This window comes from Mucilaginibacter galii (assembly GCF_014635825.1).
Taxonomy (GTDB): Bacteria; Bacteroidota; Bacteroidia; order Sphingobacteriales; family Sphingobacteriaceae; genus Mucilaginibacter; species Mucilaginibacter galii.
In genome coordinates this window covers 1-57,415 of sequence record NZ_BMDO01000001.1, presented here as the reverse complement: position 1 = coordinate 57,415, position 57,415 = coordinate 1, and the positions used below count along the sequence as shown (strand labels likewise).

The following is a 57,415-nucleotide window of genomic DNA, read 5'->3' as shown; positions in this document are numbered from 1 at the left end:
GGGTAGCCAGTCGGTTAGGTTGCGTGGTAAAGGCATGCTTCGGATGGACTTCGATGTTGCCGGTATATCAAAAGTAACAGTGAAACAAGCCGCTTATCAGGGCAAAAAATCTGGTGGATGGCAGTTGAAAATGTCGGTAGACGGTGGCCGTACCTATACCCAGGCCGGGGCCGATATGGTGGTTCAGGGGCATAACTTACAGACGGTATCTTTTATTATTAATCACCGTGAGGCAATCCGCTTTGCCATTTGCAAAACAGCCGGGGGAAACAATCGCATCAATATTGATGATTTTACAATTTACGGCTTTGATGAGCACACCGCTACTACCAACGTTCAATCAAAAAATACCTCGGCTGCAAGTACCGACACGCCTGTCACGGGCGATAATAGCAACCTGCTTTTAGGCAACCCCAGCAACGCTGCTACAAGTACTCGTACGCCCGACAACTATTTGATGATACGCCCTTATTATACTCTGAGCTATAACCGTGGCAGGGGCGGCCCAAATTGGGTAAGCTGGTATATGGGTGATGAATGGCTGGGCCGCATTAAACGCGTGAATGATTTCAGGGCCGATGATGCCCTGCCACCCGGGTGGTATCATGTACAAAATACCAGCTATCAGGGCAGTGGTTTTGAGCGGGGACATAACTGTCCCTCGGCAGATCGAAGCAACTCATTAAAAGCTAATTCGGCCACCTTTTTAATGTCCAATATGATACCGCAGGCACCGGCCAACAACCAGGTTACCTGGGGTAATTTGGAAGACTATGAGCGTATGCTCGTGAAGAACGGTAATGAAGTTTACGTGGTGATGGGCAGCTACGGTACCGGTGGATATGGCACGCGCGGCTATCGCACCACTATTGATAGCGGTCGCATTACGGTGCCAGCTTACATATGGAAGGTAATTGTAGTATTACCTGATGGTAATAATGACTTAAGGCGCGTAGATGCAACTACAAGGGTCATAGCTGTTATCACGCCAAATAACAACGGTATAAAGCCTAATTGGACCAATTACCTGTGCACGGTTCGTGATATTGAAAAGGCCACCGGATACAACTTACTGTCTAAATTGCCAAAGCAGGTACAAGATGCTATTGAAACGCGTAAAGATGCGGGAATCGACCCTAACGATGGGTACCTGATGCGTTTGTAAAGATTGGATGTTAATTAACTATTTAAGAATTTTAGTCTGAGAAAACTTTTGTAAAACAATTGTAATTTTCTGTTCGTTTATTTCTTACCTTACAAAAAGGTTTAAGTCTTTTCTATGGTTAAGAAATTTTTCACTGGCAGTTTGGTGTTATTTATTGTTTCGTTTACGTTCAACGTTCGGAGTTCGTCTTTAGAGGCATGCGATAGAATTTGTGGTAAATGGCAATCGGAGAAAAAGAACTGCGTAGTACAGGTATACCGCGATGGCGATGACTTTAAAGCGAGGTTAGTTTGGTTCGATGATGCTGATGATTCAAGTAAACCTATGGAAAGCCGTATAGATTATAAGAACCCTGATAAATCCTTACAATCGCGTAAGCTTATAGGAATGAATGTTTTAGAAGACCTGGAATACAAAGCTAAGAGCAACACTTGGGAAAATGGCATGATCTACGATGCCCAAACAGGTAAAAAGTGGAACTCGTCGGCTTATTTAACCTCAGATGGCGCATTGAAAGTTAACGGCTATTGGCACTTCAAATTCATAGGCCGCACCATGACCTTTAATCGTGTGCAGTAATTTGTTACATGTACTGTTCAATCACCTGTTTAATTTGGTTGGCCTGCATTACACCGCTTTGACGCCACTTGTTTTCACCATTCTTAAACAGTATTAAAGTGGGTACGCCTTGTATATGGTAGGCACTGGCTACAGCCGGATTTTTATCAATGTCAATTTTAACGATCTTCACTTTATCGCCCATGGCATCTTTCACCTGTTTTAAAATAGGTGCCATCATTTTACATGGGCCGCACCACTCAGCCGAAAAATCGACCAAAACGGCTTGAGGAGAACTGATAATATCTGAAAACGTTGCCATAAACTGAAATGTATAAAGTTGTAACAATGGTAAGTTAAATACGTTTGCCTGCAAAAGTAATTAACAAGCGTTACCAATTAAAGGGTAATCGGCCTATATTTACCACCTAATATCATACCAATGGACACTACTATATTTAAGCAATTTAGTGATATAACGGCCAAAGAAATGTCGCCGGGCTATATGGCTAAACTTATTCATACCGAAGTTAACACTTTGAACTTTTTAGAAGTGAAAGCCGGTGCAGTATCGGCCATACATACGCATATGCATCACCAATGCGCATTTGTGCTCGAAGGCCAGTTTGAGCTGATCGTAAACGGTGTGCCGCAAATACTCGATACCAATACCTTTGCCATTATCCCACCAAATGTGCCTCATGGTGGCCGTGCCATAACCGATTGTAAACTGCTGGATATCTTTGATCCTATTAGGGAAGACCTGGCCAAGCTATAAATTTTCTTTACTGGTGTTGCGATTTAAAAATCGAATAGTTAATTTAAGCTCACCTAATTAAATTTAACTAAAGATGAATCAAGACACCAATAAACCGTCGTCGTTAGGATTTTACAGTGCCGATGGCCATTTTCAGCAAGTTACTTCTCTTACCTCACATAGTCTGGAATTCGTAAGCAAGTCAAGATTAGAGTTGGAAGACCTGTTAAAGCATAACCTATTGCTGGAACGCTATGAAAAATGCGCCCTTATACGTGACGAACTGCTGAAGCGAAAATTGGCTTAAAGTTAGGTTACATTTACACTATCAATACTTGTATCATCAGCCTAAAAAGCACCTTGCAGGTTATCCATGAAGGTGCTATTTATGCTATTAATTACAGGGAGGTTTGCTCATTTTGCAAAAGTGTATTAGGTTTGCAACCCATATTTTGACATGCCAACAATACTAAAAGCGACTATATATGATGTGCCCGAGGCGGTTGCTTTAGTAAACAGCGCCTACCGTGGCGAAACCTCTAAACAAGGCTGGACCAGCGAAAGCCACCTGCTGGAAGGAATACGCATTGACGAGGTCGAAATGGTAGGTTATTTTAACCGCCCTGAAATAACGCTGCTTAAATACCTGAACGATGATGGACGTGTGGATGGCTTCGTTTATTTAGAGCAGGTTAAAAATAAGTGTTTGTACCTGGGTATGCTCACCGTAAACCCAACCCTGCAGGCCTCCGGGATAGGCAGGCAGCTGCTTTACGCAGCCAATGAGCAAGCTCGTATGTTGGGCTGTGAGGCTATAAAAATATCGGTGATCACCACCAGAGCCGAATTGATTTCCTGGTACGAACGCCGCGGGTTTAAAGCCACCGGCGAAGTTTTTCCATTAGTTACCACCACCAGCGTAGCCAAAGAGCCGGTGTATTTGATGATTATGGAGAAGATGTTGTGAAAAAATAGAGCTAAGAATCAAGAGCCAAGAAACAAGATTTTGTTAGGGCTTCAATTTCTTGGCTCTTGGTTCTTAGCTCTTGGCTCTCTCTTTTAGCGCTTCATAAATCTCTGCCGTAAGTAACCCGCTACCGCCACCGTAGTGTTGTACAATGGTTACCTGGGGGCGGTGAGCGGTAAAGTAGGCGCGTAAGTTAAGTTCAGATTCGGGCTCAATGCCGCCGCAAAGCAGTATAATGTCAATCAGTTGGTGGTCAAATTGCTGAACCGCTTCTTTATCCGTCATAGCGCCAATACCTTCCCAATCCGGGTTTTGGTTTATCAGGCGTATCACGGTTTCCAGTATCTGCTCATGACGGCCAATGGCCAGTATCTTCACTTTTTCCATTTTAAAATTTCATGGGTACTTCCATTAGCAAAATTTCGGTTTCGCTATTGGCAGTTATTTCAATCTGATCAACATCCCAAAGGCCAAAACCATCGCGGGTGTTTAATTGCTGTCCATTTACGGCTACATCGCCACTTAATACAAATGCATATACACCGTTGTTAGCGCCGCCTTTAAGGTTATAGGTGGTGCTCAGGCCACTGTCAAGCTTGCCTATATGGAACCACGCATTCTGATAGATCCAAACGCCCTCATCATCAGCGTTAGGCGATAATATCTGTTGCAAGCGGTTATGCCTGTCGTTGAGGTTCAGCGTAATTTGGTCATAACGTGGTTGAACGTTCTTTTGGTTAGGATAGATCCATATCTGTAAAAACTTAACCAACTCGTTCTCATGCGCATTCTTCTCGCTGTGGTAAATGCCCGTACCGGCGCTCATGGCCTGTATATCTCCTTTACGGATGATGGCTTTGTTACCCATGCTGTCTTCGTGCTCCAAATCGCCATCCAACGGGATGGAAATAATCTCCATATTATCGTGAGGATGATCGCCAAAGCCACGGCCACCGCTCACGGTGTCATCGTTCAGCACACGCAGGGCGCCAAAGTTCATGCTCTGCGGATTGTAAAAACCGCCGAAACTAAAGGTGTGATAGCTGTTTAACCAGCCATGATTGGCATGACCGCGGGCATCGGCTTTGTGTAATATAGTGTTTGACATCATGTTTTATGAATTAGAATACACAAAGCTACCGGTTGCCTTACCAACTACACTTAATGTAGGTTAAGTTTTTTGAGTGGTCAGTGGTCAGTGGTCAGTGGTCAGTGGTCAGTGGTCAGTGGTCAGTGGTCAGTGGTCAGTGGTCAGTGGTCAGTGGTCAGTGGTCAGTGGTCAGTGGTCAGTGGTCAAGTATCGAAAAATCATAAAACAATCTATTTGTTTAACAATTTACTCGCAACTCGCAACTCGCAACTCGCAACTCGCAACTCGCAACTCGCAACTCGCAACTCGCAACTCGCAACTCGCAACTCACAACTACCAAATGCTTCCGCCGGAAACCGATGCTATTTTGGCCTTTACCTCGTCGTAAGTTTCTTTTACGGTCACAAAAGATTGGTTGTCGCCAATAACATATACATGCACCATTTCAGGGTCGGTGTATACCACTACCGAAGTAATATTGTTAACATTGATCAACGCAGGTCTGCCGTTTTTGTCTGTAAGTTCTATAAATGTATTTGCTGCCATAACCCAAACAACAACAGAAGATGCATTTAGTTGGCTTGATAGAATTTTATACTTTTCTGAATTTATAGAAGCAAGAAATGTAGAATTTGCTACTTTTCTGAGGGGTTCTTTTTACCCGACACAAGCTTTTCAATCATTTTATTCAGCCTGTCGGTACGAGTTTTTTCTTGTTTGGCGGTGAGGATCCACAACACGTACTCTTTTTGGTTTGAGTAGGAGAGCCTATGATAATTGTCAAAGGCGAGGCTGTTTTCTGATAAAAGTACCTTTGCATCTTCGGGGAGTTTTACCGTCTTACTCAAAACATCTACATAAGCTGCATGCTCATTGTGCTGAATCTCGCTGTTGCGTGTAGACGATATTTTAGATTGACCTTCGTGCTTGAAGCGCAAAGCTGTCCAGGTTTGATCAATAGCTGCAGCGGCTACGGTATGCAGGCCGTATTTGGCAGGTTCGTCCCAACCGCCCATCATTTCCAGGTCTGTTGTTATGCCTGATGATTTTTTGGGGTAGATGATCCATAGTACCGTATCTGGTTTTAAAGCAGGTTGAATTTCTTTCAGATACGTAGCGAGTTCGGCACTGTTGCGTACAAAAAGCTGAATGCCGTCAAAACTTCCCCCGGCTGTATAGCTTAATTGCACACCATCGGGCAAGGAGTCTAAAACGTTTAGATAGTTCTCCGGGGCGTTGAGCAGCAACCAATGCTGACCGCTTTTCATGAGCAACTTTTTGGCAACAGCATTCATCGAAGTTTCGTTTTTATAATTTCATTTTAGTAAAGAAATCCCATAAAACAATGCCGGCCGATACCACAATATTAAACGAATGCTTGGTGCCAAACTGCGGAATTTCCAGGCAGGTATCAATTTTAGCCATCACTTCATCGCTTACGCCATTTACCTCATTACCAAAAATGAGTGCATATCTCTGATTAGGCTGTGGCTTAAACTCGTTGAGCATAACGCTGTTTTCCGCCTGCTCCACAGCTACTATCTGGTAACCTTGGTTACGCAACTCATCCACCGCAAGTGCAGCATCAGCATAATAGGTCCAATTAATTGAATTTGTGGCACCTAAGGCAGTTTTTTCTATCTCCCGGTGCGGCGGCTGGCTGGTGATACCGCATAAGCAGATCTGCTCTACTGCAAACCCGTCACACGTGCGAAATATAGAACCCACATTATGCATACTGCGCACACTGTCAAGCACAATTGCCACCGGAAGTTTACTTTGTTCTTTAAACTCCTCCACCGAAACCCGGTTCAGCTCTTCTAATTTTAATTTGCGCATCTCTTCAGTCGATAGTCCATAGCCGATAGTCCATAGTTAGTAACTACAATCCTTTAGACCATGGACTATCGGCTATGGTCTATCAACTGAAATTTACACTAACTCGTGTACACCATCACTAATGTTGGTAGCGTAAACCGATGGGGCGTAACCTATTTTTTGGGTATAATATTCAATTACATTTTTACGGTAGTCTTCAAAGGCATCGGCATTTACAATGGCAATGGCGCAGCCGCCGAAGCCTGCACCGGTCATGCGGGCACCTACCACATTGCTATCGGTAAGGCTATATTCTACCACGGCATCCAGTTCGGCACCACTCACTTCATAGTCGTTTTGTAAGGATAGGTGAGAGGCATACATGAGCCGGCCAAAGCGAACCAGGTCATCTTCGGCCAAAGCAACGGCAGCCAGTTTTACGCGGTCGTTCTCTTCTATCACGTGGCGGGCACGTTTAAGTACTGTAGGGTCAGTAATTAAATGCTGGTGCTGTTTAAAGGTGATGCCGTCAATATCGCAAAGATTGTTGATATCAAGCTCCTGTTGCAATGCGGCAAGGGCTTGGTGGCATTCTTCTACACGCTCGTTGTATTTGCTCTCGGCCAGTTTACGGGGCTTGTTGGTGTTAATAATAGCCAGCACATTGTTTTGCAAATTGGCGGTTACGGCTTCATAATCTAACGTATCGCAATTTAGTTTAAGTGCTTTGTGTTCTTCGCCAAAAGCTACGGCAAACTGATCCATAATACCGCTGCTCAGGCCAATGAAGTTGTTCTCAACCGATTTAGCCATGAGCACCAGTTCTAACTTGGTATAATCAGTCTTAAAGTACTGGTTAAAGGCAAATGCCGTAGCAATTTCAATAGAAGCCGATGATGATAGGCCCGAACCAATGGGTACGTTACCGTAATACAACACATCTAAACCCTGTACCTGCTTACCATCGGCCACAAAATGATGCAGTACGCCCAGCGGGTAGTTAAACCACTCGCGGCCTGTTTTTTCATAAGCAGTTTGTACGCCTATGTCATAAGTTTCCTCAAAATTCACGCTTCTGAAACGGAACACGTTATCCTCATTGGGCGACAGTAGCATCCAGGTACCAAAATTGATGGCACAAGGCATTACCAGTCCGCCGTTGTAGTCAATATGTTCGCCAATTAAGTTTACACGGCCCGGGCAAAAGTAGGTTTCCAATGCCTCCTGGTCAAATAGCGTTTCGAATTGTTGTTTGAGTTGGGTAGTTGTCATGGTGAGCAAAAATAAAAAAGCTAATTACATTTATGACTTTTATTTTATGGTGATTTAGCTGTATAAAGCAATGTTGCACTGTCTTATTCAATACAATCGATTGACTTCCGCAAAAGATTTTATTTGAATTTGAAATAAGATAATTTAGAGATCGCTTATTAAACAAACAGGTAAGCGTTGTGCTTGTTGACTTAATAAATAGAAACTTATGAATCAATACGTTTTAACCGCATATGATTATACCGACGGCGAGGCCTTGCAACGCCGTATGGACGTACGCCCGCACCACTTAGATAAGGTGCGCGAACTTAAAGAAAATGGAAATTATATAGCAGGAGGAGCAATCCTAAATGCCGAAAGCAATATGATTGGCTCGGTAATGATGGTGCAGTTTGACACTGACGAACTGATGGAAGCCTGGAAAAACAATGACCCCTACGTAACCGGAAAGGTTTGGGAAACAATAGATGTAAAGCCGTTTAAACAGGCGGTGTTGTAAGCCCCTCCCGAACCCTCCCCGGGAGGGAGGGCTTTAAAAGTTTATTCAAAAGTCTCCCCCTCCCGGGGGGAGATTTAGAGGGGGGCTACTTATTCATCATTTCAAATAACTCCTCGCGCTTTTCGCGCAATTGTTGAGCCTGACCTATAGCCGCTTCGTATACGTCATTTTGCAGGGCTTCAATAGCACCGGCCAAAAACTCATCTACAGGTATGCCCCCGTGCGATTGGTCTTTATCTTCGCGCCGGTCGTGCCCCAGTTCTGTATCTACCGAAGGTGGCGCAATTTCAAAAACTTTAACATGCGTATCTTTAAGTTGATGCCTTAACGATAACGAGATAGAGTGGATGGCTGCTTTTGTAGCGCAATACACCGGCATAAATGCCAAAGGCGCAAATGCCAACCCCGATGATATATTAATGATGGCCGCGCCGTTCTTATCGCGCAGGTGCGGTGCCATCAATGATGACAGGTGAATAGGAGCTACCAGGTTAGTTTCAATTTCAGCACGAACGCGGTCAAGGTTGCATGGGTTGGTTAGATCGGTATCTAACTGGATGCCTGCATTATTTATAAGTACGTTAACGTCTGGGTAATTAGTTACTAACCATTCAACTAACTCTTCCCGTTGCTTTTCGTCGGCCACATCGCATACATGGGTAATAATGCCCGGGTGTTGCAGCATAATTTGTTCGAGTTTATCTTCGCGGCGGCCGCATATGATTACGGTATTATCGCGCTGTTTAAACTCTTTAGCAAAGGCCAGGCCTATACCCGATGTGCCACCTGTAATGAGTATAGTATTGTGAGATAGTTGCATATATGTTGTTTAATGATAAAAAGTTGTTCAGTTGCTGTTCTATTGAGAAGCAACTGAACGACTTTATGATGATTTTTTATCCTTGCGATACACTTTCCAACTCCTGCATATCGTTCTCTGTAAGTTCTATATCGGCTGCTTTCATGTTGTCCTCCAAGTGTGCAACGCTTGATGTACCCGGAATCAACAGAATGTTTTCGGCATGGTGCAGTAACCAGCTTAATGCAATTTGATGTACCGTTGCACCTTTGCTTTGGGCAATGCGCTCCAAGGTTTCCTGCGCTTTCACATTACCACCACCTAACGGATACCAGGGTATAAAGGCAATATTATGCTCTTTGGTGTACTGCAATACCTCTTCCCATTTACGGTTATCTATACTGTACATGTTTTGCACTGAAACTACTTCAAAAAACTCCTGGGCTTTCTTAATATCATCCACACTTACTTCAGATAAGCCAATGTGTTTGATCTTACCTTCCTGTTGTGCTTGTTTCAGGAATGCAAAAGTTTCTTCGGCAGGTACTTTGGGGTCTATCCGGTGAAGCTGATAAAGCTCTATCTGCTCAAGCTTTAAGCGTTTTAAGCTGCCATCCAGGGCTTCCTTTAAATGTGCCGGGCTCGAATCCACAGGCCATTCGTTAGGGCCGGTACGTAGCAGGCCACCTTTGGTGCCAATCACCAATCCATCTGCGTAGGGGTAAAGTGCCTCGGCAATTAACTCTTCAGATACATTGGGACCATAACTATCGGCCGTATCAATAAAGTTAACGCCCAGCTCTACTGCGCGTTTCAACACGCTGATAGCTGCATCATGATCTTTAGGTGGTCCCCAAATACCATCGCCGGTAATGCGCATAGCGCCGTAGCCTAAGCGGTTAATATTAAGGTCGCCGCCCAGGCGGAATGTTTTTTGATATGAAGCTGTATTTGCCATTATTGTAATATTTAATACTGGTATAACACATGGTAAGGCGCTATGTTCGCCTTTAATCATCAGTGTAATATCATATAATGGGGTATTGCATTTCTTTGGCTCGGTAAGTAGCGATGCAGCCAAGCCTGCCAGGTCTACTAAGAATACGCTGTTGCGCGCACGCTTGTGATAGGCAAACCCTAACAGCCATGGAGCGGCAAGTGCTAACACGCCGATGGTCTAATCAATTAATAAATGATTTTAGAAAAGAATAATTAGGCTTCCTAACATTCGGCTTTGGTAAGCAAGCTGTAAGCTAATTTGCTGTCGGCAATTAATCGCCCCATAGCTATGTGGTATTTTCTTCTTCCAGGAAGCCGGCCATTTCAGGTAAGGTGGATACTATGGCAGCGTAGGCATAACTATAATGCCGTGGGCCTGGCGTGAAATTGGTTTTTTTGAAATGCTGTGTTTAGGAGATCACAGCAATAAAACCCATGCGTTTAATTATTGGTTGATGTAAGAGCTAAAAACCGGGCCTCATGTACGATTAAAAAACTACTGAGGCCCGGTGGTGAGTAATATTTAACTCCAGCCTGTTCCTTTTTTGGCAGCGCCGTTTTTAATGTGCTCTTCGGCTGTAGCTTTGCCCATAATGGCAGCCATTTTGTTGCCTTCGGCATCTTTACCTGTAGCAATGTAACGACCAGATTTAATATCGATAACCGGATCAATCATTGGTACGTTTTTAGTTTTGGTCTTCACAGAGTATGCGGTTATACCGCTTGCAGCTGGTTTTTCTTCTTTAGCCTTAGCCATAATAATGTGAGTTAAGTTTTTATGCTTAACTGCTATATGTGCACATTGTTTTAAAATGCTTGTTTTTTGTTAATAATCCAACTCAATTATCAATATAAGAACTTTGTGTAGACCCAGTTGAGTCATGGTTTATAGTGATTGTGTATTGTGAACATTGTTAATAACTCCAAAATCCATAAGGTGTTGGTTAAGAGATCGGTTAAAATAATTTGGTGTACAAAGCTAATAAGCTGTAAAATGATAGAGTGCTCACCAGCAGTATTATATGTTAATAAACGGCATCGTTATGTTTATAACGTGTGGAAATATTACCTGCTATGAATAGCTTTAATGGCTTAACTATTGCTCATTATCAATCATATATACACAACCAGATACCATGAATGCGTTTTATGAACGACTGTCGCACTTTGCCGAGCTTGTAAAAGATGCCAGTCAAAACGAGCGACATAACTATGCCGAACACTTTAAGATACAGCACCCGCCGTACCCTGTAGTTAGTGCTACCCGAAGTGTAATGCCCAAACTCATGTTTGATGAAAACTGCCCTGTCGAGTTGCGACATAAAATAAGGCGCATGCTTAAAAGGTCTTTTAACCGTATCCGTAACAAAGAATAACTTACTATGCCCGAACTTCCCGATCTGCAAGTATTTAGCCAAAGCCTCAATAAGGTTTTGAAAGGTAAAAAGCTGCAAAAACTTAATATACTACAAACCAAAAAACTCAATGTTACCGAAAAGGAACTCATTACCGCGTTGGAAGGTCAGGAGCTAAACCGGGTAGAGCGGTCGGGCAAGCAATTGCATTTCGTTTTTAAAAATGGTAATGTGTTGGGTTTGCACCTTATGCTGCATGGGCAAATGCATTGGTTTGATGGAGATAACACTAACAAGTTTACCATTCTTGAACTACATTTTGAGGGAGGGAAGGGATTGGCCATAACCGATTTTCAGCGGCAGGCTACTCCAACGCTTAACCCCGATGAGCCAACTGCACCTGATGCAATGGCCGGTGATGCCGGCTACCAGTTTTGGAAAACAACACTTCAAAATAGCCGTGGGGCGGTAAAGAGCCTATTGCTTAACCAGGATATAGTGCGTGGCATTGGTAATGCCTATGCCGACGAGATCTTGTATGACGCACGTCTGTCTCCATTTTCTATTGCCAGCAAAATACCTGACGCCAACGTTAAAGTGCTGGCCAAATCGGTAAAGGGTGTACTTAAGAATGCAGAGAAGCAGATTTTGAAAGATAACCCTGACCGCATTAGCGGAGAATTTCGTGATTTTTTGCAGGTACACCTACCTAAACATAAGACCACACCCCAAGGCGAAGCTATTCTTCAAAAAACCTTATCGTCGCGTAAAACTTATTATACCGATGCGCAGGAAATGTTTGATTGATATCTCAGCATTGAACAGGATAGTTATTTCATCATAATTATGTAATCCGCATAGAAATGAATGATTGATTGAAATAAAAATAATATTTAAAATTATTTTATATAAAATTTGCAAGTAATTGGTTGATGTATTACATTTGTATCAACAAAGAGAAATAAATATCCTGTAGGATGGTGAAATTTGGCAGACACACCTCCTCGTCGCGGTGGCGGAGATTCTGGAAAGCGTTTAGCAATAAACTTTAACCACTCCGTGAAGGTTCGACTCCTTCTCCTACAGCTCTTCTCATAATTTAGGTTTATAATTGGTTAGTACAGGCCCCTGCCCATCAGGGGCCTTGCTTTTTTTACAAGAATTTTCAACGCTTCTCATCCCTTTTTCAAAAAATAGCTGCAAAAATGCCGTACAACGCATAGGAATAATGGTTTGAAAAGTATAGTGAATATATTTTTCTATCAATTAATGGATTGGCATGGTTTTGTATATTAAACCAGTAACATTAACTTAAAAAAACATCACCATGAGATCATTATTGTACATTATCGCAGTTATCCTGGTAATAGGCTGGGCAATCAGCGTATTTGCTTATTCAATAGGCGGCTTAATTCACATCTTAATTGTAATTGCCATTATATCTCTGGTACTTGGCTTATTCAGAGGCCCGTCATCTACCGCGGTATAATTGTAATTCTTCTATATAAAAAATGCGGCTCAAATATGGGCCGCATTTTTTTTGCGATTTTGCTTCGATATACCTTTCAGTTTAAGAAAACATAACAAGGGTGTCAATACTTCAACTGACTTAACTTGGTGATCTTATTAAGGCGTCATGTATGCTGTTAATCTTTAATGCCTTTTACCCTCACTAGTATATAGCTGGCATGGGGCATACCCAAAGTTTTACCGGGCGTAGTTTTAATATAGTAGGTGAGGTAGCCATCTACAATCCCTTTCATTACTTTCAAACGGCTCTCTGCCCCGTCGTACATATTATTGAGCGATTTAATAAAGTGTAGTTTACCTTCATTGTCTACAATAACCTGCATGTAGTAGTCAAAATCGGCGTATGATTTATGAATGGTGATATTGAACGTTGGCGATAGATAATTATCGGCCAGGGTTACATCCGCCAACTCGTCCGATTCTTTGACCCGTTCTTTAGTGATTGTCAATTGTGGTACCCGGCTTTCCAGTATCACAGGTTCTGTGGCCGCGAAGGCTTTATGGTAGTCGGTTGCTGCTAACTTAACTTTCTGAGCAATGTAAATGCTATCCCGGCGCGGTGGTTTTTGCAGTTCGGCTGCGGTGGTATGCAGTACGTTTTTAATGTAGTTGTTGCTATACAGGGTCATGAAAATTTGCCCTTTGCTTTCATTGTCTACCTTTTGGTTTACTACATACAGCACCTGGAATTTCAGACTATCGGGTGTGATCTTTAAAACACGTATCCATGAATGCGCAATATTAGCTACCGAATCGTGGTCTACGGTTACCCATTGTTTTATAAAACGCTGCTTAACGATGCTGTAAATGCGTACGGTATCTTCCGATAGAAAAGTGATTTGCCATTCGGGCTCAAGGTGGTAGCCTTCGGGGTGAAAACCTATGCCGTTTTCATACTCGCGCCTTACTTCGGTATAAGCAATGTTATGGATTTTTTTGAAAGATACCTTGGGCCGCACTTTATCCATTACAGAGCCTTTGGGCGGCGGATCCATACATGCGGCCAAGCCTGCTATGATGAGGAATAAAAAGTAAGTTAGTGCCGAAGGTAACCTGTAAAATTTCATGTAAACCCGTTGTATACGTTCAGGGTGCCTAAAATAAGCCTAAAATGGTATAAACGCAACTTTGAGTACACGTAAAGGTTTTAAAGAATATTTCGGTATAAATGAAAACGGAATTGAAATTAAGCAGCCAAACCTTATCTTAGCCAACTAACAACCTAATAAAATTATCATGAGTTTATTCTCAAAACTATTGGGCAACGCAGGCGTTGCCAACCCTGCCGAACTGCTTAAAGACTATGCACAGCTTTTGGCCGAATTTGAAGAAATTGAAGTGGGCTTCAAGCTTTTTCGCGATGTATTTATCTTTACAAACAAGCGCCTTATCCTGGTAGATAAACAAGGTATTACCGGCAGTAAGGTAGAGTACCTATCCATATTATATAAAAGCATTTCGCGCTTTAGTATCGAAACCGCCGGTCACCTTGATTTGGATGCTGAATTAAAGATCTGGATCTCGAGCGAAACCGTGCCCAGCATTCGCAAGAAGTTCAACAAGCAAGTAAATATTTACGACTTGCAAAAGACTTTAGCACAGCACGTACTCTAAGCAAAAGAAAATTAAAAAGCCCTCTTTGTATAGTTACAAAGAGGGCTTTTTGCTATGAGTAGCTTTTAGTTTGATGCAAAGGCTTTTGCCAGCGCATTTACTTGCCCGGTGCTCAAGCTTTGTTTACCATTGCTAATAACCACCCGGTATTTAAACGTAACTGATTGCCCTGTTTTTAAGCTGAGGTTCTTAGCCGATTTGCCATTGGTAAAAACCTTTTCACCCAATGGGTTGGCAGCAAAAAGCCCGTAGCCGCGTGCATGCCAAAAGGTAGGAAAGTTAGGGTTAGCCGGATGATCTATCATGGCAACGCTTATCGAATCGGTACCTATTTTACCATATGCCATGCACCAGGCGGCGCGGGTACCCCAAACCTTGTTGCCTGTTTTACCGTTACTGGTCAGGTAGTTGCCGGTGGGTATAGTGTCGCGCGTTTTTTTGGTAATACTGTCGGGCATTTGTAGTGAGTGGGCAAGGCGTAGTCCAATAAGGCCGTCTTTCAAATCGTTAAATATAGCTGGTTGTATGGCTTTAAGCGTGGTAACCCGGTCAATGGTGCGCTGGTTGGTGGTACCGATAAAAGTAAAAATGGTGGTTTCTTCCAGTATAACTTCTTTTTGCTGGTTTGTCCAGTTGGCGCGGTAAGTAAGGGTACCGGTTTTACCGCTTTTCATTGTCAGTATCTTATTGGTGCGTATCCAGCCATATTTAGGTTTGCGGTCGGCGGTAATAGCATACGAGTTGTTCCAAAAGTCGAGCCCGTTCACGTTCTAATAGTTAAACCAAAGGCCAATATGGTGGGGATGATCGGTTGGGCAGCCGGGCTGCGGTTGCAGCGGGAAGCCACGGGTAACCATTGTGCCATTGGCTGTCATTAAGGGGTACAGCACTGGTTTCTCCAAACTATCGGGATATAAAAAGCTGGTGAACAACTGATCTCCAATAAAAATATCGATCTTGTTTTGATCAACCACTTTAAGTACCTGTACCCGTTGCTGTGCCTTCGCATTTAAGGCAAAAATTATCAATGTTATGGCAAGGCCTAATGTTAGTCTAAACTGGTAATTCATACGCTATAATGGGTAACCAAATATAAAATATTACGGTTAGTGTGAGCCGGGTTAAAACGGAAAAAGCCTTTCCTGAACAAACAGGAAAGGCTTTAAAATATAGGAATAAACCTATTTTAAAGATACCGACACCGAAGCGCGGGTTTCATCATTAAATAAGTTAAGTGTTTTAGGTTTTGAACCTGCCGGCAAGCGGTAAGTAATATTCTCCGATTCTTTGGTAGACTCTGGTTCGGCCGATACGTAGCTGCCGTTAGTTTGTGAAATTGAAGTGTTATTATCTAATACCAGGCGGAACTCCGATGGTGAAACACCTATATTATTACCACCAATTTTGTTTTTATTGGTTAAGCTAATCTTAAAGGTAAGTTCCATGCCCTGTGCTTTTCCATCCGGATCGGCCAGCTCGGTTGCAGTGCCCGATATCAGTTTAATGCTGGCTTCTTTAGATTTACCCAACAAAGCTGAATCAGGGGCAAAAACTACCGTATAAGATTTTGGCTCATTTGCAGGAGATGTACTGCTTTCGGCAGGAGCAGGGGTTACCGAGGTTGATGAGGTAACGCTCACGGTAGAATCTACCGAACCTTTATCCTTGTCTTTAGATTTACAGCCAAACAACATCATCGATGCTGCTATTACGCTCAGTAAGAATGTTTTTTTCATGATAATGATTTTCGCAGCAACGAGCGAAGCAACTTAATGTTTACCGATAAATCGAAATAGCTACAAATATGTTCCTGGTTTTCAGAATAGAATATATTATTACCGCTAAGGAAAATTAGGTTATCCTTTAATCTCCATGCTGGCTGGATCAATACATCGGTCCGAATTTAGCAGAAAGCCCCGGCCGTTATACCTAACAGCCGGGCTTTCTATTTATTTACTGATAAAGAAAATTAAAAACACTTGGTCTTTAACTTCAACGAGTAGTTAGGATTCAATGGTTCGTTGGTTTGAATAAGGCGCTGCGACCCTGTATTGGCCGGGCAGGCTATAGCATTAGGCGCATCGTAGTATAAACCGTCTTTCACAATTTCTTGCGGCACAAAGATCTGTGTTTTAGTAACCGAGTAACTGCTGGGTATGTATCTTACGTAGTACCCCTGCGGGTGTAAAGACCACGTACCCGACGGAAACTCGTTATTTACCACAGGGGCAATACCGGCAAGCACCGCATAACGTTCCATCTCTTCATAAGAGGCATTACCCGAAGCCGCCAGGCGCCTGATGTTATTCTCCGCTTCAAACACCGCTTGTATTGGAGCCGGTAATTGATTTTTAGCTTTATCCATCAAACTGGCCGGGAGAATGCCTAAAGCGCCACCTTCCAGCTTAAGCAGGTCGGCAGAGGTAAGCAGGGTAGTAGCCGTCAATTTTATAGATGTGCTGTAATCGGCAAAGCGGGTGCGGGCAATTATGGCCCACAACAAAACCTGTATATCGTGCTGGCTAACGTTGGGGTGTTTTTCGCCGCTTTTCAGTATCGCAATTACCACGTCCTGTTTTGGTCCCAGTACTGGGGCAAGCATATAGCCATCGCCGCTGCTGGGGCCGCGGGTACCGGCCTGCAGGCAGTAGCTCTTGTTGGTCATTTCGTAAAAGCCGGCGCAGAGTTTATATCCACCGTTGGCCGCTTTGGGCAGCAGGTATAAAGGCTGTGCAGTTTCGCCTTCGTGGAACGACGGTGGTTTCATACCGTTACGGTCAACGTCTTTAAAGTTAGTGGTAATAGCTGCCGGTTGCTTCAAAACTTTGTTTAAAGCGCCGCTTCCGGCAAGTTCGCCGCCTTTTTCTAAGATGGCTTTGCCTAAGCTGCCAAACTGTGCGTGTGCCGGCAGGTAGCCTATTAAACCGCAAATTAGTGCAAGCAGGAGTATGGTTTTTTTCATGTTAGGTTGATGTGTGCCGGCGAAATTAGGCAAAGTTTATAAATCACAGGTTAACATTTAGCTAAATCTTTAAAGCACAGCCTTATTGCTGGTATTACTTTCAAACGGGATAAGGTTGTAGAAAGAGAATAACAACTTAATCAATCCCCGAATTAAAATAATAGGGGCCAGTGAAATTTAAAGGAGATTTATCGGTTATTTATTACATTGGTGCTCAATCTGCCAAAACCTGAATTACGTTTATTGTGTTGTAAAAGCATTGATGCAGAGGGATATAAAATGAGTAATAACTACTACATGCAAAAAATTAAAGTAGCCTTTTGGGCGCTGATTATGATGGCCATGGCTACGGCCTGCAAAAAAGGCGGAAGCGATAGCCCTGTCCCTGTGGTACCGCCCAAGCCATTGGCAACGCTGGGATTGTTTCAGTTGAGCGGTGGTGAAAATAAGCGTCTTTTTATTCCTATTAGCCAGATAGGCACAAAAGCTGTGCAGTATTTTGGCATTTTTGATACCGGCTCGTCTGGTTTAACCATGGATGCGCACGGCCTTATCCCCGATGAAATGATCACCGCAAACGGCTTACTGGTAACGGGCGATTCGGTGGTGGTAAATGGCATAACCGTTACCAATAAAACGGCCACCATGGCTTACGGCGATAAAACCAGCAGTACCAAAGAGTTTGGTAACCTGGCTTATGCAACCATTACCATTGGTAATTCGGCAGGTACGGCGACCACTAAACGCATTGCATTCTTTATGTATTACAAGGTGGTTGACGGCGATGGAAAAGAAATTAGCGGAAGCCAGCACTCGTTCGATGTGTTTGGTGTAGGGCCAAGCACCGGGTTTACGTTTGCTGCCATTGTTAGTCCGCTAAATGGTTTCACCATGCCCGCCAATGTAGCCAGTGGTTTTAAATTGGCTAAGCTCGATAATACGAAATTTACTGCTGCGGGTGCCTTCGTGAGCGGCCTGCTCACCATTGGTTTGGTGCCCGATGATCTGAATAACGCAGGTTTTGTTATGCATCCGCTCACGCTGGGCAGCGCAGGAGGTTATTCGCCTAACATACCGGCTACCGTAACTTATGGCAATACCACAACTTCTGCACAAATTTTATTCGATACGGGTAATCCTGCTGTTTCTGTTATTGAGAATAGTAAAGAAACCACCGCCCTTGGCCGCCTGCCGGTAGGTACTGTAGTTACCATAACCACTAACCGTGGTTTTGTATACACCTATACCACATCCAGCACAGGCAAACTTACGCAGATACAAAACCCCAACATCAGCGGCGATTTTCGTACCATCATGAGTCTCGACTTTTTTACCGATAACGAGTTTCTGACCGATTATACCGGCCACCGCATAGGTTTAAAGAATAACTAAGCGTGGTTTGGGGAGCGAGGTACGAAGTTGTAAGGAGCGAGGTTTTTGGTTGTGGGGAGTGGAGATAGAAGGAGCGAGGTACTAAGTTGCGAGGAGTAGAGTAATTGGGAGCGCGGTTTTTTATTGCGGAGCGCGGAGATAAGAGAACTATTATAAAAGTTTCCGAAGAGAACCCTGATCCCCGCAACTCCGTACCCCAATCCCCGCAACCCGGCACCCCGCACCTCGATCCCCAGCAACTCCGCGCCTCTCCACAGGTTATGCAAATTTTCCACAAGTGCCCCTAAATCGGTGGTAAAGCATTAAATTTACCCCTCCATTAAAATTTAAATCGCTTGGGCAAAATCGCAACTAAAGAAACGCCGCTAATGCAGCAGTACAACCAAATCAAGGCCAAATATCCGGGTGCCTTATTGTTGTTCCGCGTAGGCGATTTTTATGAAACTTTTGGCGAAGACGCTATTAAAGCTGCCGGCATACTGGGTATTGTGTTGACCAAGCGGGCCAATGGTGCTGCCACACATATTGAGTTGGCCGGTTTTCCGCATCATTCCTTAGATACTTATTTGCCCAAACTGGTTCGTGCCGGTCAGCGGGTGGCCATCTGCGACCAGCTCGAAGATCCAAAGATGACCAAAACCATCGTGAAGCGTGGGGTAACCGAACTGGTAACACCCGGCGTAGCCACGAGCGATAACATACTGCATCAAAAAAGCAATAACTACCTGGCCTCGTTATATTTTGAGAAGAACAGCGTAGGTATTGCCCTTATTGATATTTCTACCGGAGAGTTTTTGACCGCGCAGGGCAACGCCGATTATTTGGACAAGCTCCTGCAATCGTTCAGCCCCAGCGAGGTGATATACCCTAAGAGCTGCAAACGCGACTTTACCGAAAAGTTTGGCGACCGCTACTACACCTATACCCTCGATGAATGGCCTTACAGCGGCGATTATGCCTACGAAACGCTCACCAAGCATTTCGGCGTTAAATCGCTTAAAGGCTTCGGTATCGAAAAACTGAACCTGGGTATTGTGGCCGCCGGCGTAGCGCTGCATTACTTAAACGAAACTGAACACCGCAACCTGCAGCACATTAGTGCCATAAGCCGTATTGAAGAAGACCGATACCTGTGGCTCGACCGCTTTAGTATTCGTAACCTGGAGTTGGTAGGCTCTAACAACGAGAATGCCCTAACTTTGGTTGATGTGCTCGATCATACCTGCTCGCCTATGGGGGCACGCCTGCTGCGCCGCTGGATAGTGATGCCGCTAAAGGAGTTGAAACCCATTAACGACCGCCTCAACGTAGTGCAGCACCTTATTGATCATGAAGATTTGCGCAACGAGTTGCAGGCCTGCATACGCCAGGTGGGTGACCTGGAAAGGCTCATTAGCAAGATAGGTTTGCAAAAGGCCAACCCGCGCGAGGTATGCCAGTTGCGCAAGGCTCTAATGGCAATTGGCAGCATAAAAAAAATGTGCATAGAAGGTACGGGGAGCGGAATTTTAGGAGCAGGGGATGGTCTTGCATTAAAACCCAATGAAGCCTTGCTGGCAATTGGTAATCAGCTAAACCCGTGCGATTATATCTGTGAAAAGATAGGTCGCGAAATGAACCCCGAGCCGCCCATTCAACTGGTGAAAGGCGGCGTAATGGCCGAGGGCATTCATGAGGAACTGGACCGTTTGCGCAAAATTGCTTTTGGCGGTAAAGGTTACCTGCTCGAGATACAAAAGCGCGAAGCGGAGCAAACGGGCATACCATCGCTCAAAGTAGCGTTTAATAATGTATTTGGATATTACCTGGAAGTTACCCACTCGCACCGTGACAAGGTGCCAACCGACTGGATACGCAAGCAAACGCTGGTAAATGCCGAGCGCTATATTACCCCCGAACTTAAAGAGTACGAAGAGCAAATATTAGGTGCCGAGGAAAAAATACTGGCGCTGGAAACCCGTTTATATAATGACCTGCTTTACTCGCTGGCCGATTATATTAAACCAATCCAGCTCAATGCGCAATTGATAGCGCGTTTAGATGTGCTGCTCAATTTTGCCACCATTTCTATCAAGAACTACTACGTAAAGCCCCAGATAAACGATGGCTTGCTTATCGATATTAAAGGCGGCCGCCACCCGGTAATAGAAAAGAACCTGCCGCCGGGCGAGGAATACATTACCAATGATGTTTACCTGGATTCGGACAGTCAGCAGATCATTATTATTACCGGGCCCAACATGGCAGGTAAATCGGCTTTGTTAAGGCAAACGGGTTTAATTGTGTTGCTGGCGCAGATGGGCTGCTTTGTGCCTGCTAAAGAAGCGGTAATAGGCTTGGTAGATAAAATATTTACCCGTGTTGGCGCGTCAGATAACTTGTCCTCGGGCGAATCTACCTTTATGGTGGAAATGAACGAGACGGCCAGCATCCTTAATAACCTGAGCAACCGCAGTTTGATCTTGCTTGATGAAATTGGCCGTGGTACCAGTACTTATGATGGTATTTCTATTGCATGGGCCATTGCTGAGTATTTACATAACCACCCATCGGCAAGTGCAAAAACGCTGTTTGCTACGCATTACCATGAATTGAACGAACTCACCAACATGTTTCCGCGGGTAAAAAACTTTAACGTTACCGTGAAGGAAGTGGGCAACCAAATCATCTTCCTGCGTAAACTGGTGCCGGGTGGCAGCGAGCATAGTTTTGGTATCCATGTGGCCAAGCTTGCCGGTATGCCGCCCAAGGTATTGGCCCGTGCCCACGAGATCCTGAAAAAGCTGGAAGCCGAACGCACCGGCGGCGAGAATATTAAAGAGAGCATCAAAAAAGTACAAAAACAGGCGCTGCAGTTGCAAATGTTTTCGATAGATGACCCCGTGCTGGTCAAGATCCGCGATATGCTGAACAACCTGGATGTGAACACCCTTACCCCAGTAGAAGCACTCATGAAACTGGATGAGATACAACGGGTAATTAAAGCGTAGTTTGCCAAACCTATAGCAGCTTATCCGCAGGCAATACATTCTTATCTCCTGGCTCTTGTCTCTTGCTTCTATATTACCTACTTTTAACCTATGGTTATTAGTCGGTACTCCCGTTTGTTTTTGCTGATGTTTTTAGTGGGTGCTTTCATGACTTCCTGTAAGTCGAAAAAGGCGGTTATGAAAGGCTCGCCCGGCGATGTGGTGAAGCCGCAGGGCTTTATTGCCGATAAGTATGCCGAAATTATGGGTGTTGATAGCAGGGACGTTACCAATGGCCGGTTGTACAACTTTATTGAACAGTGGTACGGTACCCCTTATAAATATGCCGGTTTAGACCATAATGGTATAGACTGCTCGGGCTTAACCTTTCTGCTCGAACAGCAGGTTTTTGGCCTTACCATTCCCCGTAACACCGCCCGCCAAATCAATGTAATTAAACGTAAATACGAAGAAGAATTGCAGGAAGGTGATCTGGTATTCTTTGATTTTGACGGTAAAAAATTTAGCCATGTAGGGGTTTACCTGCAAAATGGATATGTGGTGCACGCCAGCACCCGCCGTGGCGTAATGATTGTTAAGCTACGTGACCCATCGATGTATAAATATTTTTCGAGGGCAGGTTCTATTATTAATACAGATATTGCTCAGAACGAATAACTTTGTATAAAGGCCAGCGTTGTTTAATTATGAAAAAGATATTCCTGTCTTTGATCTTCCTCGCTATATTAACCACAGGCGCCAGTGCGCAGGTAAAAATGCTGAGCCTGCCACAGCTTCAAAAACGCATAAGTAATCCCGATACGGTTTATGTGGTTAACTTTTGGGCTACCTGGTGCAAGCCTTGTATCGAGGAGCTGCCTTACTTTGAAAAGCTTCAGGCCACCTACAAAAGTCAGCCTTTAAAAGTGCTGTTGATAAGTATGGATTTTGAGTCGAAGTTACCTGCCGTTAAAACCTTTGCCCGTACTCATAAATTAGCTTCGGAAGTTTACCTTGCCCAGCGCAAGAGCGACCAGGAATTGATCGATGCCATAAACAAAGACTGGAGCGGTGCTTTGCCGGGTACGCTGATCGTGAACGGTAAAAAGGGAATCCGTAAGTTTCAGGAGCAGGAATTTACCTATGATGAATTGAATAAACTCTATCAAACCAATAAATAAATCCATGAAAAAATTAGTTCTTTTAATGTTAATTGCTGTAAGCAGCATGGCATTCAAACTGGCCGATGGCGGTTACAAAGTGGGCGACACAGCAGCAGATTTCAAATTGAAAAATGTGAATGGTAAAACCGTGTCGCTGGCCGATTATAAAGCGGCTAAAGGCTACATTGTAGTATTTACCTGTAACCATTGTCCGTATGCCAAAGCTTACGAGAGCCGTATTATGGACCTTGATAAAAAGTATTCAGCCAAGGGTTATCCGGTAATAGCCATAAGCCCTAACGACCCTGTTGCCGAGCCAGCCGATTCATTTGAAAAAATGCAGGAACTGGCCTCTAAAAAAGGTTATACTTTCCCATATCTTATTGATGAAACGCAAGACATTACCCGTGCGTATGGTGCCAAAGCTACGCCGCATGTGTACGTATTGCAGAAAACTGCAGCAGGAAACGTGGTAAAGTACATTGGCGCTATTGATGATGATACCGAGAATACTAAAGCCGATAAAGTTAAATACGTGGAAGGTGCTGTAAATGCACTATTAAGTGGCAAACAACCTCAGGTAACTGCCACCAAAGCTATAGGTTGCAGCATCAAGTGGAAAAAAAGCGCATAATGATGTAAGCTCGAAAAGAAAGCCCCGTAGTATTATACTGCGGGGCTTTCTTATGATATTTCATAGCCAATCATTTAATATCTTTGCGCTACCATGGCAAAGCAAAAAGAAGACTACTCATTTTGGACCAAGTATAAAAAATTTGCCGGTAACGAGATACTGCTCTATCTGATTATGATCGTTGGTATCATACTGGGCATCATCATTTTTAGTTAGCCTTAACCAACGCTATCTTATAATCATCGGCATCGGCTACCTGCTGGTAAAAGTTAACAAGCTCGGCATAACTATCGGCTGGATAGGTGCCATCAATTACTTCCAGCTTTCGCTTGTATATGATCTGGTTTTTATCGTTCATGCTTACGCTTGCGGTATAGCGTCCAAACGGCTTATCAATGTGTACCCTCAGCGGAATGTTTTCTATTTTGTACCCAACGGGTACCAGGTAAACAACTTCATCTACATCGGTGTAGCCCCGGTTAATGTATACGTTGGTGGTACGGTTACGTACTTCGCGTGGAACAGACGTGTAGCGGTTTGCTAAATTTGCCATAAAGAAGTACCGCCCATCTGATAACGAAGCGTAATCTCTGGCGCCAAATTTCATTTGTTCATTATTAACCGGATTGATGGTTTTTACCGGTTTAAGCTCCAGTGTTTCAATTTCGAGGTTATTGATGGCGTAGCGTTTTTTTGCATTCTTGATCTCATCGGTATTATCGCCGGGAATATTAGGCCGGTTTTCGTACTGCCATCCCTCAAAGGTGGTAGTCATGCTGCCATCCAGTTGTCCGTCTTCTTTCAACGTAACGTTGGCCTTGCGTATCTGTTTGCTTAATGCCGTAGTATATTTGGGCGTATGCAGCAGCTTGCCGCCATCGGCAGTGCAGGCCAGTACCCGGCGGTCATCGGTAAAATCGCCCAGGAAACCGAAGGGGATATCTTTGCTGGTGCACTCCAGCCAGGTAGTATCGCTTTTGAAAGGTAAACACAGGATAATATGGTTACCCTGGGCCATGCTGGCAAAGTCGGGCAGCAAACTTTTCTTCAAGTTTCCGGCTTGTACCACACAATAATAAGAAGGTATGTTTACGGCTTTTAACAGGGCTTGCGTATAATTGACCAATCCCTTGCAATCTCCATAACTTACACGGTCAACCTCGCTGGCCATAAAAGGCTGGTAACCGCCAATGCCAATTTGCACACTTATGTAACGGCTTTTACGCTGCATATATTCATAGATTGCCTTGGCCTTCATCTTAGGGTCGGCTATAGTATCGGTGAGGCTGTGCATGTAAGCCGTGGTTTGGGGTTGCAGGGCGGTGCGGCCCGTAAGCAATTTATCGTATACCCATTTGCCTAACTCGTTCCAGTTGGTAAAAGAGCCTGTATAACCCTCATAACTAAACTTTTCAGGAGCTACTTTAACAACAGTTTGATACTGTTCGGGGTCGGGGCTGTATGGTTCGCTGCGCAGCGCTTTGATGTGGTTAGCTTCCCATAAGTAAGACTTTAAGCCTGTTACGGGTGTGCTGTTTACTTTGCCCGTATAATTCATCTCTTTATACCTGATGTTGAAATCGGGCTTGCAAATGAATTGATAACTGCTGTGCTCAACCGCAGTGCCTGTAGATTCGTTAGGACTCCAATCGGCAAAGTTGAGCGATTGTTTGGAGAGCACCTCGTATTCGTATTCAACGGTGTAAGGATAATTAACTACGGAAGGCTTATAGTGCCTCACCCGCGAATCTTCAAAAAGCGAAGCATCGCTGGCGGCGCTGTAATCGCTAAAGTTCCTTTCAAAAAACTTGCCTACCGGCTTGCCAAACTCATCGTACACTACACCTTTAATGTATTTGATTCGATTACTTTTATTGTACCAAACCACAATATCGGCATTACTGTCGCCATTTTTATTCAACACGGTAACCACTTCTTTAACGTGGTTAATGGTGTTGCTCAAATCTTTAACCTCGGTAACTACCTCCATGTTGCGTACTACTGCACTGGCATAAGGGAGCAAGTCTTTAGGGATGGTGGCTGCAGGGTAGGTGGTTTGTGCATTTGCCGAAAGTGCAAACATGCAAATCAAGAATAAACCACAATACTTCATCATGATTTCTTCTTAAATATAATATCAGCCTTCTCGGCTTTAATAATAGTGTTATAAAACTCTTTGAGATACGGATATTCGTCTGATGAATAAATAGGTTTGTTTAACTGGATGATGTGCGAGAATGTGAACCCATCGGGGTTTGTTTCGTAACTGGTTATGAAACGGCCGCCTTGGTTGGGCAGTCCGGTTGCCTTATTTTCGGGAGCCGTTTCTACGGTGTATTGCTCGGGCAGGGTTACGGTCAACACAATGCGGGTATCGGTGGCGGTACCCATATCAACGGGGTAAGTGCGGTCTTCCAGTTTAAAGGGGTTATCTGTCATGCGGTGCAGCATGTAGGGGTTAAAAGCCAAACGGCCGGCATCCATATTATTGTAAACGTCAATTTCAACATCGTACGACTCAATCAGCGAATTTTCGAGGCTATCCACGTTCTTAATATCATATTTTGATATTTTTACTTTAGCCATCTTTTCATCTAAATTCTCAACGTACTCATCAATACTGTTAAATTTTTTAATGCTGCGGCGTTTCTCAAGCGCCTCGTAGCCGTTTGAATAGTAAATTAATTTGCCTGTGAGCTTACCATTGGTTTGCAAAGTCAGGTTCATAATGTGGGTCCTGGTTCGTTTCTGTGCGGCAACCATATCTATCCAGTACGATGGCTTGTCTAAACTCATTACCCGGCCCTGGTCGTTAATGCATTCTTCGGGCAGCAGGCCAAAAGGCATTAAAGCATCGGTAGCATCGAGCATGTAAGATTTATCGCCTATATTGGCTTTAGCTACTACATAATTAAAATCGCCGATGGCTGGGTATAGCTTGGAAATAAAACCATGGTCGCGCGTGGAGAGCAACACGGCTTCGGCATCAATACCGGCTGCTTTTAGGGCTGTTACCAGTGCCAGGTTAATATCGGCCGTACTGCCCGAGTGGGTATCTAATGTTTTACGCAAGCCATTGTCGCTGTAAATGCCAATAAAGCGGTTATGCTTCAGGTTGCTTTGAATGTAGTGATAGATGGCTTTGGCCTTTTCCAGGTTATCGGTAGCACCGCCTGTAATGGCTGGTAGTTTATCTTTAAAAACACTTGTTTTACGCATTTGAACACCAAATTCTTCATGGTGCTTCATGTTGTAATCAATATCGGCCCAGGTTTGGGTTTTTACGGTTTTTTGCCCGTTGTAGGGGTTTATATAATCGTTCAGTTCGAAGTTGATAGCCGACAAAAAGTTCTTGGGTGCCGTCATGTAATCCTCTTTCACAAAAGCTGGAACATCTTTCATCGCATAAGTGATCTTGGAGCAATCGCACTTGGTACCGCCTGCTGAAAAGCATTCATGTTCAATCTCCGATACGTTTTTATCGAGTTTATAAAAGCCTCTTAATGATGCCTTGAAGTTGAAAACGCCGGGAATATGCGCCTCGTACTCCGAATATATCTTAGGTATAGTGCCCTGAAAATCCCAATCGCGGAAAGTGAGCGAATAAGGCGATTGCAGCGTATATTTGTATTCAATTACGCAACCATTGCGCAGGTTGGGCATGGCAAATTTAACCAGGTCCCAGTACTTGTTGCGGTTTTCGGTTACAACGGTTTTAGGGTCGAGGTAGCTGCGTTGTACATTGCCTTGCTCATCGGTATAGTAGGTAACGCCAACCACATCTCTTACTTGTTCAAAATCATTGTTATCACTTTTATGTATGGGTATGGTAATATTGCCTTCGTCAAATGCCTTGCTGTCGAAAATCTTTATTTTAACATGGTACTCATGATAAAGCGGTAAACCGTCGCCACTGCTTATCCAGGTTTTGCCAAACTCTTTGAGTACTACTGCATGGGCAGTTTTGTCTTTCTCATAGCTTTTCATTTCCAAATCGCTAAGGTTATAACTATCGTAGGGGAAATCCTGCGCATAAAGTAGTTGCGATAATAAGACGGCAGAAAAAAGGAGTAACAGTTTCTTCATGTGTTGTGAATAAGTTTAAGGCGGTGTTAAATTACTACATTAACCATAATTAAGGAAACTAAACGCCCGACTATTTAAAGGTTTTTACGACCTTTGCTAAAACGCTGCTCATGATACTTAATTTAAAACGACCGCTTGCATTTTTTGATCTGGAAACCACCGGTACCAACGTTGGTGCCGACAGGATCATTGAAATTGCCATCATAAAAATGCTGCCCGATGGTACAGAAGCCAGCAAAACCTGGGTGTTGAACCCCGAAATGCCCATACCGCTCGAAACCTCACTGATTCATGGTTTTTATGATGAGCAGGTGCAGGATAAGCCTAACTTTAAAGCGGTAGGTGCCGAAATTGCGGAGTTTTTTGACGATGCCGATTTAGCCGGATATAACTCAAACAAGTTCGACATCCCTATGCTGATGGAGGAGTTCTTGCGTGCCGGTATTCCGTTCGATCTGAACAACCGCCACTTTGTGGATGTGCAGAACATTTTTCATCAAATGGAACAGCGTACATTGAAAGCCGCTTACCAATTTTATTGCAATAAAGAGATACAAAATGCCCACTCGGCCGAAGCTGATACCCGCGCTACTATGGAAGTATTGCTGGCACAGGTAGAGCGTTATAAAGACATTGAATTTATTGACAAGAAGGGCGTTAAATCTACCCCGGTGCAAAACGAGGTATCGGCCTTACACGAATTTACCAATATGCAGCGTGCGGTTGATTTTGTAGGCCGTATGGTGTACGACGATGCCGGCGAAGCGCTGTTTAACTTTGGCAAGCATAAAGGCAAGCGCGTAACCGATGTGTTTGATGTAGAGCCAAGCTATTTTTCGTGGATGATGCAGGGCGATTTTCCTTTGTACACCAAGCACAAGCTAAAAGAAATTTACGACCGTTGGAACCAGAACCGTCCGCCGCGCCCCACGCAGCCAAAGCCTGCCCAGCAAGATCAGAATGCACCTAAAAAGCAGTTTCAAAAACCTTACGTAAAGCCACAAAACCAGCAGCAACAGCCACCTCCAAAGCCTATTAGAAGGCCCGAGGAGCCAGCTAAACCGGTAAATGAGGATATGCTGCAAATGCTGGCCGATAAGTTTAAAAAAGGGAAAGTTTAAACGAAAGCACATCAATTTAAGAATATAAGAAGGGCAGGGTTTCATTAGAAACTCTGCCCTTTATGCTTTGGCCAACTTTAAGCAAACTGGTTTGTTAAATAGGGAAGTTCAACAGCAAGAAATGACGGAACACAAAAAAGGAAAATTCTATGCAGGAACCAGTAACGTAGTACTGCCCGTACCTAATAAGCAGTGCTTCCCGCAAGAGTTCCAAGATAAGAGCCGGCTGTGCTATTATGCCTCGTTGTTTAACAGTGTGGAAGTAAACAGCACCTTCTATAAACTTCCGCTGGCTAAAACGGTAGCTAAATGGGCCAATGAAGTGCCCGATAATTTCAGGTTCAGCTTTAAGCTATGGCAGGAAATTACCCATCTGAAAGGGCAGCAGTTTGATCCTGAACATGTGGCGCGCTTTATGAGCATCATCAACCAGGCTGGTGATAAAAAAGGCTGTTTGCTGGTTCAATTTCCGCCGGGTGTGGTGTTTAGTCCGGTATTATTAAGTAACCTGTTGTATGAGATCAGCTTAGGAAATCCTGATCATGCCTGGCAGGTAGCCGTAGAATTCCGTCATCAATCATGGTATCAGGATGTAACCTGCCAAATGCTCGACCAGTACCTGGCCACTATGGTACTGCACGACCTTCCCGCATCGGCTGCACCTATCCAAACAGGAGAAGCAGATGCCGTTTACCTGCGTTTTCACGGACCTAATGGCGGCTACCGGGGTAGTTACGATGATGACTTTTTATATGATTACGCACAGTTTGTTAAAGAGTGGATGGAGGATGGGAAAACTGTTTATGCCTACTTTAATAATACGATGGGAGAGGCTGTTCAGAATTTAATGACTTTTAGTAGGTATGTGAGTAGTTAGTTGGTGAGTGGTTAAGTAGTGAGTAGTTAAGTAGTGAGTAGTTGAATAGTTAAAATCTGCGAAAGCTGAAACAAAGTTAATCAGAAACAACTTGGCTTAATCAACCAATCAACCAATCAACCAATCAACCAATCAACCAATCAACCAATCAACCAATCAACCAATCAACCAATCAACCAATCAACCAATCAATCAACCTAAAAACTCAATATTCCTTTTCAAGCCCGTAAACTTGGTGCGTTTAACGGGCGATTTTTTGAAGACCTGCTGAAACGTTTCCTGGGTTATTTCCTGCCAGTCGCGCTGGCTCATACCCAGCAAATCGGGGTTGGGATTAAATGCCGGCTCGTTATGGGTAAGCGAAAAACGGTTCCAGGGACAAACGTTTTGGCAAACGTCGCAGCCAAACATCCAATTATCGGTTTTATCTTTAAACTCCTCGGGGATGTTGTTTTTGAGTTCAATAGTAAGATAGGAGATACAACGACTACCATCAACAATATAAGGTGCTACAATGGCCTCGGTAGGGCAGGCATCGACACAACGGGTGCAGGTGCCGCAATGGTCTGTAGTGGGGGCAATATCGTACGCCAGTTCCGCGTCCACAATCAGTTCGGCCAAAAAAAAGAAGGAGCCGCTTTTTTTATTAATGAGGTTAGCGTTTTTGCCCACCCAGCCAATACCAGCGCGTTGCGCCCAGGCGCGGTCAAGTACCGGGGCCGAATCTACAAAAGCCCGGCCGCTTATATCGCCAATGTTTTCCTGTATAAAATAGAGTAATTGCTTTAGCTTATCTTTAATTACCTCATGGTAATCCATGCCGTAGGCATACTTTGATATTTTAGGTGCTAAAGGGTCGGCCTGCTGCTGGTCGGTATAGTAGTTTAAGGCGAGGGAGATAACTGACTTTGCGCCATCCACCAGCAATCGTGGGTCTAAACGCTTATCAAAATGATTTTCCATGTACTGCATTTCGCCATGGTGACCCTGTTTAAGCCAATTTTCCAATCGGGGGGCTTCCTGTTCCAAAAAATCTGCCTTGGCAATACCGCAAAACATAAACCCCAGGCGCTTGGCCTCGGCTTTAATTAAGTTGCTGTATTTTAAAAAATTTTGGTTCATTGCTGCAAAGATAAGTTTTTGTGGAGTTAAGAAGCCGGATTGTTAAACAGTCCGCAATGAAAAATAACACTGTCAAAACATCTAAAGTAATTAAAACTTTCCCTTAACCCTTCTGGATTTTATTCCAAACACTATAAGCCTGCCTGCGTTGTAATAACAAACAACACTTAACCTTTTTATGCTTCAGTTTATTAACGATTTACCAGATGACATTGTAGGCATACATGCCGTTGGAGAGGTAACTAAAGAAGATATAGACACGGCTTTGATTCCGCGTTTGGATGACTTGGTAAAGCGCCAGGGCGAGATCAACTACCTGCTGGTTTTAGAAACCAATGCTCAAAACTTTACCGCAGGTGCCTGGTTTGAAGATGTAAAGGTAGGCTTAAAGCATTTTACCAAATGGAAGAAAGTAGCCGTGGTAACCGATCAAAAAAGCGTGGAATGGTTTACTAATAATGTTTTCAAACTGTTAATACCGGGCAAGGCACAAGGGTTTCCGTTAGATAAGCTGGAAGATGCAGTTAGATGGATTTCAGAAGAGTAATTAATTAACCAAATAAATATATACAATCATGGCAACCGATAACACCCCAAAAGATAACGACGAAATAGGCGAAAACGCAGGTGATAGTGAGCTTTCTAAAGGTAATACACCTACGGAACATAATAAACCCGATGAAGAAAGGGTAGATACTGTGGTACCTGATAACGATAGCGGAAAACCAGGTGCACCGGCTGGCGAAGATTCGTCTAACAAAGACGGCGGCCCTTCTGAAGAAAACCTGTAAAAACAAAGAACCCCTTGCCGGTAAGCAAGGGGTTCTTTGTTTTTACAAGTGCTTTGTCAGTCTGAGCATGTCGAAGACTTACCCCACGTTCAGGTCTTCGACAAAATCAGACTGCAGGCGCGATGTTTTTATTAAAACTGTCATCTTGAACGATAGTGAAAGATCCTGTTCAAGATGCAATGTAGGCCACCTGCTTAGTCGAACAAGATTTCTCGTTAGCACTCGAAATGACAGATTGTTTGAATGAGCAACAAATCTCTAATTGTAGTTATGATACTTAAAAGCTGTTCTTAATGCTGTTGCTCAGTGTTTTGGCACTCCAATAACCGCTATCTAAAATGCGGCGAATGGTCATCAGCGGATCGTTAGGATCACGTTTTTCGGCTAATTGGAAAGCTGCTTTAAAGCCGCGTTTGTGTAGTTCCGGCAATCCTTGGGCGTTCCACAAGCCAAACGGGTAGGCAAAATATTCGATCTTTTTGCCTGTAATTTCTTCCAGTTTTTTAGTAGGCTTATCAATCTGGGTTTCCCAATCCTTACCGGCAAACTTCTTAAAGTTGTGGTGATCCCAGGTATGGCTGGCTACTACGTTGCCCTCGTCAGATAATTGCTTGATCTGCTCTTTATTCATGTAGTTAGGGCGGCCAATAGATACCGTCATGATGAAATAAACTGCCTTGAATCCGTATTTTTTCAGCTCCGGGTTGGCTATGGTAAACTGGTCCAAATCTGTATCATCAAACGTTAACATGATGGGTTTGCTGGGCAGGGCGGCACCGGTGGTTAAGTAATCGTACAACTGATCGGGCAGTATAGTATGGTAACCGCTATCCGATAGCATTTTAATTTTTTCTTTAAAGCTGGCTATCGGCACAATATAGTCTTTAGCCGTCTTAGAATCTTTGGCGCGCCAATCGCGTATTTGGTGGTAGCACAAAATAGGTACCTGTTTGCGGGCAATAATTTCGGCATTAGTGCCCATTTTACCCGGCTTTTTAACGGTTTGCGTAGTAGTAGATGTGGTGGTGGTGCTTACCGAAGATGAGTCGGTAGCGGGTTGCTTGGTGGCGGCCGAGTTGCAAGCCGTAAACAGCAATGCACAAGCAGCGGCAGTAACCGAAAATATATTTAACATGCTAAAATAGTTATACAGTAAAGGCAGCGAAAATAGAATATTTTTTGCTGCTAATTAACAAATAGCCTGTTTTTAAAATACTTCTGTGTTTTGATAGAAAGAAACAGCGCTTAGTCGACTACATCAGGTTGTTGTATATATTTTGAACGTATTTTTGTCACAATCCGAGCTGCCGGTCTGCTTTATCATACTTTAGGGAAACTAAAATACTTGTAGTTCACGTTTTACAGACATAATATCGATAACATCTGCCAAATAGCTTTGGCACAACTGCTTAAACCGCTATTATTATTGGGCATACGGTAAAGATTTCAACACAAAATTCTTGTTTGGCAGATAAATGCTATTTTTAGAAAATTTTTTTAATTTAAACTATGAGTACAGAGCCTGAAATTGCACTGGATGCTTCGTTGGCCCACCAGCCAGCCAAGGGTCATCCTAAAGGTTTATATGTTTTATTCTCTACAGAAATGTGGGAGCGCTTTAACTTCTACGGCATGCGCGCTCTGCTTACCTTGTTCTTGGTAAATGCACTTTCGTTCTCAGATAAAGATGCTGCCATTATCTACGGTGGATTTTTAGGCTTATCATATCTTACGCCTATGTTGGGCGGCTACATATCTGACAGGTATTTGGGTAATCGTAACTGTATCATTTTAGGTGGTTCGGTTATGTCTATAGGACAATTACTACTATTTTTTAGTGGTTCACTGTTTGCTACCAACCTCGATTTGGCTAAGATGATCATGTGGCTGGCCTTGTTTGTTATTATTTTCGGTAACGGGTTTTTCAAGCCTAACATATCCTCCATGGTAGGCTCGCTCTACAAAAAAGGCGACTCGCGTTTGGACGCCGCATTCACCATTTTTTATATGGGTATAAATGTAGGTGCTTTTCTGGGTATGAGCATTTGTCCTTTTCTGGGCGACGTTAAAGTAGGCGAGGTTCGCGTAGTTGAAGCTTTTAAATGGGGCTTTTTAGCAGCCGGTGTTGGTATGATGCTGGGTGTATTGCTATTTATTTTTCTAAAAAATAAATATGTAACCGATCCGGAAGGTAACGCTGTAGGTGCCAAGCCCGATTTTAACAAGGCTACTTTAAGCCCTACAGGTGAAGCGGAAAGGGCTAATTTTTCAACCGCATCAGTTATTGGTGTCGGGGTATTAATGGTAGTGTTATTCTTTGGAATTCACTTCTTTTCCATTGATCCAAATCCTATCAAAAGCTGGGTTTATCCATTCATATACGCCTCTGGTATTAGTTTGGCTGTGTTAATTTTGACCGATAAAACTATCACCAAAGTTGAGCGCGACCGCATTCTGGCTTTATATACGGTAGCTTTTTTCGTGATATTCTTTTGGTCGGCATTCGAGCAGGCCGGCTCGTCTTTAACGTTCGTGGCCGATAAACAAACCGACCTTAACCTTTTAGGTTTTCAGTTACCGCCAAGTTTTGTGCAAAATGCCAACTCATTGTTTATCATCATATTTGCCTTTCCTTTTAGCTGGATGTGGTTAAAGCTTCAGCAACGTGGCATGGAGCCAATATCTCCGGTTAAACAAGCATTGGGCTTATTGCTTTTAGCTTTCGGTTATTACATTATTGCCATGCAGGTGAAGGGAATAGGCACTTCGGGCAAAATAGGGGTAATATGGTTAATTATCATGTACCTGTTTCATACGTTAGGTGAACTTTGTTTATCGCCCATTGGTCTATCGTTGGTATCTAAACTGGCACCAAAACGTTTTTCATCATTGTTAATGGGAGTATGGTTTATTGGCAACGCTGCGGGTTATGCGCTTGCGGGTACTTTGGGCGCAATCATTCCGCCTACCGGCGATAAGTTTGAATTTGCTTCTTCCAAGGGTATTGATCTGCAAGCCATACTTGATGGTAAGATACAAGGCACAGCTTCACAACTTGCTACCTTAGCCCAAGAAAAAATTGATATACACTATCCAACTTTTGTGGGGTTCACCATTCATAACCTTTATGAGTTCTTCATGGTGTTTGTTACACTTTCGGGTGTTGCGGCCGTATTACTGTTCCTTTTATCAGGCTTATTAAAAAAGATGATGCACGGTGTGAGATAGCGCTCACAGTTTTAGATTTTAACGTTATTTAACAAAAGCAGGAAGGTATAAGCTTTCCTGCTTCTGTATTTATTGGGCTTAAATACTTACTTTTGCCCCGTACCCATTGTATTTCGCAAGTGCCCGATAGCATAGTCATCATTCCTACTTACAACGAAAAAGAGAACATTGAGCGCATGATACGTAAGGTATTTACGCTTCCTCATGATTTTCATTTGCTTATTATTGATGACGGATCGCCTGATGGTACCGGGGCTATTGTAAAAGGCCTGCAGGCTGAATACCCCGACAAATTGTTTATTGAAGAACGTGCCGGTAAGCAGGGCCTGGGCACGGCTTATATCCATGGCTTTAAATGGGCTATCCGTAACAAGTACGATTATATATTTGAGATGGATGCCGATTTTTCGCACAACCCCAACGATCTGCTCCGCCTGCGCGAAACCTGCGCCGAGGGGGCCGATATGGCCATTGGCTCGCGCTATGTAAAGGGCGTTAACGTAGTCAACTGGCCCATGAACCGGGTACTCATGAGCTATTATGCCTCGGCCTATGTACGCTTTATTACCGGCATTAGCATTCATGATGCTACAGCCGGGTTTGTATGCTACAAACGTAAAGTATTGGAAACCATACAGCTTAACAAGATCAAATTTGTAGGCTATGCTTTCCAGATAGAGATGAAATACACCACTATTAAACACGGTTTTAAAGTGGTAGAAGTCCCCATTATTTTCACTGACCGTACCGAGGGTGTCTCTAAAATGTCGACCCATATTTTCCGCGAGGCTTTCTTGGGCGTGATCCAAATGAAGCTGAACAGTATCTTTAGGAAGTACCCTGAGGGATGAGGTACTGGTCGGTTCTCAGTGGGCAGGTATTATTTATTGAGCTTGACCGATTGGTGAAAAAAGGCGACCTGCCTACTCAAGATTTTGTTGACAAATTGGCAAAAAGCTAACCAGTCGGGTCGATTTTCCAAACCATTTAAAAAATTTGAAGAAATTTGAAGTTTTTTGAAGAAAAGCTGCGGATTAATGTATTTATATGCACTTCTAAAACTTACCAAATCCGATAAACATTCTCAACAATTCAACTACTCACTTTCAAATAAAATGCTAAATTTGTTGGTAAATGAACGAGCATTTAGATCCTAACCAGGAACGTTTAACCAATACCGAGCGGGATATTGAAAAGGTATTACGCCCGCAGGTATTTGAAGATTTTACCGGCCAGCATAAAATATTAGCCAACCTGCGCGTGTTTGTACAGGCGGCCCGCCAGCGTGGCGAATCGCTGGACCATGTATTGCTGCACGGCCCTCCCGGCTTAGGAAAAACTACGCTCTCGCATATTATAGCTAATGAAATGGGCGTGGGCATTAAAATAACTTCAGGCCCGGTACTCGACAAACCCGGCGACCTGGCCGGCCTGCTCACCAACCTGGAGCCCGGCGATATACTTTTCATTGATGAAATACACCGCTTGAGTCCGCTGGTAGAAGAGTATCTGTATTCGGCTATGGAGGATTTTAAGATAGACATTATGCTCGAAAGCGGTCCTAACGCCCGCTCGGTACAATTGTCTTTAAATCCGTTTACGCTGGTGGGTGCTACTACACGCTCGGGCTTGCTTACGGCGCCTTTAAGAGCACGCTTTGGCATTAACTTAAGGCTGGAGTACTATGATGCCAAGTTGTTGACCACTATTGTATTGCGGTCATCGTCTATCCTTAAAACCAATATTACCGATGAAGGTGCCTACGAAATTGCCCGCCGTAGCCGGGGTACACCACGTATAGCCAATGCCCTGCTGCGCCGCACGCGCGATTTTGCCCAAATAAAAGGCGATGGCAACATTGATACTGCCATTGCCAAATATGCGTTAACCATGTTAAACGTAGATGAGCACGGCCTAGACGAAATGGACAATAAAATACTCCTCACCATTATTGAGAAGTTTAAAGGTGGCCCGGTAGGCTTAAAAACTATTGCCACCGCCGTAGGCGAAGAAGAAGGCACGATTGAAGAAGTATATGAGCCTTTCCTGATACAGGAAGGTTATTTAATGCGCACTTCGCGCGGCCGCGAAGCTACTGATAATGCCTACAAGCATTTAGGATTGATCAGGACAGGGCAGGTGCCAAGGTTGTTTTAAGCGGCTTTTGTTTTCTTGTTGTAGTACAATTAATGCGTTTGCTATACTTAGCATATGCTTGGTTTGTATAAGTAAATTATATTTGCTTTTTATACGTGCCTGTTTATGAAATCTTTTTTTTGGCTGCTGCTCCTAACATTTACTTTATCTGCACGTGCCCAGCACCTTGCAGAGGCAAACACTCCATCCGATTGGGTTAACCCCCTAATGGGAACCGACTCGAAACCCGACCTTAGCAACGGTAACACCTACCCCGCAGTAGGCACGCCCTGGGGAATGAACTATTGGTCGGCGCAAACGGGCAAGATGGGCGATGGCTGGATGTATACCTATGCTGCCGATAAGATCCGCGGCTTTAAGCAAACGCACCAGCCATCACCCTGGATGAATGATTATGGACAGTTTGCTATTATGCCTGTAACCGGCGGGATGAAGTTTGACCAGGATGCCCGCGCCAGTTGGTTCAGCCACAAATCGGAAACAGCCCGGCCTTACTATTACAGCGTTTACCTCGCCGACCATGATGTAGTAGCCGAACTCACCAGCACCGAGCGCGCTGCCCAATTCCAATTTACTTATCCTAAAAGTGATAGCTCTTTTATTGTGGTAGACGCCTTAGACAGAGGGTCATATATCAAAGTATTCCCCAAAGAAAATAAGATCATTGGATACACCACCCGCAACGCCCGCAGCAAGCCGGTAAACTTTAAGAACTATTTTGTTATTTACACTGATAAACCCTTTAGCATAGCCAGAACATGGCATGGTAAAACCCTTGCCAGTGCCGATTCATTGGAACTCACCGCCAATCATACCGGTGCAATCATTGGTTTTAAGACCACCAAAGGCGAAAAGGTGCACCTGCGGGTAGCATCATCTCTCATTAGCTTTGAGCAGGCCGAACTAAATTTGCAGCGCGAGATAGGCAGCGACAGTTTTGACGCTACCAAGCAAAAGGCGCAACAAGCTTGGAACAAGGTGCTTGGACGCCTGCAGCCGGAGGGAGGCACCCCTGAGCAAACCCGAACCTTTTACTCTTGCCTCTACCGTACAGTGATGTTTCCTAATAAGCTTTATGAGGTAGATGCGCAGAATAATGTGGTGCATTACAGCCCTTACACAGGCAAGACCATGCCGGGGTATAAGTTTGCAGGAACAGGCTTTTGGGACACATTCCGTGCCTTGTATCCTTTTCTTAACCTCATGTACCCATCCATCAACAAAGAGATGCAGCAGGGGCTCAACAGCGATTATATCGAAGGCGGCTGGCTGCCTGAGTGGAGCAGCCCCGGTTATGCCGATATTATGGTTGGCAATAACTCGGCATCAGTAGTGGCCGAAGCTTATGTAAAAGGATTGCGCGGATATGATATCAACAAGCTCTACGAAGCGCTCATACATGGGGCGAATAATGAAGGCCCAGTAACCGCCACAGGCCGCTATGGTGTAAAATATTACAACAATTTAGGTTATGTACCCTATGATGTGAAGATCAATGAGAACGCTGCCCGTACGCTGGAGTACGCCTATGATGATTTTGCAATCTACCAACTGGCTAAAGAACTGAAACGCCCGCAGGCTGAAATAGACTTATACAAGAAACGCTCACAGAACTACCGCAACCTGTTCGACCCGGCTACGGGCTTAATGCGGGGAAAAAATAAGGACGGCAAATTCCAGTCGCCATTTAACCCTTTTAAGTGGGGCGATGCCTTTACCGAGGGTAACAGCTGGCACTACTCCTGGTCGGTGTTTCATGACGTGCAAGGCTTAATTAACCTGATGGGTGGAGAGCGTAAATTTACTAACAAGCTGGACTCGGTGTTTAGCTTGCCACCGGTGTTTGACGATAGCTATTACGGTGAGGTGATCCACGAGATCCGCGAGATGCAGATCATGAACATGGGGCAATATGCGCATGGTAACCAGCCCATTCAGCATATGATCTATTTGTACAACTATGCAGGCCAGCCCTGGAAAACCCAATACTGGGCCCGCGAGGTGATGAACCGGCTGTACAAAGCTATGCCCGATGGTTATTGCGGCGATGAGGACAATGGGCAAACCTCGGCCTGGTATGTGTTCTCGGCCATGGGCTTTTATCCTGTTTGCCCAGCCAGTGACCAGTATGTTTTAGGCGCACCCTTATTTAAGAAGATGACGCTGCATCTGGAGAACGGCAAAACGGTCACCATCAACGCGCCGCTTAACAACGCAGAAAACAAGTATGTAAGTGCCCTGAACTACAACGGCAAGCCTTATAGCGCCAATTGGTTAAGCCACAAAGCGCTTTTGGGCGGTGCCACCCTTAACTTTAACATGCAGGCAACACCTAACACAATCAGGGGCACAAAGCAAGCAGATTTCCCTTTTTCAATGTCTTTTAAGCAATAAGCTTGTTCTAAGATTCCATCTGAAATTGTGATCAACTGTAGTCATGCTTTAAAAGATAACGGCCTCAGCATTGATTTTTGCCGAAAGCGTTACCTCTGGTAAACTAATTTCAGAATTTGCTTTGATTCCTAATTGTGGAACCGTGTTAAAAGGCAGTATTGTTTGCTACGATGTGCGTGTGAAATATCTTTATTAAACGTTCCCGAAGAAGTGATTGAAGAGTTTACGCCAGAATCGGCCGAGGTTACCGAGCAATTAGCTTTAGGCTTGCAAAGCTTGTACCCCCGATGTTATTGTAGCGGTAATCGGTTTGGCTGCCCTTGGTGGAAGTGAAATAGAAGATAAGCCGGTAGGAACCATGTTTATACACAGGTTTTCAAAGATCAGCCCTGGAAGCTGGAACTCTTTTTGAAGACGAACCAGAGCAGGTTATTCTTAAAGCCATTGATGCTGTTACCAATTACATTTTGCACCAGTGATTATATCTGTTAATTTCTGCGGGGCACACTTTTCCTGTCTTTAACCGCCTGTATTTTAGGGTCCGCAATGTCGGCATCGGTAGGGTTGGGTACGTTGCGCATATCGAGGTTGTCTTTGTACTGCCACTTGCCATTCAGTAGTTTATAGCCATCATAGGTCAGGTCGGGTCCGTAAGTTTCGGGTTGGGTCTTCAGCTTATCATCAGGGGGCGAAAGATGATCAAACACTATTAAATTTAACTCGGGTACAAACCGAAGCAACATACTGGCTTGGCGGTTGTATTCAAATATCACCCGGTTACAAATTTTCTTATTGCCTGCAAATACCGGCATACCAAATTGTGGTTTGCCGCCTTTAAAGGATAGTACGTCAATTACTTTTTTGGTTGATTTTACCGTATGTCCTTTCCAGCCCAACAATACGTAATAGGGATTAGAGCCGGTAACGGGGATGATTTTATAATATTCGGCACCATACCATTTGCGGTTGTCAGTCACCGAGTCTTCTGGGTTTTTCAAAAAAGCCGAGTAATCTTCGAGCGGGTATAATTGCAGTTTATTGCCGGTATTCATTTGCAGCGTTCCGTAAAAGCGGTAGCTGCCATCCTCGTTCATTACAAACCAGCTAAATATCCTGAACTTGTTGTCGGGCGAACGCAAAATACTGAGCGTTTTTAACGAATCGAAGTTGTAAGCGTATGAATTTGATACTTTAAGAGCGCTAACTAACGTGCGAATGAAAGTGTAGTTGGCGTTCTTGCGTTCTACATCATTCTCGTTATTGATCATTTGGTAGCCCAGTTTTTTAAGGCTGTCCTGGTAACGGCGCAGCTGGTTTAGCTCATCGGGCGTATTAAATTTTTGCGCATAAAGCAATGTTGCCGAAAATGCCGTTAACAACAGGGATAGTAAAAATGTCTTTCTCATGCAGGTTTGCCGGTTCAGTTTTCTTTTGTGCACTTTACGGCTTTTGGGTTTATAAGGTATACAAAGCTATAAAAATGGCCTTATTTATTGCAATTTGACTATAATTGCAAGCATTAGTTTAGGTGCGGAAATCGTACTATATTTGATTAGAGGAGTTGCATGGCAAAATTCAGTATTTCACGTCAAAGAGCAGTATTGCGCAAATATGCGGTGGCTGTAAAGTTCATCATGATATTTTTGAGCGTGTTGCTGATCATTTTGGCACTGCCAAAGCAAACCAAGTTCAGGTATGAGTTTGAAAAAGGCCGCATCTGGAACCAAAAAGACTTGGTTGCTCCTTACAACTTTGCCATCCTGAAAACTACCGAAGAACTGGAAAAGGACCAAGACGCAGTAATGCAAAACATTACGCCGGTTTACCAGCTAAATACCAACGTGCAATTACAGCAGTTGGAGGGTTACATTAACGATTTTAACCTGAAATGGCCCAGCGCCGGCATCCCCGAAAAGCTGAAAGCCAAGTATTTGGAAACAGGGAAAGTACTGCTTAACCACGTTTACAATATAGGTTTAATTACGCCCGGTATAAAAAACCAGCCCGCCGATGAAAATTATAATATCACCATCGTAAACAAAAACGAATCGGTAAGCAGAAACACCTCAGCCCTATACACCAAAGAGAAAGCCATTGCCTATTTTGAGCAGCAGCTTACGCTACTTAACGTTGACCGCGCCTATATGCTCGATATATTGCAGAGCCGGCTCCAGAACAACATGGTGTATGATGATAAGATCACCTCGCGGCTAAAGGCCGATGCGTTAGCCAATATATCGGCTACTCAGGGCATGATACAAAAAGGAGAGGTAATTATAGCCAAAGGCATGGTTATTAATGATGAGATCTACCAAAAGCTACTCTCGTACAAAAAATATTTTGAAGACAGTGCCCGGGTTAACGGCAACCGGCGTCTTGTATTCTTTGGGCAGTTTTTATTAGTGGGTTTAACCGTTACCCTGCTCATTGTATTCCTGCAAATGTTCAGGAAAGACATTTATGCAGATAACCGTTTGGTAGGGCTTATCCTTTTGGTAATTACGGCCATGTTGGCTACACTGTCGTGGGCCATTACTGCGCAGTTGCCTAATTTATATTACATACCTTATTGTATTGTACCTATCATTATCCGCATATTATTTGATACCCGTTTGGCGCTCAACATTCACTTGCTGGTTATACTTATAGCGGGCTTTTATGTGCCCAATAGCTTTGAGTTTGCATTTTATGAGATCACGGCGGGTATGGTATCTATATACAGTATTAAAAACCTGCTTAGGCGCGGTCAATTTCTTACCTCGGCCTTACTCATTACCGTAACTTACCTGGTAACTTTCTTAGGTATCTCTTTCATCCGTGAAGGGGATATTATGCATATTGAGTGGCCCGAATTTTTCCCCTTTGCTGTGAGCGTTATGCTCACACTGCTGGCCTATCCATTAATCTACGCATTCGAAAAGGTATTCCGCATCACATCCGATCTTACACTCATCGAACTGACCAATACCAACGCCGCCCTGCTGCGTGAAATGGCCTTCAAAGCACCTGGAACCTTTCAGCACTCGTTACAGGTAGCCAACCTTGCCGAAAATGCCATCTACAGCATTGGAGGCAATGCTTTGCTGGTAAGGGCAGGAGCATTATACCATGATATTGGTAAAATGGAAAATCCGCTTTATTTTATAGAGAACCAAACAGCCGGCTTCAATCCTCACGATAAACTGCCATATGAAGAAAGTGCGCAAATCATCATCAGACATGTTCGTAAAGGAGTGGAGCTGGCCGAAAAGGAAAACCTGCCCGACGATATCATCAACTTTATCCGTACTCACCATGGCAACACCCGCGTTGATTATTTTTACCAATCGTTTTTGAAAAATTTTCCTGAAAAATTTATCGATGAGAACATTTTCAGGTATCCCGGACCCATTCCTTTTTCTAAAGAAACCGGTGTTTTGATGCTAGCCGACTCGGTTGAGGCAGCTTCTCGCTCTATTAAGGAACCAGATGCCCAATCCATCAGCGACTTGGTTGACCGCATTGTAAACTACAAGCTTAATCAGAACCAGTTGAAAGACAGCGACATTACGCTGAAAGATCTGGAAACTATTAAAACTATATTTAAACGCATGCTCATGAGTATTTACCATGTGCGAATAGATTATTAAAATTAAGCCGATTTTTTTTTGACGGTTTGCCTGAATTGCTATATTTGCAATCCCAAACGGGGACGTACTGGATACAAAAGATGGTGAGGTGCCTGAGAGGCCGAAAGGATCAGTTTGCTAAACTGACGTACGGGAAACTGTACCGAGGGTTCGAATCCCTCCCTCACCGCTGATTACCTAGTCAAAGCAAACCAAAAGCCTGTAAATCATTGATTTACAGGCTTTTTTGTTTCCATGCGATCGTCAAAACATATACGAATTCGCAAATAGTATGAGCGACATTCATGGCGTCTTTTTATAACGAAAAAAAGACGCCATGAAAACGCTTTAATTCGCTGATAGTCAGATAATTCAAGCGTTGAACATCTTGATTTTTTATCGCTGCATTTCGATATTTATTCACTTAAAAATCTATCGTTATGTTAGAAAAAAGTTTAGGCTTGATGTTTTTCTTAAAGCAGCCAAGAAATTACAATGGAGGAGATATGTATATCTATCTCAAGGTTACTGTAGATGGTGTTTCCAAAGACCTTTCTATTAAACGCTCATGGGAACCATCCAGATGGAACTCAAAAGGAAACCGGGCGAGTGGTAATAAGGAAGATGCAAAGGCACTAAACGACTTTCTTAGTATATTACAAAACAAGGCTTACGAAGCCCGCAAACATTTGATAGACCGCGGTAAAGTAATAACGGCCTGTGCCATTGTCGAACTTTTGTCCGGTGTAAATGAACGGAAATGGATGCTACTTGCAATGTTCGAAACCCATAACAAAGATTTAAAAAAAATGATCGGAAAGGGTGTTGCCAAAGGCACCTACACTAATTTTAATACCTCGTTCAGGCATACCTCTATTTTCATTAAAGAAGCATATAAGGTTGATGACATTAATATCCGCTCTTTGGATCTCGAATTTATTAAGAAGCTTTATAACTGGTACAGAACTGACCTTGATCTTAACCATAACTCGGCGTTGAAAAATATTGCCAACATGAAGAAGATCGTGTTGGATTGCGTAGATAATGGCTGGTTAGTGGGAGATCCATTTGCTAAATTCGAGATGACACGGGAGGATGTTGACACTGTTTACCTCGACAAGGCAGAGCTTCAAAGAATTGCATCTAAGAACATCGACAATGAGCGTCTTTCAAGGGTAAGGGATTTATTTATTTTTTGCTGTTTTACCGGGCTTTCTTTTATTGACGTTAAACAGCTTAAACGCTCTGAGGTGACTTTAGCACATAATAGTGAACTGCGGATTTACAAGAACCGACAAAAGACTGGAACACCGGCTGCGATACCATTGCTGCCGATTGCACTTATTATCTTGAAGAAATATAAGGAAGATCAGGCTTGTTTAGCAAAGGATATGCTACTGCCTGTCTTAAGCAACCAAAAGTATAACTCCTATCTAAAGGAGATTGCTGCTATTTGTCGCGTAGATAAGGAATTGACATCAAAGATGGCTCGTAACTCATTTGCAACTACAGTGACTTTGGCGAATAATGTTCCGATTGAAACTATCAGTAAGATGATGGGGCATAAAACCATTAAACAAACCCAGCACTATGCAAAAGTTTTAGCGGTTAAAGTAACAGAGGATATGACCTTGTTGAAAAAAAAGCTTAAAAAGGATCGGTTCATTTTTGCAGACGAGATTACAATGATTTCTGAAGTGCAATAACAGATTAAATGCCAAACAGGAAGGCAATGGTTATTTTGCCTCCTCTTTTCATCGCTATAGCTTACATCGTCTACCGAGCATAAATGGCCATTTTATAAAATTTCACAAAACAATACTAAAATCTCAATTGTAAGGGAAGATCTTGTAGTGGGTTCAATAGTTGATAATTAATAACTTATAGGTTAAATAAATTCATAAGCAGCGAAAAGTGCACCACTTTCTTAGTACAGCAATAATTGCAAATTTTGTGATTTAAAGGATGATGATTATTGAGCTAATTGAATCGATTCTTTACAATTTGTTTCGTCATCTTTCATGAAGAAGTTGCAATCTGTGAATTGATTTGGTTAAAGTGTTTAGGAGCCAAATGTTCGCTGTCGCTTAATGAGGCGATCACGTGTTACGAAATTTTTCCAATTATGACAAAATAACTAAATTCACATTGCCTTTTTAAAGATGCTCAGCATCGTTTGTGTGTCTACGTCGGTCATGTCCACCAGTTTTAAAGACTTTACCATTTTGAGAGTAGTGGTCTTATAATGCTGGAAATGCAGCGTTTTAAGATGTGACTGATAAGCATCCTTGTCCGCGTATATCTCAACGATCCTTACTTGTGTCGGCCTTTCTTTTTCATACATCGCAAAGAGTGATATCATGCCTAGCTCAATCCTCATTGAAGTCGCCGATTCCTCTTTCAGGACGGCTTTGTATTCCTCTAAAAATTCAGGAACGATCTCTATTTCGGATATGCGAACCATCAAGTCGGGTTCTGTTACCGGGATTGCTGGCTTACCGATCAAATTGTTTAGAATATTGGCTTGTGAACGACTAACGTTTATGGCGATCAACTCAGCAACCTGCGCCAGTTGGCCTTCCGTTATACCGGTGTTCATCCCCATTTTGATATGAGCCTGAAGTTGCCCTTCCACCCCAGGCATTGCGGCTAAGGCAGCAATAGTAACAAGTTCTCTTTGGCGGTACGTGAGGACGTCACTATCGAAGATATCTGCGAACAAATGTTCCTTTAAAAACGCATCAGCACGCGGAGCGAATACACCAAAGCCGGGTGCGGGTTTTGACTGCGGCGTTTTGGTCAAGGTCTCCAGTACCTTTCTACCACGTTCATAACTATCGCCATTCTTATAGTTTAAGATTATTTCCTTGCCCGCTTTGTCTGTAATGCCCTTTGCTTTTCGTTCTTCGGAAACCGCCATAAAAGCACTGATCCCATTTAAGCTTCTGGGGAAACCGCAATAGGCATAAAGCTGAACCAGTGCTTCTTTGATTTCGTTAACCGTTAATCCGTTGTCAAGCCCTTCATTAAGCTCCACTTTTAGTTGTTCAATATTACCGGTGGCTGTAAGCGCCGATATTTTAACTAATGCCTGCTCTTGCGGACTTAATGACTTTTGATTGCTGCTTTGATTTTCTGCGTTCATGTTTGTTGTGGTTGATAGTAATAGACAGAACAGTAGCCACGGAAGACATCTGGTTAGGCTTTTCATGATCTCTATTATTTGTTTACTGCTGTATATTCATCCCCGGTGACAGGCTTAAGCCACACTACATTTTCTTCTCCTTTATAGTTGGTGATGGCAATATGGCTCATCATGCTTTCGGAAGAAGCTCCATGCCAGTGTTCTAAATTTTCAGGGATATTGATTACATCGCCTTTTTTTATGACTCGGGCCGGTTTGCCTTTTTCCTGGTACCAGCCTTGTCCTTCGGTTACAACCAATACCTGCCCTTTGGGGTGTATATGCCAGTTAGTTCTTGCGCCTGGCTCAAAAGTCACGCTGCCCATGGCAAAGCCGTTGTTTACGTCTTTCGCCAGCAACGGTTTTAAGAAAGCATCACCGGTAAAGTATCCGTTGGTTAGTTTATTACCCTTTGGAAAGAGGGCGGTGTTATTTGCTGTTATCATGGCATCTTGTTGTTTATTGCTTTTGCAAGCGGTTAAAAGTATTACAGTTAATGATAGTAGTGCGACGAGTGTTTTCAGTCTCATAGTTTGCTAATTGGTTTAATAAATTTGGCTGGGATGCCCCCAACAATGGTGTTGGCCGGAACATCTTTCGAAACGACGGCACCTGCGGCAACAATTGCATTCTCTCCAATAGTCACGCCCGACAGGATAGTTGCATTTGCACCTATCCAGGCGTTCCTTCTGATAACGATGGGTTTGGTGATCAGAGATCTTCTTTCAGCCGGATCAGCAGGATGATTTTCAGTGACTAAGTTTACCCGTGAGCCAATCAGTACATCATCTTCTATTGTGATACCGCCTAAGTCCAGAAATGAGCAGGCATGGTTAATGAACACGTTTTTACCTATGGAGGTGAATCTTCCAAAGTTGGTGTAAAATGGCACAAATACTGTTGTACTGCCGTCTATCTTGTTTCCGGTAATTTCACTCAATATCAGACGAGCCTGGTCTATATCCGTTGCCGAATTCAGATCAGCGGAAAGCTGTATGGTTCGTCTAACCACTTCCTCTACTTTAGGATATTCAGGATCTGTTAACCGGACAAGTTCCCCGGATCTTAGACGATTAAATATATCAGATGTGTTCATTACGCTTGGTTGTTCCGACATTGCATTCCTATCCTTTAATTGATAATGCAAATTTCAGGACAACGGTCTGCAATGGCTTTATACAGATTACGGTTTTATTTACCAGTTTTACTGATATGCCGCCTCTTAACAAGTAAAAGCCAATTGGTTACTTAGATTTGTATCACTAAATTAAAGGTCATGGAGCAAGTCAACAGAATAGATACCGTTGGACAGTATAATGCCTACGTAGGAGTCGATACACAACATCCCCTGATAAGTGTCGTCAACTTTAATGAAGTGCCTACAATTCAGCATTTCCGTCATTACATGGGTGTTTACGCTGTCTTTTTGAAAAACATCAAATGTGGTAACATGACCTATGGTTGCCAGCCTTATGATTACGAAGATGGTACGCTGGTTTTTGTATCGCCAGGCCAGGTTTACGGTATAGATAGTAACGGACAAGCCATGAAGCCTTCCGGTTATGCGCTGGTCTTTCACCCGGATCTGATCAAGGGCACCAACCTGGGGAAAGCTATTAAAGATTATTCATTCTTCTCATATGATGTGCATGAAGCACTCCACCTTTCCAAAAAGGAAAGAAAGACGATAGAAGACACCTTAAGGAAAATTGCTGAAGAAATTGGACAAAATATTGATAAGCATAGTAAGACACTGATCGTATCGAATATCGAAGTATTGCTGAATTACTGTATGCGCTTTTATGACCGGCAATTCATTACCCGCAACAATGTCAACAAAGATATCCTGGTGCGCTTTGAAGAATTATTGAATAGCTACTTTGCATCAGGCAAGGCGAAAGCAGAAGGTTTACCAAGTGTTGCTTACTGTGCTGATCAGCTACATCTGTCCCCTAATTATTTCGGCGACCTGATCAAGAAAGAAACAGGCAATACCGCATTAGACTATATCCAGACGAGACTGATCGATGAGGCAAAAGGCAAGATCTTCGATGCAGAAAAGTCAATCAACGACGTAGCCGGGGAGTTAGGTTTTAAATATCAGCAACATTTTACAAGGCTGTTTAAATTGAAAACCGGCATGACCCCTAACGAATATCGGAACGTGAACCAGAACTAAGATTGGATTTAGAAACTACATCTGCGAAGTCATCGCATTAAAAATTCAAGGCTTAGTGATTCATAAGCGTTAATATGACAATTGGATATAGCGTAAATCACGTAAATAAAACTGTAACTTAGGGTCAAGATCAACATACTTTATGGAAGAACAACCGAAACTCCCTGACCTTTCTGAAGCGGAACGTAACGCGTTGGAAGAACTCATGCCCGATGAAATGAGCGAGATCATTACTTCTGGTATTAAACGCAGGCACTTTTTAAAGCTCTTCGCAGTGACCGGGACGAGTGTGTTGGCTGCGCATCTGTTGGGCATCGAGCAACTGATGGCCCGCAGCATGCCGATCGAACAGCAAGCGCCTATGTTGATTGAGAACGGAATCAACCTGTCGTTTAAAGTTAATGGCAGTACGCAGCGACTAACAGTCGATTCACGTATGACCTTACTGGATACGCTCCGGGAAAGACTTAATTTAACAGGTTCAAAAAAAGGGTGTGATCATGGCCAATGCGGCGCATGTACGGTGATTGTAGATGACCAACGTGTGTTATCATGTTTAACGCTTGCCGCAACTTGTGAGGATAAAAAAGTCACCACGATAGAAGGTCTCGCAACCGGCAATGAACTCCACCCTATGCAAGCTTCCTTTATCAAACATGATGGCTTTCAATGCGGATACTGCACCCCGGGACAAATATGCTCGGCTGTTGCCTTAATGGATGAAGCGAATAACGGGGATGCGAGCTACGTCACTGCCAATGTCCGTAAGAAAAGCAAGTCAATCAAGCTATCAGATGAAGAGATCAGGGAGCGTATGTCAGGCAATATCTGCCGCTGCGGTGCCTATCCCAATATTGTAGATGCCATTCGTGAAGTGCACGGCGATAAAGCCGTGGCACAAGTTTGGCAATTTGCCGACGGAACTATTTAGATCTCACTTTTTTATCACTCCTATAAAGCGTCTATTATGAGACCATTTAAATACTCAAATGCATCCGATGCTGCTACTGCGATCGGGATTGTATCTGCCAATCCAACCGCTAAGTTTCTTGGTGGCGGAACCAACCTCGTGGACCTGATGAAGGAAGATGTGATGCGCCCCACTGAACTGGTAGGCGTAACGCGGTTGAAATATGCAAAGATCGAAAAGAAAGTAGATGGCGTATCTATCGGTGCAACTGCCACAAACTCATTTACAGCGAATCACGAATTGATAAGGGAAAAGTATCCATTGCTATCTATGGCGATTTTGGCGGGTGCCAGCGCACAAATTCGGAATATGGCCACCAATGGTGGTAACCTTAATCAACGCACCCGTTGCACTTATTTCTACGATGTAAGCATGCCTTGTAATAAACGGGAACCGGGAACAGGCTGTGGTGCGTTGCATGGCGAGAATAAAAACCACGCTATTTTTGGATGGTCAGAAGAATGTGTCGCCACTTATCCGTCGGATATGGCCGTAGCACTGGCTGCGCTGGATGCCGTTGTTCATGTAGAGGGCACAAATAACACAAAAAGAAGTGTCCAATTTGCAAATTTCCACCGGCTTCCCGGCGATCATCCTGAAAACGACAATAACCTTAAGCACGGAGAGTTGGTAACCTCCATCCATTTGCCCGTAAACCAGTTCGCCGACAAATCATATTACTTAAAAATTCGTGAGCGCTCATCGTATGCCTTTGCCCTTATTTCGGTTGCCGCGGCTTTGGTTACTGATGGCAATACGATCAAAGAGGTCAGGATCGCCCTTGGCGGTGTTGCGCATAAACCCTGGCGTGCCTCGATTGCTGAACATTGGCTGATCGGCAAACAAGCTACGGAAGCAAACTTTAAGGCAGCGGCAGCCGCAGAACTGAAAAACGCAAAACCATTACAACATAATAAATATAAAGTAGGTCTGGCAGCTAAGGCGATAACGCGTGCCCTGGAAGGCGCGATGCAAGGCGGCGTTTACGGAGCTATGGAAGCAGATTCAACCACCACTAATAATAATTAAGATCATGAGTGAAACTGGTAAACCAATAAGCCGCATTGATGGCCGCATGAAGGTTAGTGGCAAGGCAACCTATTCTGCTGAAAATAATTTCCCGAACATAGCTTATGCCTTTCCTGTGAGAGCGACTATTGCAAAAGGAAGGATTGTATCTATAGATGATGCTGTTATTCAAAAAGAGCCCGGTGTAATTGCCGTAATCAGCTATAAGAACGCATTTAAATTAAAGCCGCTCGACATGCAGGCGCAGGCCAAAGCCGGTGCTGCATTTTTAGGCGAAAACCTGCCACCTCTTCAAGATAATGTGGTGCATTACCCAGGTCAGTTTATTGCAGTAATAGTGGCCGAAACCTATGAGCAGGCCCGTACAGCAGCCTATAAATTAAAAATAGGTTACACCTCTGAGAAAGGGGCAGTTGATCTGAAAACCGAACTTCCGAACAGTGAAAAACCTAAGATGTTTATGGGTGAAGAGGCCCAGGTAAATGACGGGAAGGCCGCTGCGCCGCTGGCCGCCGCTTCTCATAAAGTTGAACATACCTATTCTACCCCGGTCGAACATCATCACCCGATGGAACCGCATGCTACAGTTGCAGTATGGGAAGGAACCGATAAACTTACCTTATATGATGCTACGCAAGGTGTTGGATTCACGGGCAGTATAGCCGCCTACTTTTTAGGATTGCAAAAAGAAAACGTACGGGTTATTGCACCTTTTGTTGGTGGAGGCTTTGGCTCTAAAGGCCTTTGGCTGCACACCTTACTGGTAGCCATGGCTGCCAAGGCGGTGGGCCGTCCAGTTAAGCTTGCCCTAACACGGCAAATGATGCAAACCAATGTTGGTCATCGCGCCTCAACCATTCAGCGTGTGGCGCTCGGAACAGACGCTGTTGGACAATTAGGCGTGGTACGTCATCATACAGGTACCTACAACAACCTGACGCAGTTTTTTGAACCCAGTGGTAAGCAATCACTTGTTTTGTACCAGGCACCCCAGCGCGAGGTTACGTATAATGTAGCGCACCTGGATCGCAGTGCCCCCACATTTATGCGTGCCCCAGGCGAAACTCCGGGCACCTTTGCACTGGAGTCTGCTATGGATGAGATGGCTTACCAGTTAAAGGTAGATCCTATAGAATTTCGGATTAAAAATCATACCACCAAAGATCCGGTGAAAGGGCATGATTTTTCAAGCGAATTCCTGTTAGACTGTTATCGCATAGGAGCAGAGCACTTTGGATGGTCATCCCGCAGCATGGAACCCAGGCAAAAACGTCATGGCAAATACCTGGTAGGTTATGGTATGGCAACGGCAACCTATCCGGGCGGGCGCAGCGCTGCATCAGTAAAGGTGAACATGAATGCCAAAGGCGATGTAACCGTAATGACGGCATCAATTGATATTGGCACCGGAACATATACCGTACTGGCTCAAACCGCAGCCGATGCACTCGGCGTTCCGGTTAATCGTATTGATGTAAAAATAGGCGATTCCAGTTTTCCTCCAGCCCCGCTGGCCGGTGGGTCGCAAACCACGGCAAGCATACATCCTGCAGCTCTGGATGCCTGCGTATTGTTGAGAAAAGAACTTACAGCACTCGCAATTGCTGACCCTAATTCTAAACTTAATGGCCGCAACCCGGATGACATTGATCATGCAGACGGTAAACTATTTGTAAAAGGTGATAATAGCAAAAGCGACACTTATTTGAATATTTTAAGCCGTGCAAAACGAAGCGAAATTGAAGCTTGTGCAACTACTCTGCCTATCTCAGGCGCAGGCCTAACAATACCAAGTGCGCTTTGCACACCAAGCCAAACACCGCCTGAACAAAATAGTGATGTCAAGCAATATGCTTTTCATTCGTTCGGTGCCCAGTTTGCCGAAGTATGGGTAGATGAAGATTTTGGCACCATCCGGGTTAAACGCTTTACCAGTGTGCAGGATGTAGGCCGTATTATGAATGAGAAAACAGCACGGTCCCAGGTTATTGGCGGTGTGATTTTCGGTATTGGTGCAGCACTGATGGAAGCAACGGAGTACGATAAACGCTGGGGCAACCCGGTAACACGTACACTAGCGGATTATCATGTGCCGGTACACCTGGATGTCCCCCCCATCGATGTTCATTTCATTGGCAAGCCCGATCCGCACATCTCACCTATTGGTGCACGTGGCATTGGAGAGATCGGAATCACCGGAGTTTCTGCAGCTATTGCTAATGCAGTATTTAACGCAACGGGTAAAAGATTGCGTGATTTACCACTGACGCCGGAGAAATTCTTTGATGTATAATAAGTGATTTGGTTCATAAAAATGGGATTTTTTGCACCAAAAATAGGATGAATCAATAGTTTGGTTTTAGGAATTTTAGTTATGATAACTTGTTTTTTCTGGGCGACGGTGACTATCGGTTACGATGTTCCCCAAGCGGCATGTTCACCGCTTGCCCATTCTGGCGGCTAACCAAACCATTTACGTTGAAATGGAACCGGCACGTTTCGTGCTGCAAATTAGCCTGGTAGATATTGAGTTAACTACAACATCAATGCATACATCAAACAGCCCAATAAACAGGCACTGATCTATTCCAGCGTGAACGCCAATATCCAGGACTGTTTTCAATAAAGAAGGAGCGGAAATCAAGTCGCCTCATTACCGGGCTGTTCGGGACACTAAACTACAACGATACCCCGGAGAATATTTGCCGGATGATTACGTAATACCTCTGTTCAGATTTCCAAACCGTAATATTCCAGGTCGAGATACTAGACGTCCGGATGAACAATAGTTTAGTTAACTGCGGCGGTACATTTGTACCGCATTTTTTGTGCAAGGCGGTGAGAACGTATCTTGCCTGCTCATCCATATATCTGCATGGACAACAATAAAATCTTAGGGCCGATTTGCCCGCAGACACCGATTTGCCTATAATATCTCCTATATCGAATCTCACCCTGCTTTTGCCTCTGCCAAGGAGAACCAGTTGCCCGAATCATCTTTAAAGAGTGCCTCATAGCCGTAAAACTCCCGTGTCGGCTCTTTAGTAAATTCCACACCTTTGGCTTTCAGTTCCTCATAGGTAGCCTGCAAGTCTTTGCACTCAAACACGCCGAAGCCGAATGTGCCGGCACTTACCAGTGCGCGCATTTGCGCAGCCGACTCTTCATTGAACATCATGCCTGCGTTAATGGCCATCAGGCTGATTTCCAGATCGGGCTGCTCGGGCGGACATACCGTTAGCCAGCGCATACCCGGACCCATGGCGGCATCGGTATGTAAGTTGAAGCCTAATTTATTCACATAGAAGTTGTAAGCACTGTCCTGATCGAGCACAAATACGCTTACATGGTTAAGTTTGGTAATCATGGGGATATAAGTTTTTGCCTGCAAATATCGAAGATACTCCAGTGCCCGGCTTATTGAAAATTGCGATTATTCACCCAGCCGTTCTTTTCGGCAAAGCAGTTAGGGATATATTTCAAAGGAGTATTCTTAAGCTGTCGTTGCCTTTCAGCCTGCGTTTGCTGGTATAAGGCAGGAGTTTGCTTTGCCAAACGTTTAAACAGCATGGTAAAGGTGCTTACACTATCAAACCCCACCGCAAAGCAAACTTCGACTATCGGCGCAGGAGTCTGCAATAACCGTTTAGCCTGTGTTATTCTTACGGCGGTTAAGTACTGGTGCGGCGTTTTGCCGTAAGCGCTTTTAAAAATGCGCAGAAAGTGAAATTTTGAAAAGAAAGCCTCGCCCGAGATCTCATTCAAATTAATGTTGGCCGCATAATGTTGTTCAATGAACAGTTTTGCGTTCAAAACCCGCCTGTAGAGGTAAACTTTCGATGAGGGGTACATGAAACCTAAGGTACGAATAAATGAGATTAAGTAGTCAGATTGTCCGAAGTTTGTAAATCAGCATTTCGCAGGTCTTAGTCGGTATTGCAGCAGGAGGGCGCATGATTCTTCTTAAAAAAGCTTTTAAGATGGAGGCTTAGAATTTATTGACCAACTGGTTCCGGAAATGCGGGCAAACTGTTCCATTACACTTTAAGCATCTCAACCAATTGATCATAGTTTGTTTTTCTTTCTTGCAAAAGCATCGTCTTGCTCAAACGGGCACGGAATTCATTGCTTAAGCGTTCAATAATCTCCAATTCTTCTGCCAGCAGGACGAGGCAATTGTTTAACTTTACCTCATGGCTAAACTATTTATCGTCGGCTTTCCAAAAGATATGTCAGAGATCGGCTTGCTTGAACTTTTTAGCATCCATGGTGCCGTGAACACCGTGACCATAATCACTGATCTGCAAACAGGAGAAAGCAAGGGCTATGGTTTTGTTACCATGAATGATGATGCAGGTGCCACCCGTGCTATTGCGGCATTAAATGGTGAAACGCTGGGGACAAGAACGATCAGTGTAAGATTTGCTGAAGAAAAAAGCAAACCGGATCAGGTCTCGTTTTTGGACCGAGATGCCCAGATGAACCGTCAGCCGTTTAACCTTACAAAAAATGAAGGCCAGGAAAGACCCAAACGTCCACGAAGTTCAAGGTAATTTGGCTTATCACCAGGCAGGTTGCAAAATCAATCAAAGCAGCTTGAATAAGAATCAGAGGAACTTTTCTTTGTTTTTTATGAACCCTAAAGCAAATTATAAGTTAGCGTGGTGTAATAAAAGCCACCGATAGCCGGGCCTCCTAAAAAGGAGTTGTAATATTTGTTGGTTAAATTGCTTGCCCCGATTTTTAAATTCAGCTTAGTTTTCACAAAATCGTAATTTACTTGTGCGTCTATAGTTCCATATGCTTTCACATCGCCGTTCACCAGAAAAGATTGCCAGTAATAGCCGGACTGGTGTTTATAAAGTACATTAAAGCCCAAATTACTAATAACGTGGCTCCCTCCGAAAGATACATTCGTGATCAACCTTGGCGTATTAAATCCATCTTCCAATGCATCATCGTGCGATTTTTGGTCAAGCTTGGCATAGCTTACATTTCCCGTCAGCACGTATTTAAGGGATAAATTATAAGATAATCCCAGGCTTCCACCAAAATTATATACGGTGCTTTTTGAATTGGTCCATACACGATAACGCGCCTGCTTGGTTTTATCGTTCAAATAATAAGGGATGGAATCGGGTTTGCTGGTGTTTGGCACATTCATTTCCAGCTGCGCTATAAAGTTATCGTACTGGTTATAGTAAACATCGGCATCAATGTTCAATTTGCCCTCGAAGAGCAGTGATTTGTAGCCGGCTTCAAAAGAATTTATATGTTCGGGTTTTAGGTAAGTATAAGTATTTTTCACTAATAACGCCTTTTCCTTTTCAATGGCAGCATTAGTGCTGGTTCCGGCATTAAAGTCGTTTTTAACAGCCGCCTGAAAAGCATCAATAGATGAACGGATGTAGGCATTCTCAAACACACCGTTCGAGGCAATACGCAGCCCGCCAATGCGTTTTACACCACCGCTGTTTACGTTAGAAAAGCCCTCAAATATACTTGGGAAACGATAGCCGCTTTGGTAAGAGAAACGGAAATTATTTTCGATGGTTGGTGAAAATACTGCAGTGAACCGCGGATTGAATTTAACATCAAAATCATCGTTCTTATCTGCGCGCAAAGTAGCGGTTACTTTAAGTTTATCATCAAATAGAGATTTACTCGCCTGCATAAAACCGCCTGTTTTATTATAGGTAGAATTGTCAAAGGTATGGCCGGGCGTATAGTTGATAAAGTAGTTGCCGTCTGGGTGGATGAGGTAAGTACGATGGTCAAAACCTGCGAGGAATATTAAGCGAAATCATATACCGGTTGACCATCTGGAAATCATTCAACAAGTTCCATTCGGAGAGGAAGGATCGGACATGATGAGAAGGCTTTCCGGTGCAATACATGACATTGAGCAAACAAGTGCATATCGTGACGCAGTCAATATCAAAGCTAACCATATGCCGGAAAACACAATAGATGATTATTGGCAATCACGGTAAAAAAATTTCGGACGGGATCAGTTTTTTATTTTAAATTTCTGCCCTTTGGTATGTACCCGTGTTCGCTTTTTGACCGGTATAGAAAATATCTACGACGAAGATTCGAATACTGTTTCTCTGCATACAAATATTTCTATCTTTTTAATACCAAAGTTCTTTAAGAGAATTGAAAACCATGCAATTAATACGGTGGCTAATTAGCGACTTGAGATTTTCGCTGTTTGTAAACCATTGAAATTTATATTTTACAAGAGTGGTTCGAGTCCCGTCCATAGATTATAAGATCTTACAGATTGACGCTGTTCTTAATAAAATCTTGTAATGGAACTTGTTACTATAGACAAGAAACGCTATCTTAGACATACAAAAAACAGCATAATTTAAGGGTTAAATAACGCCCGTTAGTTAGCGCTCGGTGAGTAAGGTATTTAGTAATAGCAACATACTGGTAGTCAGTGATTTAAGGAGATTTTGATTGATTTTCGCGTCTCCTCCGGCTCCCGCCAAACTGAGGGATTAGTCAAATATGGTTAGGGAAATTTAGCGTTTTGACTGTGCTGCCATTACTATTGGGAGCAAGGCGATAAATCCTCATAAGCTAGCACTACGCAAGATCAATATTCTTATAATGAAGGTTTGGAAGTGTCACTTAGCATTGACCTATCAGATCCAATAATTTAATTTGTAAAAAGATAATGACCTTAAAGCCATAATACGAGTGTCCACGACTTGTAGGTTAAGGATGAAAGCATTTAGCATCATGAGCTACGGGCTAAACACTGCATTAGTGCTAAAAGCTACGATTTATTTTGAACGGGATAAGGTGAGAGACAATAATGAAACACTCGAAGACCCAAAGGATGTAAGTTACGAGCTGAAATCAATGGATTTGTTTCTCCAAGCCTACTGAGTCATTTGAGCCAATAATGTATTGACCGTTGCCGATACATGAAGTGTCTTATTCTCTAATATTAGCTGTTTGCTCAATATACTCATTTCGGTATATAAGTTGATATTCCGGGGATGTTGACCACCTAATTCCGTGGCAAAGTGACCAGGCGATTAGCTGGCGAACGATAGCAGCGAGAGCTGTAAAAGCGTTTTCAAAGTTAGTTATTAAAAGTGGTTATTGA

At 43.6% G+C, this 57,415-nt stretch carries 56 protein-coding genes, 1 tRNA gene and 1 pseudogene (1 of these 58 cut by a window edge); 33 read left to right on the top strand and 25 right to left on the bottom strand.

Going from position 1 to position 57,415, the window contains the following annotated elements:
- Positions 1–1,165 carry the 3' portion of a DNA/RNA non-specific endonuclease gene (locus tag IEV61_RS00285; RefSeq protein WP_188412724.1) on the top strand. Its footprint begins 236 nt before the window's first position, so 1,165 of the gene's 1,401 nt are visible here — the last part of the coding sequence; its start codon lies beyond the left edge, outside the window; the stop codon is at positions 1,163–1,165.
- Positions 1,166–1,279: 114 nt separating this feature from the next.
- Positions 1,280–1,744 carry a DUF2147 domain-containing protein gene (locus tag IEV61_RS00280; protein ID WP_188412722.1) on the top strand — a complete coding sequence of 155 codons (465 nt, stop codon included), beginning with the start codon at positions 1,280–1,282 and terminating at the stop codon, positions 1,742–1,744.
- A gap of 4 nt (positions 1,745–1,748) precedes the next feature.
- Here IEV61_RS00280 and trxA read toward each other — a convergent pair whose 3' ends face one another.
- Positions 1,749–2,045, bottom strand: a complete 297-nt coding sequence (gene trxA, locus IEV61_RS00275) for a thioredoxin (RefSeq protein ID WP_188412720.1) — start codon at positions 2,043–2,045, stop codon at positions 1,749–1,751.
- Between the two features lie 120 nt (positions 2,046–2,165).
- Here trxA and IEV61_RS00270 point away from each other — a divergent pair, with 120 nt between their 5' ends.
- The 3 genes from IEV61_RS00270 to IEV61_RS00260 all read left to right on the top strand — a co-directional run bounded on the left by IEV61_RS00270 (position 2,166) and on the right by IEV61_RS00260 (position 3,447).
- Complete coding sequence (locus tag IEV61_RS00270) at positions 2,166–2,501, top strand: cupin domain-containing protein (protein WP_188412718.1); 336 nt, start codon at positions 2,166–2,168, stop codon at positions 2,499–2,501.
- 73 nt (positions 2,502–2,574) lie between these two features.
- Positions 2,575–2,787, top strand: a complete 213-nt coding sequence (locus IEV61_RS00265) for a hypothetical protein (RefSeq protein ID WP_188412716.1) — start codon at positions 2,575–2,577, stop codon at positions 2,785–2,787.
- Between the two features lie 150 nt (positions 2,788–2,937).
- Positions 2,938–3,447: a GNAT family N-acetyltransferase gene (locus IEV61_RS00260; RefSeq protein WP_188412714.1), complete on the top strand. Its 510-nt coding sequence runs from the start codon at positions 2,938–2,940 to the stop codon at positions 3,445–3,447.
- Between the two features lie 72 nt (positions 3,448–3,519).
- On the opposite strand, the gene IEV61_RS00255 is transcribed toward IEV61_RS00260, so the two are convergent.
- The 6 genes from IEV61_RS00255 to IEV61_RS00230 all read right to left on the bottom strand — a co-directional run bounded on the left by IEV61_RS00255 (position 3,520) and on the right by IEV61_RS00230 (position 7,627).
- Positions 3,520–3,834 (bottom strand): hypothetical protein, encoded by a 315-nt coding sequence (locus IEV61_RS00255; RefSeq protein WP_188412712.1) that lies wholly within the window; start codon positions 3,832–3,834, stop codon positions 3,520–3,522.
- A 1-nt stretch (position 3,835) separates the two neighbouring features.
- The gene (locus IEV61_RS00250) at positions 3,836–4,558 is read right to left on the bottom strand and encodes a pirin family protein (RefSeq protein ID WP_308472312.1); all 723 of its coding nucleotides are present in this window, start codon (positions 4,556–4,558) and stop codon (positions 3,836–3,838) included.
- A gap of 312 nt (positions 4,559–4,870) precedes the next feature.
- Complete coding sequence (locus tag IEV61_RS00245) at positions 4,871–5,083, bottom strand: hypothetical protein (RefSeq protein WP_188412710.1); 213 nt, start codon at positions 5,081–5,083, stop codon at positions 4,871–4,873.
- Positions 5,084–5,172: 89 nt separating this feature from the next.
- The gene (locus IEV61_RS00240; RefSeq protein ID WP_188412708.1) at positions 5,173–5,832 is read right to left on the bottom strand and encodes a YdeI/OmpD-associated family protein; all 660 of its coding nucleotides are present in this window, start codon (positions 5,830–5,832) and stop codon (positions 5,173–5,175) included.
- A gap of 13 nt (positions 5,833–5,845) precedes the next feature.
- On the bottom strand, positions 5,846–6,376 hold the full coding sequence (locus tag IEV61_RS00235) for an RNA methyltransferase (RefSeq protein ID WP_188412706.1): 531 nt from the start codon (positions 6,374–6,376) through the stop codon (positions 5,846–5,848).
- A gap of 93 nt (positions 6,377–6,469) precedes the next feature.
- Positions 6,470–7,627, bottom strand: a complete 1,158-nt coding sequence (locus IEV61_RS00230; RefSeq protein WP_188412704.1) for a galactokinase — start codon at positions 7,625–7,627, stop codon at positions 6,470–6,472.
- 208 nt (positions 7,628–7,835) lie between these two features.
- Between IEV61_RS00230 and IEV61_RS00225 the strand changes: the two genes are divergently transcribed.
- Positions 7,836–8,126 carry a YciI family protein gene (locus IEV61_RS00225; protein ID WP_188412701.1) on the top strand — a complete coding sequence of 97 codons (291 nt, stop codon included), beginning with the start codon at positions 7,836–7,838 and terminating at the stop codon, positions 8,124–8,126.
- Between the two features lie 85 nt (positions 8,127–8,211).
- Here the strand turns inward: IEV61_RS00225 and IEV61_RS00220 are convergent, their stop codons facing one another.
- The 3 genes from IEV61_RS00220 to IEV61_RS00210 all read right to left on the bottom strand — a co-directional run bounded on the left by IEV61_RS00220 (position 8,212) and on the right by IEV61_RS00210 (position 10,681).
- Positions 8,212–8,946 carry an SDR family oxidoreductase gene (locus tag IEV61_RS00220; protein ID WP_188412699.1) on the bottom strand — a complete coding sequence of 245 codons (735 nt, stop codon included), beginning with the start codon at positions 8,944–8,946 and terminating at the stop codon, positions 8,212–8,214.
- 76 nt (positions 8,947–9,022) lie between these two features.
- Positions 9,023–10,093, bottom strand: coding sequence for an aldo/keto reductase (locus IEV61_RS00215; protein ID WP_229746979.1), 1,071 nt, complete (start codon positions 10,091–10,093; stop codon positions 9,023–9,025).
- A 354-nt stretch (positions 10,094–10,447) separates the two neighbouring features.
- Positions 10,448–10,681 (bottom strand): hypothetical protein, encoded by a 234-nt coding sequence (locus IEV61_RS00210; protein ID WP_188412697.1) that lies wholly within the window; start codon positions 10,679–10,681, stop codon positions 10,448–10,450.
- 379 nt (positions 10,682–11,060) lie between these two features.
- Between IEV61_RS00210 and IEV61_RS00205 the strand changes: the two genes are divergently transcribed.
- The 3 genes from IEV61_RS00205 to IEV61_RS00195 all read left to right on the top strand — a co-directional run bounded on the left by IEV61_RS00205 (position 11,061) and on the right by IEV61_RS00195 (position 12,768).
- Positions 11,061–11,300: a hypothetical protein gene (locus tag IEV61_RS00205; RefSeq protein WP_188412695.1), complete on the top strand. Its 240-nt coding sequence runs from the start codon at positions 11,061–11,063 to the stop codon at positions 11,298–11,300.
- A gap of 6 nt (positions 11,301–11,306) precedes the next feature.
- Positions 11,307–12,086, top strand: a complete 780-nt coding sequence (locus IEV61_RS00200) for a DNA-formamidopyrimidine glycosylase family protein (protein ID WP_188412693.1) — start codon at positions 11,307–11,309, stop codon at positions 12,084–12,086.
- A gap of 520 nt (positions 12,087–12,606) precedes the next feature.
- Positions 12,607–12,768, top strand: coding sequence for a lmo0937 family membrane protein (locus IEV61_RS00195; protein WP_188412691.1), 162 nt, complete (start codon positions 12,607–12,609; stop codon positions 12,766–12,768).
- 157 nt (positions 12,769–12,925) lie between these two features.
- Here the strand turns inward: IEV61_RS00195 and IEV61_RS00190 are convergent, their stop codons facing one another.
- Positions 12,926–13,876 carry a hypothetical protein gene (locus tag IEV61_RS00190; protein WP_188412689.1) on the bottom strand — a complete coding sequence of 317 codons (951 nt, stop codon included), beginning with the start codon at positions 13,874–13,876 and terminating at the stop codon, positions 12,926–12,928.
- 169 nt (positions 13,877–14,045) lie between these two features.
- On the opposite strand from IEV61_RS00190, the gene IEV61_RS00185 reads away from it, so the two are divergent.
- The gene (locus tag IEV61_RS00185) at positions 14,046–14,423 is read left to right on the top strand and encodes a PH domain-containing protein (protein ID WP_188412687.1); all 378 of its coding nucleotides are present in this window, start codon (positions 14,046–14,048) and stop codon (positions 14,421–14,423) included.
- A 65-nt stretch (positions 14,424–14,488) separates the two neighbouring features.
- Here IEV61_RS00185 and IEV61_RS00180 read toward each other — a convergent pair.
- The 3 genes and pseudogenes from IEV61_RS00180 to IEV61_RS00170 all read right to left on the bottom strand — a co-directional run bounded on the left by IEV61_RS00180 (position 14,489) and on the right by IEV61_RS00170 (position 17,385).
- Positions 14,489–15,493: pseudogene (locus IEV61_RS00180) on the bottom strand (DUF6807 domain-containing protein).
- Between the two features lie 111 nt (positions 15,494–15,604).
- A complete protein-coding gene (locus IEV61_RS00175) occupies positions 15,605–16,159 on the bottom strand; it encodes a hypothetical protein (protein ID WP_188412685.1) in 555 nt (184 codons plus the stop codon).
- Between the two features lie 233 nt (positions 16,160–16,392).
- A complete protein-coding gene (locus IEV61_RS00170; RefSeq protein ID WP_188412684.1) occupies positions 16,393–17,385 on the bottom strand; it encodes a hypothetical protein in 993 nt (330 codons plus the stop codon).
- Between the two features lie 297 nt (positions 17,386–17,682).
- On the opposite strand from IEV61_RS00170, the gene IEV61_RS00165 reads away from it, so the two are divergent.
- From IEV61_RS00165 to IEV61_RS20655, 6 genes are all read left to right on the top strand, one after another.
- Positions 17,683–18,777, top strand: coding sequence for a pepsin/retropepsin-like aspartic protease family protein (locus tag IEV61_RS00165; protein WP_188412682.1), 1,095 nt, complete (start codon positions 17,683–17,685; stop codon positions 18,775–18,777).
- Between the two features lie 335 nt (positions 18,778–19,112).
- The gene (mutS, locus tag IEV61_RS00160; protein WP_229746978.1) at positions 19,113–21,767 is read left to right on the top strand and encodes a DNA mismatch repair protein MutS; all 2,655 of its coding nucleotides are present in this window, start codon (positions 19,113–19,115) and stop codon (positions 21,765–21,767) included.
- A 90-nt stretch (positions 21,768–21,857) separates the two neighbouring features.
- Complete coding sequence (locus IEV61_RS00155; protein ID WP_188412680.1) at positions 21,858–22,424, top strand: C40 family peptidase; 567 nt, start codon at positions 21,858–21,860, stop codon at positions 22,422–22,424.
- A 29-nt stretch (positions 22,425–22,453) separates the two neighbouring features.
- Positions 22,454–22,927: a TlpA disulfide reductase family protein gene (locus IEV61_RS00150; protein WP_188412678.1), complete on the top strand. Its 474-nt coding sequence runs from the start codon at positions 22,454–22,456 to the stop codon at positions 22,925–22,927.
- A 4-nt stretch (positions 22,928–22,931) separates the two neighbouring features.
- Positions 22,932–23,543, top strand: a complete 612-nt coding sequence (locus IEV61_RS00145; RefSeq protein WP_188412677.1) for a thioredoxin family protein — start codon at positions 22,932–22,934, stop codon at positions 23,541–23,543.
- A gap of 93 nt (positions 23,544–23,636) precedes the next feature.
- Positions 23,637–23,759: a hypothetical protein gene (locus IEV61_RS20655; RefSeq protein WP_262890580.1), complete on the top strand. Its 123-nt coding sequence runs from the start codon at positions 23,637–23,639 to the stop codon at positions 23,757–23,759.
- On the opposite strand, the gene IEV61_RS00140 is transcribed toward IEV61_RS20655, so the two are convergent.
- Entirely contained in the window at positions 23,752–25,659 is a 1,908-nt protein-coding gene (locus IEV61_RS00140; protein WP_229746977.1) for a DUF3857 domain-containing protein, read from the bottom strand. The two genes, IEV61_RS20655 and IEV61_RS00140, sit on opposite strands and share 8 nt — an antisense overlap.
- Entirely contained in the window at positions 25,656–27,629 is a 1,974-nt protein-coding gene (locus IEV61_RS00135) for a transglutaminase family protein (protein ID WP_188412675.1), read from the bottom strand. Before IEV61_RS00135 ends, IEV61_RS00140 begins: the two co-directional genes overlap by 4 nt.
- Positions 27,630–27,739: 110 nt before the next feature.
- On the opposite strand from IEV61_RS00135, the gene IEV61_RS00130 reads away from it, so the two are divergent.
- Positions 27,740–28,750, top strand: a complete 1,011-nt coding sequence (locus IEV61_RS00130; RefSeq protein WP_188412673.1) for a 3'-5' exonuclease — start codon at positions 27,740–27,742, stop codon at positions 28,748–28,750.
- Between the two features lie 121 nt (positions 28,751–28,871).
- A complete protein-coding gene (locus IEV61_RS00125; RefSeq protein WP_188412671.1) occupies positions 28,872–29,627 on the top strand; it encodes a DUF72 domain-containing protein in 756 nt (251 codons plus the stop codon).
- Between the two features lie 192 nt (positions 29,628–29,819).
- Here the strand turns inward: IEV61_RS00125 and queG are convergent, their stop codons facing one another.
- Positions 29,820–30,749 (bottom strand): tRNA epoxyqueuosine(34) reductase QueG, encoded by a 930-nt coding sequence (gene queG, locus IEV61_RS00120; protein WP_188412669.1) that lies wholly within the window; start codon positions 30,747–30,749, stop codon positions 29,820–29,822.
- Between the two features lie 178 nt (positions 30,750–30,927).
- Here queG and IEV61_RS00115 point away from each other — a divergent pair, with 178 nt between their 5' ends.
- Both IEV61_RS00115 and IEV61_RS00110 read left to right on the top strand, forming a co-directional pair.
- The gene (locus IEV61_RS00115) at positions 30,928–31,296 is read left to right on the top strand and encodes a SpoIIAA family protein (RefSeq protein WP_188412667.1); all 369 of its coding nucleotides are present in this window, start codon (positions 30,928–30,930) and stop codon (positions 31,294–31,296) included.
- A 28-nt stretch (positions 31,297–31,324) separates the two neighbouring features.
- Positions 31,325–31,540 carry a hypothetical protein gene (locus IEV61_RS00110; RefSeq protein ID WP_188412665.1) on the top strand — a complete coding sequence of 72 codons (216 nt, stop codon included), beginning with the start codon at positions 31,325–31,327 and terminating at the stop codon, positions 31,538–31,540.
- 277 nt (positions 31,541–31,817) lie between these two features.
- Here IEV61_RS00110 and IEV61_RS00105 read toward each other — a convergent pair whose 3' ends face one another.
- Positions 31,818–32,675, bottom strand: a complete 858-nt coding sequence (locus IEV61_RS00105; protein ID WP_188412663.1) for a polysaccharide deacetylase family protein — start codon at positions 32,673–32,675, stop codon at positions 31,818–31,820.
- 374 nt (positions 32,676–33,049) lie between these two features.
- Between IEV61_RS00105 and IEV61_RS00100 the strand changes: the two genes are divergently transcribed.
- The 5 genes from IEV61_RS00100 (at position 33,050) to IEV61_RS20750 (ending at position 39,515) form a co-directional block, all read left to right on the top strand.
- Positions 33,050–34,768, top strand: coding sequence for a peptide MFS transporter (locus IEV61_RS00100; protein ID WP_188412661.1), 1,719 nt, complete (start codon positions 33,050–33,052; stop codon positions 34,766–34,768).
- Between the two features lie 119 nt (positions 34,769–34,887).
- On the top strand, positions 34,888–35,619 hold the full coding sequence (locus tag IEV61_RS00095; protein WP_188414367.1) for a polyprenol monophosphomannose synthase: 732 nt from the start codon (positions 34,888–34,890) through the stop codon (positions 35,617–35,619).
- 283 nt (positions 35,620–35,902) lie between these two features.
- Positions 35,903–36,925, top strand: coding sequence for a Holliday junction branch migration DNA helicase RuvB (gene ruvB, locus IEV61_RS00090; protein WP_188412659.1), 1,023 nt, complete (start codon positions 35,903–35,905; stop codon positions 36,923–36,925).
- Positions 36,926–37,030: 105 nt separating this feature from the next.
- Positions 37,031–39,319, top strand: a complete 2,289-nt coding sequence (locus IEV61_RS00085) for a GH92 family glycosyl hydrolase (RefSeq protein WP_188412657.1) — start codon at positions 37,031–37,033, stop codon at positions 39,317–39,319.
- 70 nt (positions 39,320–39,389) lie between these two features.
- The gene (locus IEV61_RS20750) at positions 39,390–39,515 is read left to right on the top strand and encodes a CinA family protein (RefSeq protein ID WP_188412655.1); all 126 of its coding nucleotides are present in this window, start codon (positions 39,390–39,392) and stop codon (positions 39,513–39,515) included.
- 292 nt (positions 39,516–39,807) lie between these two features.
- Here IEV61_RS20750 and IEV61_RS00075 read toward each other — a convergent pair whose 3' ends face one another.
- Positions 39,808–40,725 (bottom strand): hypothetical protein, encoded by a 918-nt coding sequence (locus IEV61_RS00075; RefSeq protein ID WP_188412653.1) that lies wholly within the window; start codon positions 40,723–40,725, stop codon positions 39,808–39,810.
- Positions 40,726–40,884: 159 nt separating this feature from the next.
- Between IEV61_RS00075 and IEV61_RS00070 the strand changes: the two genes are divergently transcribed.
- From IEV61_RS00070 to IEV61_RS00060, 3 genes are all read left to right on the top strand, one after another.
- Entirely contained in the window at positions 40,885–42,948 is a 2,064-nt protein-coding gene (locus IEV61_RS00070; protein ID WP_188412651.1) for an HD family phosphohydrolase, read from the top strand.
- 82 nt (positions 42,949–43,030) lie between these two features.
- Positions 43,031–43,117: transfer RNA gene (locus IEV61_RS00065), tRNA-Ser, on the top strand.
- 250 nt (positions 43,118–43,367) lie between these two features.
- A complete protein-coding gene (locus IEV61_RS00060) occupies positions 43,368–44,633 on the top strand; it encodes a site-specific integrase (protein WP_188412648.1) in 1,266 nt (421 codons plus the stop codon).
- Between the two features lie 437 nt (positions 44,634–45,070).
- Here the strand turns inward: IEV61_RS00060 and IEV61_RS00055 are convergent, their stop codons facing one another.
- From IEV61_RS00055 to IEV61_RS00045, 3 genes are all read right to left on the bottom strand, one after another.
- Positions 45,071–46,072, bottom strand: coding sequence for a carboxymuconolactone decarboxylase family protein (locus tag IEV61_RS00055; RefSeq protein WP_188412646.1), 1,002 nt, complete (start codon positions 46,070–46,072; stop codon positions 45,071–45,073).
- Between the two features lie 74 nt (positions 46,073–46,146).
- A complete protein-coding gene (locus IEV61_RS00050; protein WP_188412644.1) occupies positions 46,147–46,557 on the bottom strand; it encodes a (R)-mandelonitrile lyase in 411 nt (136 codons plus the stop codon).
- An 80-nt stretch (positions 46,558–46,637) separates the two neighbouring features.
- Positions 46,638–47,123 (bottom strand): DapH/DapD/GlmU-related protein, encoded by a 486-nt coding sequence (locus IEV61_RS00045; RefSeq protein ID WP_308472311.1) that lies wholly within the window; start codon positions 47,121–47,123, stop codon positions 46,638–46,640.
- Between the two features lie 264 nt (positions 47,124–47,387).
- Here IEV61_RS00045 and IEV61_RS00040 point away from each other — a divergent pair, with 264 nt between their 5' ends.
- The 4 genes from IEV61_RS00040 to IEV61_RS00025 all read left to right on the top strand — a co-directional run bounded on the left by IEV61_RS00040 (position 47,388) and on the right by IEV61_RS00025 (position 52,582).
- Positions 47,388–48,290 carry a helix-turn-helix domain-containing protein gene (locus IEV61_RS00040; RefSeq protein WP_188412640.1) on the top strand — a complete coding sequence of 301 codons (903 nt, stop codon included), beginning with the start codon at positions 47,388–47,390 and terminating at the stop codon, positions 48,288–48,290.
- Between the two features lie 142 nt (positions 48,291–48,432).
- Positions 48,433–49,221: a 2Fe-2S iron-sulfur cluster-binding protein gene (locus IEV61_RS00035; RefSeq protein WP_188412638.1), complete on the top strand. Its 789-nt coding sequence runs from the start codon at positions 48,433–48,435 to the stop codon at positions 49,219–49,221.
- A gap of 36 nt (positions 49,222–49,257) precedes the next feature.
- A complete protein-coding gene (locus tag IEV61_RS00030; protein WP_188412636.1) occupies positions 49,258–50,289 on the top strand; it encodes an FAD binding domain-containing protein in 1,032 nt (343 codons plus the stop codon).
- Positions 50,290–50,293: 4 nt separating this feature from the next.
- Positions 50,294–52,582 (top strand): xanthine dehydrogenase family protein molybdopterin-binding subunit, encoded by a 2,289-nt coding sequence (locus IEV61_RS00025; protein ID WP_188412634.1) that lies wholly within the window; start codon positions 50,294–50,296, stop codon positions 52,580–52,582.
- A 657-nt stretch (positions 52,583–53,239) separates the two neighbouring features.
- Here IEV61_RS00025 and IEV61_RS00020 read toward each other — a convergent pair.
- Positions 53,240–53,656 (bottom strand): VOC family protein, encoded by a 417-nt coding sequence (locus IEV61_RS00020; RefSeq protein ID WP_188412632.1) that lies wholly within the window; start codon positions 53,654–53,656, stop codon positions 53,240–53,242.
- Positions 53,657–53,706: 50 nt separating this feature from the next.
- Entirely contained in the window at positions 53,707–54,102 is a 396-nt protein-coding gene (locus IEV61_RS00015) for a helix-turn-helix domain-containing protein (protein ID WP_229746976.1), read from the bottom strand.
- A gap of 380 nt (positions 54,103–54,482) precedes the next feature.
- Here IEV61_RS00015 and IEV61_RS00010 point away from each other — a divergent pair, with 380 nt between their 5' ends.
- The gene (locus IEV61_RS00010) at positions 54,483–54,842 is read left to right on the top strand and encodes an RNA recognition motif domain-containing protein (protein ID WP_188412629.1); all 360 of its coding nucleotides are present in this window, start codon (positions 54,483–54,485) and stop codon (positions 54,840–54,842) included.
- A gap of 86 nt (positions 54,843–54,928) precedes the next feature.
- On the opposite strand, the gene IEV61_RS00005 is transcribed toward IEV61_RS00010, so the two are convergent.
- Positions 54,929–56,083: a TonB-dependent receptor domain-containing protein gene (locus tag IEV61_RS00005; protein ID WP_188414365.1), complete on the bottom strand. Its 1,155-nt coding sequence runs from the start codon at positions 56,081–56,083 to the stop codon at positions 54,929–54,931.
- Positions 56,084–57,415 lie beyond the last annotated feature (1,332 nt).

Bases quoted from the DNA above. Each gene is read 5' to 3' on its own strand.
- IEV61_RS00280 (WP_188412722.1), top strand. From the start codon at position 1,280: ATGGTTAAGAAATTTTTCACTGGCAGTTTGGTGTTATTTATTGTTTCG.
- trxA (WP_188412720.1), bottom strand. From the start codon at position 2,045: ATGGCAACGTTTTCAGATATTATCAGTTCTCCTCAAGCCGTTTTGGTC.
- IEV61_RS00270 (WP_188412718.1), top strand. From the start codon at position 2,166: ATGGACACTACTATATTTAAGCAATTTAGTGATATAACGGCCAAAGAA.
- IEV61_RS00265 (WP_188412716.1), top strand. From the start codon at position 2,575: ATGAATCAAGACACCAATAAACCGTCGTCGTTAGGATTTTACAGTGCC.
- IEV61_RS00260 (WP_188412714.1), top strand. From the start codon at position 2,938: ATGCCAACAATACTAAAAGCGACTATATATGATGTGCCCGAGGCGGTT.
- IEV61_RS00255 (WP_188412712.1), bottom strand. From the start codon at position 3,834: ATGGAAAAAGTGAAGATACTGGCCATTGGCCGTCATGAGCAGATACTG.
- IEV61_RS00250 (WP_308472312.1), bottom strand. From the start codon at position 4,558: ATGATGTCAAACACTATATTACACAAAGCCGATGCCCGCGGTCATGCC.
- IEV61_RS00245 (WP_188412710.1), bottom strand. From the start codon at position 5,083: ATGGCAGCAAATACATTTATAGAACTTACAGACAAAAACGGCAGACCT.
- IEV61_RS00240 (WP_188412708.1), bottom strand. From the start codon at position 5,832: ATGAATGCTGTTGCCAAAAAGTTGCTCATGAAAAGCGGTCAGCATTGG.
- IEV61_RS00235 (WP_188412706.1), bottom strand. From the start codon at position 6,376: ATGCGCAAATTAAAATTAGAAGAGCTGAACCGGGTTTCGGTGGAGGAG.
- IEV61_RS00230 (WP_188412704.1), bottom strand. From the start codon at position 7,627: ATGACAACTACCCAACTCAAACAACAATTCGAAACGCTATTTGACCAG.
- IEV61_RS00225 (WP_188412701.1), top strand. From the start codon at position 7,836: ATGAATCAATACGTTTTAACCGCATATGATTATACCGACGGCGAGGCC.
- IEV61_RS00220 (WP_188412699.1), bottom strand. From the start codon at position 8,946: ATGCAACTATCTCACAATACTATACTCATTACAGGTGGCACATCGGGT.
- IEV61_RS00210 (WP_188412697.1), bottom strand. From the start codon at position 10,681: ATGGCTAAGGCTAAAGAAGAAAAACCAGCTGCAAGCGGTATAACCGCA.
- IEV61_RS00205 (WP_188412695.1), top strand. From the start codon at position 11,061: ATGAATGCGTTTTATGAACGACTGTCGCACTTTGCCGAGCTTGTAAAA.
- IEV61_RS00200 (WP_188412693.1), top strand. From the start codon at position 11,307: ATGCCCGAACTTCCCGATCTGCAAGTATTTAGCCAAAGCCTCAATAAG.
- IEV61_RS00195 (WP_188412691.1), top strand. From the start codon at position 12,607: ATGAGATCATTATTGTACATTATCGCAGTTATCCTGGTAATAGGCTGG.
- IEV61_RS00190 (WP_188412689.1), bottom strand. From the start codon at position 13,876: ATGAAATTTTACAGGTTACCTTCGGCACTAACTTACTTTTTATTCCTC.
- IEV61_RS00185 (WP_188412687.1), top strand. From the start codon at position 14,046: ATGAGTTTATTCTCAAAACTATTGGGCAACGCAGGCGTTGCCAACCCT.
- IEV61_RS00175 (WP_188412685.1), bottom strand. From the start codon at position 16,159: ATGAAAAAAACATTCTTACTGAGCGTAATAGCAGCATCGATGATGTTG.
- IEV61_RS00170 (WP_188412684.1), bottom strand. From the start codon at position 17,385: ATGAAAAAAACCATACTCCTGCTTGCACTAATTTGCGGTTTAATAGGC.
- IEV61_RS00165 (WP_188412682.1), top strand. From the start codon at position 17,683: ATGCAAAAAATTAAAGTAGCCTTTTGGGCGCTGATTATGATGGCCATG.
- IEV61_RS00155 (WP_188412680.1), top strand. From the start codon at position 21,858: ATGGTTATTAGTCGGTACTCCCGTTTGTTTTTGCTGATGTTTTTAGTG.
- IEV61_RS00150 (WP_188412678.1), top strand. From the start codon at position 22,454: ATGAAAAAGATATTCCTGTCTTTGATCTTCCTCGCTATATTAACCACA.
- IEV61_RS00145 (WP_188412677.1), top strand. From the start codon at position 22,932: ATGAAAAAATTAGTTCTTTTAATGTTAATTGCTGTAAGCAGCATGGCA.
- IEV61_RS20655 (WP_262890580.1), top strand. From the start codon at position 23,637: ATGGCAAAGCAAAAAGAAGACTACTCATTTTGGACCAAGTATAAAAAA.
- IEV61_RS00140 (WP_229746977.1), bottom strand. From the start codon at position 25,659: ATGATGAAGTATTGTGGTTTATTCTTGATTTGCATGTTTGCACTTTCG.
- IEV61_RS00135 (WP_188412675.1), bottom strand. From the start codon at position 27,629: ATGAAGAAACTGTTACTCCTTTTTTCTGCCGTCTTATTATCGCAACTA.
- IEV61_RS00130 (WP_188412673.1), top strand. From the start codon at position 27,740: ATGATACTTAATTTAAAACGACCGCTTGCATTTTTTGATCTGGAAACC.
- IEV61_RS00125 (WP_188412671.1), top strand. From the start codon at position 28,872: ATGACGGAACACAAAAAAGGAAAATTCTATGCAGGAACCAGTAACGTA.
- queG (WP_188412669.1), bottom strand. From the start codon at position 30,749: ATGAACCAAAATTTTTTAAAATACAGCAACTTAATTAAAGCCGAGGCC.
- IEV61_RS00115 (WP_188412667.1), top strand. From the start codon at position 30,928: ATGCTTCAGTTTATTAACGATTTACCAGATGACATTGTAGGCATACAT.
- IEV61_RS00110 (WP_188412665.1), top strand. From the start codon at position 31,325: ATGGCAACCGATAACACCCCAAAAGATAACGACGAAATAGGCGAAAAC.
- IEV61_RS00105 (WP_188412663.1), bottom strand. From the start codon at position 32,675: ATGTTAAATATATTTTCGGTTACTGCCGCTGCTTGTGCATTGCTGTTT.
- IEV61_RS00100 (WP_188412661.1), top strand. From the start codon at position 33,050: ATGAGTACAGAGCCTGAAATTGCACTGGATGCTTCGTTGGCCCACCAG.
- ruvB (WP_188412659.1), top strand. From the start codon at position 35,903: ATGAACGAGCATTTAGATCCTAACCAGGAACGTTTAACCAATACCGAG.
- IEV61_RS00085 (WP_188412657.1), top strand. From the start codon at position 37,031: ATGAAATCTTTTTTTTGGCTGCTGCTCCTAACATTTACTTTATCTGCA.
- IEV61_RS00075 (WP_188412653.1), bottom strand. From the start codon at position 40,725: ATGAGAAAGACATTTTTACTATCCCTGTTGTTAACGGCATTTTCGGCA.
- IEV61_RS00070 (WP_188412651.1), top strand. From the start codon at position 40,885: ATGGCAAAATTCAGTATTTCACGTCAAAGAGCAGTATTGCGCAAATAT.
- IEV61_RS00060 (WP_188412648.1), top strand. From the start codon at position 43,368: ATGTTAGAAAAAAGTTTAGGCTTGATGTTTTTCTTAAAGCAGCCAAGA.
- IEV61_RS00055 (WP_188412646.1), bottom strand. From the start codon at position 46,072: ATGAACGCAGAAAATCAAAGCAGCAATCAAAAGTCATTAAGTCCGCAA.
- IEV61_RS00050 (WP_188412644.1), bottom strand. From the start codon at position 46,557: ATGATAACAGCAAATAACACCGCCCTCTTTCCAAAGGGTAATAAACTA.
- IEV61_RS00040 (WP_188412640.1), top strand. From the start codon at position 47,388: ATGGAGCAAGTCAACAGAATAGATACCGTTGGACAGTATAATGCCTAC.
- IEV61_RS00035 (WP_188412638.1), top strand. From the start codon at position 48,433: ATGGAAGAACAACCGAAACTCCCTGACCTTTCTGAAGCGGAACGTAAC.
- IEV61_RS00030 (WP_188412636.1), top strand. From the start codon at position 49,258: ATGAGACCATTTAAATACTCAAATGCATCCGATGCTGCTACTGCGATC.
- IEV61_RS00025 (WP_188412634.1), top strand. From the start codon at position 50,294: ATGAGTGAAACTGGTAAACCAATAAGCCGCATTGATGGCCGCATGAAG.
- IEV61_RS00020 (WP_188412632.1), bottom strand. From the start codon at position 53,656: ATGATTACCAAACTTAACCATGTAAGCGTATTTGTGCTCGATCAGGAC.
- IEV61_RS00010 (WP_188412629.1), top strand. From the start codon at position 54,483: ATGGCTAAACTATTTATCGTCGGCTTTCCAAAAGATATGTCAGAGATC.